Here is a 57,671-nt window from a genome sequence, read left to right on the forward strand (position 1 = left end):
CAAGATGAGATTTCCCATAGCGCAAGCTAGTAAGATCCCTGAAAGATGATCAGGTTGATAGGTCAGAGGTGGAAGCACGGTGACGTGTGGAGCTGACTGATACTAATCGATCGAGGACTTAACCAAAGATGCGTAGGCGGCTTGGTTAGGCCCGACAGGCATAAGACGAAGACTGTAAGAGGTCCTGACCTCTGGAAGGCTTTGACTTATGACCCCGAGGGACTAGCCGCCGGAGCTCGTTTATGCAAAATGATACTCAATCTCTTGACTTTGACTCTTTATCTAGTTTTGAAGGAACAACCTTCAAAATTTAAAAGTCTGGTGGCGATAGCGAAAAGGTCACACCCGTTCCCATACCGAACACGGAAGTTAAGCTTTTCAGCGCCAATGGTAGTTGAGGGTTTCCCTCTGTGAGAGTAGGACGTCGCCAGGCACCTATAAAGAGAGTAGTCATCTGACTACTCTCTTTATTTATGAGATGACTACCCTTATGTTTTTTCAAAATTACATATAAAAATGCTATACTAACAGAAAAAACTAAGGGAACGGGACAAACTATGGAGAAAATAAGTATTAAAGGACCTTACAACTTTGATCAAGTACTAAACAGACTTGGATTAGATCCATTAAATCAAATAGATCTACAGGAACGCTCGGTTAAAGTTCCTCTCATTCTCGAAGGAAACAAGCAAGTTGTAAAAGTAACAGCAACGGGTACAACTAAAGAGCCTTCATTTGAATTGGCTGGTAAGACAAATGAGTCGGTTATGGCTCGTTTACGGGAAATCTTTCAATGGGATCAACCTTTAGATGTTATTCACACCCATTTTCGTCAAACAGATTTAGCTCCGATTTTTAAAGAGCATGTAGGAACGCCTCTGGTTTTAGACTTTGACCCTTACAACTGCTTATTAAAATGCATCGTTCATCAGCAGCTCAATCTGAAGTTTGCCCACACATTAACTCAGCGATTTGTCACAACCTTTGGCACTGAAGTAGATGGAGCTTATTTTTACCCAGATCCAGAAAAATTGTCCAAAGTGAAAATGGAGGAGCTACGTGAGCTTCAATTCAGTGGCCGTAAAGCGGAGTATGCGATTGGTGTGGCACAAGCGATTGTAGAGGGGAAATTAGAACTTCATAAGTTGCACGAAAAGTCAGATGATGGGATTATGGAAGAACTCGTCAAATTAAAGGGCATTGGTCCATGGACCGTACAAAACTTCCTTATGTTTGGACTAGGTCGACCAAATCTTTTTCCTATTGCTGATATTGGTTTACAAAATGCACTGAAAAAGCTATACAATATGGATCGAAAGCCGACGAAGGAAGAAATGGAAGGCTACAAGCCAAGCTGGGAGCCATACGCAAGCTACGCTTCTCTCTACTTATGGAGAAGTATCGAATAATAGATGGAGTGAACACAATGAAACAGGAGCAATCCGTAAGAATAACTGAAAAACAAACCTTTCCACTGACAATCAAGCGACTTGGAATCAACGGGGAAGGTGTAGGCTACTTTAAAAAGCAAGTCGTATTCGTACCAGGTGCACTTCCAGGTGAAGAAGTAGTGGTAGAAGCAACAAAAATTCAACCGAAGTTCGCTGAAGCGCGCATCAAAAAAATTCGAAAAAAATCAGAGCATCGCGTTGCACCACCATGTCCTGTGTACGAGGAGTGTGGAGGCTGTCAGCTTCAGCATCTCGACTATCGTCAACAGCTTGTGGAAAAAAGGGACATTGTGAAGCAATCACTTGAGCGCCATACAAAGCTAAACGTTGAGAAGTTAGATATCCGTGACACACTCGGCATGGATAACCCATGGAACTATCGAAACAAAAGCCAGTTCCAGGTGGGGCAACGTGACGGTAAATTACTAGCCGGATTATATGGAATCAACTCACACAAGCTCGTTGATATTCAACATTGTGCGGTACAGCATTCTGCTACAAACAAGGCAACATCAACCGTGAAAAAGATTTTACAAGACCTTAAGGTATCTGTATATAATGAGAAAACTCGCAAAGGTATTGTACGTACCATTGTTGCGCGAATTGGTGTAAAAACAGAGGAACTACAAATTGTATTAATCACAAGCCAACGTGAGCTTCCTCACAAGGACGAAATCGTTGCTCGCATCAAGCAAGCTCTGCCAGAAGTAACATCAATTGTGCAAAACGTAAATGGACAAAAAACATCTCTGATCTTTGGTGATGAAACAAGACTATTAGAGGGAAGAGAATTCATTCAAGAAACTTTAGGAGAACTCGAATTTGAGCTATCCGCAAGAACGTTCTTCCAGCTAAATCCTGAGCAAACCGTGAACCTTTACAATGAGGTAAAAGAAGCAGCAGGACTAACAGGTGTGGAAAAAGTGGTGGATGCTTACTGCGGAGTGGGAACAATCGGTCTATGGTTAGCAGATGGAGCAGACGAAATCCGTGGGATGGATGTTATAGCAGATTCGATTGAAGATGCAGAAAAAAATGCCGAGAGACATGGAATCAGCCACGCTACATATGTTGTTGGTAAAGCCGAACAAGTCCTACCAAAATGGGCAAAAGAAGGATGGAAACCGGATGTGCTTGTAGTGGATCCACCAAGAACAGGCTTGGATCAACAGTTATTAAACACAATCTTAAAAGTAAAACCAAAGAAAATTGTGTATGTATCATGTAATCCATCCACACTTGCAAAGGATATCTCTGTTCTGGTTTCTAAATATAAGGTTGGTTATATTCAACCTGTGGATATGTTCCCACAAACCAGTCATATTGAAAGTGTTACTAGTTTGATTTTAAAGGGATAAATGACAGTTTTTTTGGATAAGTCAGACAATATCCACAATTTTATTCACAATGAGTAGAAAATTGGGATAAAAAACGGCAAAAAGTCAAAAAAATAAAGTTATCCACAGTCTAATAAGTCTAATGTAGACGAATGGCTCCTTATTTTCAGGGGCCATTTAATTTTTGTAGTGACAAGTGCTATAGTAGGTAAGGTAAACCATCTTCAGGGGGATAAATCAATGAATAATAACGATCTATTAATCAGATTAAGATACGCGTTAGATATTAAGAATGTAGACATGGTAGAAATCTTTAAGCTAGGTGGCATAGAGGTAACCAAAGATGAAGTATTAAAGATTCTTACGAAAATAAATGAAGAAGAAGAGGATAATGAGGATGCAATCATCTGTGATGATCAAATGTTCGATGCCTTTTTAAACGGCTTTATTATTTTTAATAGAGGAAAGCAAGAACCAAAGCCAGGTCAGCCAGAAAGACAGGCACCATCCTTAAAGGAAAGCTCGAATAATCTCCTTCTAAAAAAGGTAAAAATCGCTTTGTCATTAACAAGTGAGGATATAATTCAAATCCTAGAAGATGCAGGAGTTAGTATTACCAAAGGAGAATTAAGTGCCTTATTAAGAAAAGTGGGTCATAAAAACTATAAATTCTGTGGAGATCGATATGCTAGGAATTTCTTAAAAGGGTTAGCTATCAGACATAGAGGATAAGATTTCGAGTGAAGTAGTATGAAATAAAAAAGCGCATGTCCTTTGAATATATAATGAGGACACGCGCTTTTTTTAGAATAAGGAACTTGCAACCGTTTCCCTATCTCATCTCTGATAATCCTTTGTTTATGAATTGATTAATAATTTGGGCCATTTCTTCGGGAGCCTTATTCAATCCTTTTTCTAACCAATGCTTGATCACATGAATCATTCCACTAACAACAAACAGGTTGATATACTCTAATGTTTCTCGGTCATAATTACTATCGGAAAACCAGTTTTTGAATATGAATTGCTGCGTAATCGTCATCCCCTTTTTTTGAAAGTGTATATCGCTATTCTCGCTTAGAAGCGTTTGGCATATATCCCTATTTTCTGCAATATGCTCTAAGGTTTTTACCGTCATTTGTAAAGCTTCTTCTTCTTTTGAAATTGTACTGGCTAAGAGTGTGTACCATACCTTCGATAAACTCTTCTTCAATAGAATATAGCAGTTCGTATTGATCGGAATAGTGGGCATAAAATGTAGAACGATTGATATCAGCTAACTCACAAACTTCTTTTATCGTAATACTAGAAATGGGTTTTTGTTTTAATAAATTCATAAGACTTTCCTTTAAAACCATCTTCGTATACCTTTTTCGTCTATCCAATTTAGAATTCACTATCTACACCATACCTTTTTAAATTTACGTGAGTAAAACAACATAAAGTGATTTTGTGTTGGGGATTGAACGTTATGTATCAAACTGTTTGTTGTATAGACAACACCGTGTTTATATAATGATAAAGTGAAAGTCCGAAAGACTCAAGAGAGGATGAATGGTGATAAATATTGCAGCACGTATCATAAGACATAAAAAAGCTGTCGTGATTGCATTTGCCTTGGTTACAATCATTTCTACGGTGGCACAGTTTTTCGTGTCGGTGAATTACAATATGGTGGACTATTTGCCAGAAGATGCCCAATCCACACAAGCGTTGGAAGTGATGGAACGAGAGTTTACAGCTTCCGTCCCTAACACAAGGGTGATGGTGCCAGATGTCACCTTACAGGAAGCACTCGAATTTAAAGAAAAGCTTTCTGCCATTGACGGTGTGTCCGATGTGCTTTGGTTAGATGATATTATGGATCTAAAAACTCCGTTGGAAATGGCTAATAAAGAGACAGTTGAAACCTATTACAAGGATGGAAATGCGCTATTTTCAGTGGGGGTTCGCACTGGTGATGAGGTCGCTATTACCGATTCCATTTATACATTGATTGGAGAAGATGGAGCGATAGCAGGGGAAGCCATTAATACAGCAACTTCACAAAAAATGGCTGGGACAGAATCCTTATATGCCGGAATATTGTTAGTTCCCCTCATTATATTCATTCTTGTCATCTCAACTAAATCATGGATAGAACCACTGTTTTTCCTTACGGCCATCGGTGTGTCCATACTAATTAACTTAGGATCAAACATTTTTCTTGGCGAGGTTTCCTTCGTTACTCAGTCAGTGGCACCCATCTTACAGTTGGCCGTATCGCTTGACTATGCCGTTTTTTTACTACATAGTTTTTCTGATTTTAGGAAAAAGACGAACAATCCAGAAGAAGCGATGCAGCTAGCCATGAAAAAATCATTTCCTGCCATAACGGCAAGTGCAGCAACTACATTCTTTGGGTTCATTGCTCTAACCTTTATGAAATTTGAAATTGGTTCAGACCTGGGATTGAATTTGGTAAAAGGGATTGTCTTAAGTTTTATTAGTGTCATGGTGTTTTTACCTGCGTTAACGTTACTGTTTTATAAATGGATGGATAAAACACAGCATAAAAGCTTTGTTCCGAGCTTCGATGGCATCGGAAAGTTTATGCTTAAACTACGAATTCCAACCCTACTCATTGTGCTGGCCATTCTCGTGCCTTCTTATTTATCACAAAGTCATACATCATTTACCTATGGGTTGGGTGAACTTCCGGAAACATCACGGGCTGGAAAAGACTTTGTGACGATCAAGGAAGCCTTTGGTGAAACGACTCCTATTGTTCTTTTAGTACCTAGAGGCGATGTGGCAAAAGAGACGGAGCTCGTCAATGAGTTAGAAACGCTTGATTATGTAACAGGTGTGATTGCCTATGTGAATATGGTGGGGACAGTGATTCCACCAGAATATCTCGATAAATCGATAACCAATGAATTTTATTCCAATAAGTATAGCCGGATTGTACTCAATACGAATCAGGGAACAGAAGGAGATATTCCCTTTTCCATTGTAGAAAAAGTCCAAGGAACAGCTATAAAATACTACGGAGATGCCATCCTTAGCTTAGGTGAAAGCGTCACATTATATGATATTAAAACGACTGTTACCAAAGACAATACGGTGGTTAATGTGTTGACTATTGGGACGATTGCATTGGTTTTACTGGTTACCTTTAAATCCATTTTGTTCCCACTGATCTTACTATTAACGATTCAATCAGCAGTTTGGTTAAACCTATCCATCCCTTATTTCACTAATTCATCATTAGTGTTTGTGGGCTACTTGATTGTCAGTACCGTCCAGCTGGCTGCAACGGTTGATTATGGTATTTTGCTTTCAGAGGAATATCAGCATCATCGAAGAAAAATGCCGGCTCTACAAGCCATTATGAAAACATTGGATGAAAAAACGTTCTCAATTTCCATATCGGCTGCGATTTTATCAAGTGTTGGATTTATTTTATGGGTCACGTCATCCAATCCAATTGTTTCATCCATTGGATTATTGTTAGGAAGAGGTGCGTTGCTAGCCTTTGTGATGGTTGTCCTTTTATTACCGGCGCTATTAGTAGTTTGTGATAAATGGATTGGCAAAACGACGTATCAAGCAAATCATTATGAGGAGAAATGATGATGAGAAAAAAACAAATACTTCTAGTAGGAATGACTGTGATCTTACTCTTCCCCTCATTTCAAGTGAAAACGAATGCGGAAATGGTTAAGGGAACACTCACTTCGAAGGATGAAGTAGTTTATGCAACGCTAAATGCTAGTGGAGAGTTAAAAGACATTTATGTGGTGAACACGTTAGATGTGGCACAGGCTGGAGAAATTGTTGATTATGGAAATTATAGCAACATCAAAAATTTAACGGATTTGTCAGAAATGAATCAAGATGGCCAAACGGTACGAATTGATGCGGCAGAAGGTAAGTTTTACTATCAAGGGAACTTAACAGACGATTCGGAATTGCCATGGGATGTTACTGTTTCTTATTTATTAGATGGAAAAAAGGGAAATCCAGAAGACCTTGCAGGAAAGAGTGGTCATTTGGATATACAGATTGAGACAGATCCCAATGCTGCTGTGGATAAAGTATTTTATGAGAATTATTTATTACAGATTTCTTTACTGCTTCCAAATGAGTATAAAAACATTGATGCATCCGGTGGAATGATCGCAAATGCAGGGGAAAATAAGCAAATTACGTTTACGGTTATGCCTGGGCAAGCGGAAAATCTTCGAGTGGAAGCAGATGTTGAGGATTTTGAATTCCAAGGAATTCAAATAGCTGCTGTCCCTTCTACTTTACCGATTGATACATCGGAAATAGGAAAAATGACAGACGATATGGCAACCTTATCAGATGCCATCCGAGACGTAAATAACGGTGTGAGTGAGCTCGAAGATGGAGCGGTTCAATTAAACAACGGAGTGTCATCACTCAAAAATGGTTCTGCTCAATATAAAAGCGGAATGAACCAAATCAATGGAGCTTCTTCTAAGATTGTTGCTGCATCAAAAACCATCAACGATGCGTTACAAAAGGTTAGCTCGTCACTTTCTAGAAATTCAGATGGAATGGACATCACAAAACTAGCTGAATTGCCCAAGGGTCTCACCCAATTAGCGGGTGGACTTACGGAGACAGCTAATGGATTAGTAATCTTACAAGAAAGCTACTCTCAAGCATATATTTCACTAGATGGTGCCATTGCCAGCATCCCTACTCAACAGGTGTCAGAGGAAGAAATAGCTGCTCTGTATGCGAGCGGAGCCAATTCCGATGTGCTTGATCGGTTGGTGGCTTATTATGCAGCTACGCAAAACATAAGAGGAACCTATTCCGCTACAAAAAAAGCCTTTGATGCCGTAGGACCTTCCTTGAACCAAACAAGTGGAGTTTTGAAGGAAATGAGTGGAGCCCTTACTTCAACGGCAAATGAGCTAACGGCTTCACTTGAAGAGATGGATATGAGTGCGCTTGGAGAATTACAAAAAGGACTGGCCACCTTAGCTGCTAATTATGGAGAGTTTCATTCAGGATTAGTAGGGTATACAGCTGGAGTGAGTAAATTATCGGATTCCTATAATGAGTTCCATTCCGGAGTGGTTGGACTAGCGGGTGGAACGAGCGAGCTAGCGACTGGTGTAGGTGAACTACAAAATGGAACAAATCAATTATATGAAGAAACCAAGGACCTACCAGAACAAATGCAAGAGGAAATCAACCAAATGATTGCAGAATACGATAAATCGGATTTTGAACCTGTATCCTTTGTTTCGCCTAAAAATGAAAATGTCCATTCCGTTCAATTCGTTATTAAAACGGAAAGCATTCAAAAGGAAGAACCAGAAACGAAACAAGCAAAAATTGAAGAACAAAAAGGATTTTGGCAACTATTGTTAGATTTATTTCGAAAATAGGCGGACGTTTCTAATTGAATCAAAAAAACGGAAACTAGAGCAATCTCACGGGGGATTGCTCGTTTTCTTTCTTAATTTTTATTTACAGATTGTCTTGATATGAAGTAATCTTGATAAAACAAGAATGTTTAATAGTTAGGACATGTATCAGAAGGAAGGGCTAGGTTTGTCTAGAGGATTATTGTACAGCTCGCTATTTCTATTAATGGTGATATGGGGATTCAATGTTTCAGCCATTAAAATTTTAGTGACGTATTTTCCACCTGTTTTTATTCAAGGTGTTCGCGTGTTTTTGGCGGGGGTGGTGGTAATAGCTGTCCTTTTACTATCAAAGAGGTTTGAGAGGATTTCTCGAAAAAATGTACTCGGTATATTCGTTGCTGCTTTATTTGGAGTATTTGGTCATCATCTTTTCTTAGCACTCGGATTAACACTCACGACCGGTTCAAATACAGGTCTTATTCTGGGTTTAGTCCCACTTTTCACCTCCATTTTTGCCATGATTTTTTTGAAAGAGGCCTTAACAGTTTTCAAGGCGATCGGTATATTGGCCGCTCTAAGTGGTGTTTATTTTATTATTTTAAAAGGAAGTGGACCTGTTTCTGGGTTTTCATTAGGTGATTTATACATCTTTGGAGCGGTAATCACGCAAGCGATTAGTTTTATTTTGATAAAAAAATTAACAACGAATCTTGATTCACGGCAAATGACAGGAATCATGCTGATATTGGGGTCTATAATGATGTTTGGATTTAGTTATTGGATAGAACCAGTTGAGAGGAGTCAATTCCAACAGCCAGTGTATGTTTGGATCGTTTTACTAGCTTCAGCTGTTTTTGCCACAGGGCTAGGACACATGCTGTATAATTATGCCATCCAACAATTAGGTGCAGGCTCAACAGCTATTTTTATCAATCTTACCCCGTTCTTCTCATTGCTAGGCTCAGCTCTGTTTTTAGGAGAAAAGATTGTGCTTGAGCAGTTAATTGGTTTTGTACTAATCGTTTTTGGAGTAATTTTAGGCACGGGGATGCTTGATGGAACTTTCCGCAGTCTGAAACGTCGTAATTCTTCAAGGTCATTGGAAAGATAACATTACAATTAGTAGTTGGAGGAATAAAAAATGCCATTTTTATTGATTAGAGGTATATCAGTCGAACAGGTAAAAAGCATTAGTCAACCATTAGTTGAGGAATTGGCTGATCTTTGTGAATGTGGAACGGATAATTTCACGCTAGAGGTGGTCAATTCTACTTTTGTCTTTGATGGAAGAGAAGTTCCGGGATATCCATTTATTGAAGTAAAATGGTTTGAACGGGGGCTAGACATTCAAAAAAAATTTGCAAACATCATTACGAAACAGGTTCAGTCACTTAGGATACCTGAAGTAGAAGTAGCTTTTAGTACGTTTAAGGAGTCTAGTTATTATCTGAATGGGAAAAGCTTTGCTGAAGAAGAATGATGGATTCTGCAGTAGATAATTCCTAAAATAACAACAGCCGACTCAAATTAAAGAGCCGGCTGTTTGATATGAAAGATTTAATTCGACAAAACCGACCGCCCTTTTCCATGTGGAACACAAACGGGAGTACCAAAAATAGGATCACAAGAAATGCTGCAATTCATTTGAAACACTTCGCTTACCAATTGGCAGGTAATGATGTCCTCTGGTTTTCCTTGAGCGTAAACTGTTTTGTCTTTTACGGCTACAATATGATGCGCATAACGACTGGCTAGGTTTAAATCGTGTAAAACCATGACAATGGTATGCCCTTTTTGCTCGTTTAGATCAAATAGTAGATCAAGGATTTCGATCTGGTGTGTCATATCTAAATAGGTTGTAGGTTCATCTAATAATATGATATCTGTTTCCTGTGCTAAGGTTAAAGAGATCCATGCTCGTTGGCGCTGACCACCTGATAACGAATCAACAGCTCGATCTTTTAAGTGAAGCATGTTGGTTGCTTCAAGGGCACGTTGAACGGCGTCTTCGTCTTCTTTTGACCATTGCTTGATAAGGGAACGGTATGGGTGTCTACCTTGTTTGACTAGTTCGTATACCGTTAAGCCTTCAGGTGAAACAGGGCTTTGTGGTAGTATGGCTAGCTTTTTTGCAATCTCTTTTGTTTTCATTTTGGCGATTTCTTCACCGTTAAGCAGGATATTGCCACTCTTGGGCTTTAGTAATCGAGCTAAAGACCGAAGCAGGGTGGATTTCCCGCAACCGTTGCCACCAATAAAAACAGTGATTTCCCCTTTAGGAATTGTGATATCTAAATTATCAATGATGATGGTATCCCCATAACCTAATGTTAAATTCTTTGCGGATAATGAGTGCATTGATATCTCTCCCTAAAGTAAAACGTGAAATGTTACTTTCATTTTATTTGGTTTCCACTACGTAGTCAATGATAACCGTTATCAGTCGAAAAATAGACACAATTAACATCCAAATATTTGTAAAAAAATGCTGTCCTCATGAGGAGACAGCATTTTTTTGATTGAGTTATTTTACAAGCGCACTTAAAATATCTTCAATTGTTTGTTGTGAAGCAAGCAATCCTTTATTTGTCCAGTTACTTGGATCATTGATGATATGGATGTTTCCATTTTTAGCAGCTGGTGTACTTTTCCATACGGAGCTATTCTCCAATGTTTCAATTCCTTGTTCGCCTTCAAGAGCTAATAAAAAGACATGGTCGGCATCGAGTTCAGACAGCTTTTCAACGGAAATTGGATTCCATGATGCAGCATCAGCTGGACCGATTTCCTGAACTAATGTTGGCTGCTTGATTCCTAATTCAGAGTAAAGCACCTCTGCACTATGACGGTTTTGTTCAAATAGGTAGAATTGATTTCCAGCTACCCAGATAACAGCTACTGTTTCTTCACCGATAGCTTCAGACAATTGGTCACGAGCAGATGCAACTGTGTTTTCATAGTCACTTAGAACCTTTTTTGCTTCATCTTCTTTGCCGAGAATCTTTCCGAAGGTTTCAATTTGTTTTCTCCAATCCTTTACGGTTTCTTCTGTCATTAAATATGTTGGAGCAATTTTGTTATAATCTTCATAAGTACCTTCATAGCTTTCCGTATTATTTTCTAAAATAATTAATTCTGGTGCGTGATTAAGTACTTGTTCAACTGGAAGATTCCATTCGATTGTTGGGACATCTTTTAAGTCAGGCTCTAAATATTCTTGAACAGCTTGTCCAATAGCCCACTTAGCAACAGGAGTAACACCTAGAGCGAGTAGAGCATCTTCATGATAAGGAGCAAGGATTTTTTTAGCATTTGCTGGGATGGTTACTTCACCCATTGCAGAATCTAATGTGATCTCAGAATTATTAGTTTCGCTTTCAGTCTCAGAGTCAGAAGCTGAATTATCATTTCCACATGCTGATATAATAAATAATAAACCAACCATCATAATAGTAAATATTCGACGAAATTTCATATATGTTTTCAAATCAATTTCTCCTTTATGGTATAATTTCTTCGTTAATGATAATCATTTTCAATTACTGAGTCAATTGTATTTTGTATTTTTTTTTGACAATTTAAAGAATTCAGCAGAAAACAGGGGAGATCCATGCGAGAGTTTATTCATCAATCGAACATATCCAAACTTATCATCAATATTATAACCATCCTTTTATTAATTGTTTCAATTGGGTTATCGGTATCCTATGGATCAACCAATATTGCTCTTGGTACGGTATGGGAGGCAGTGTTTCATTTTAATCCAGAATTAACCACACACCAGGTTATTCAAGAATTACGTTTGCCTCGTGCTTTTTCAGCAGCATTAGTAGGTGCTTTTCTAGCTGTTTCCGGTGCGATCATGCAAGGAATGACACGAAATCCATTGGCATCTCCTTCAATTATGGGGGTTACGGATGGCGCAGCTTTTGCTCTCGTACTGATGCTTGCATTTTTTCCTACCATTTCGACGATGGGACTCATCAGTTCGTCCTTTATCGGTGCTGGTTTAGCTGTAGGCCTTGTATTTATGGTTGGATCTTTTTCACCTAGTGGGTTAACGCCTGTAAAGCTTGCCTTAGCCGGTGTGGCAATCGGGACGATGTTACGTTCCATTTCTTCGATTCTATCCTTACATTTTAATTTGGAAAAACAAATGGGATTTTGGATTGCTGGTGGACTAGATGGGACAAGTTGGTCCTCCGTAACCATTTTGTTAATATCAGGAGCCATCGGTTTATTTATAGCCATTTCAATCTCAAAATCCATTACTGTGCTTAGCTTAGGCGAAGATATGGCAACCGGATTAGGACAAAATAATTTGATGATTAAATTATTTGGAATTCTATCCATTCTCATCCTTACAGGGGCAGCCGTTTCTGTTGCAGGAGCGGTAGGGTTTGTCGGACTTATTGTTCCACATATTACGAGATTCATTATTGGAACCGATTATCGATGGATTATTCCGTCATCTATTCTTTTCGGGGCGTTGTTACTCGTTTTAGCAGATGTGGTCTCAAGACTAGTGAATGCTCCTTTTGAAACACCAGTGGGAGCCATTACCTCTCTTATCGGAGTTCCCTTCTTCCTTTATTTAGCACGAGGTAGTGGAGGTGGAAAATGATGAATGCAGTTGAAGTGAAAAAGAAGAAAAAGCTGGTTGGAGTCATTGTTTTATTAATCCTAACGATTTTACTCATGTTTTTTGTTAGTTTAAGCACTGGGGTCATTCAAATTGCCCCAGCAGATGTAATAAAAACATTATTTCATCAGGGTACGGCACGTCAGGAGCTTGTTCTGTTTGATTTTCGGTTACCAGGCATTTTACTGGCGTTATTAATTGGAGCAGGATTAGCTATCTCCGGTGTCATCTTGCAGGGAATTACTCAAAATGAACTTGCTGATCCTGGAATTTTAGGGATTAACACAGGAGCAGGTCTTGCCGTCGTTTTATTTATTTATTTTTTCAAGGGACAACTCGATGTGACAAGCTCTTTTAGTATTTTTATCATGCCGGTTGCCGCTTTAATGGGTGCAATTGTCGCTGCACTGATCATCTATGCGCTGGCATGGAAAAGAGGGGTCAACCCGATTCGACTTGTCTTAGTCGGAATTGGTGTAAATGCTGGTTTTGCCGCTTTTTTGACCATTTTTCAATTGAAAATGGATCCACAAGATTTCAGGCAAGCGACAGTTTGGTTGACAGGTGATATATGGAATACTAGCTGGAGTTTTGTGTTTGCTTTATTACCTTGGATATTACTATTAATACCAATTGCTCTTCACAAAGCTCATTCCTTAAATGTATTAAACTTAGGGGATGATGTAGCCTCTGGATTAGGCACAAACGTAGAGTCTGAAAGGCGGCAATTATTACTTATTGCTGTTGCCCTAGCAGGTGCTTCCGTTGCAGCAGGTGGAGGAATTGCCTTCTTAGGGTTGGTTGTTCCGCATATTGCTAGAAAAATCATGGGACCTTTACATCAATATATTATTCCGGTCTCAGCACTTATAGGGGCTTTACTGTTAATGGTGTCTGATACGATAGGGAAGAATCTGTTAGCACCAACCGAAATTCCTGTTGGTATTATCGTTTCATTATTGAGTGCACCTTACTTTGTTTATTTATTAATCAGGACCAAATAAATTTGTTGAGAGGAAACGCTTATATGAATGTTCAATCTATCATTGATAATGTGCCTGATTACAAGGATTTTCTGACTGTAGATGAAATGGATGAGAGCTGTAGGAAGCTTGCTCGTGAGTTTCCCGACATTGTTACCGTTTTTGAAGCAGGGAGATCACGAAAGGGGCATCCCATTTTATGTATGAAAATTGGGGATGGATCAAAGAATGCTTTGTGCTTTGCTTGTCCACACCCGAATGAACCGATTGGAGCAATGACACTAGAGTATTTTTCCCGTGTGTTAGCTGAGAATAACGAATTAAGAGAAGGGTTAGGGTTTACGTGGTACCTGATTAAATGTATTGATCCTGATGGTGTCCGTCTGAATGAAAATTGGTTTAAAGGACCGTTTACAGTATATAACTATTCGAAAAATTATTACCGGCCGATCGGTTATGAACAGGTGGAATGGACCTTTCCTATTGACTACAAAGAACTGCATTTTCATAACCCGCTTCCAGAAACAAAAACGTTAATGAAGTTAATAGAAGAAACCCAACCAAAGTTTATGTACTCATTACATAATGCTGGTTTTGGGGGTGCTTATTGGTACATCACTCATGACTATCCAGAGCTATATGAAGGGTTGCGGAATTCAAGCATCAAACAAGGCATTCCTCTAAATTTAGGTGAGCCAGAGGAACCTTTCATAACGAAGTTTTCCCCAGCGATATTTAAAAATATGACCATTGCTGAGGCATATGATTTCATAGAGAAATATAGCGGGGAGAAGCCGAATATTAAAAATGGTACATCAAGTTCAGATTATGCAGGCACCGTAACGGAATGTTTCACACTTTTAACGGAGCTTCCTTATTTCTTCGATTCTCGAATCGAGGACATGAGTGAGAGTGATATGACACGAAAAGAAGCAATTTTAAAGAGTGTGGAAGTATCTCAAGCCCATTTTGCTCACTTAGACCAAATCTTGCAAGGGATTCGCCCCTATATACAAAAGGAAAATCCTTTTGTTAAGCTCGTGGAGGAAGTCATTCAGTATATTCGAGAGGGTAGTGAAGCCAAAATCAAATGGGCCGAAAGCGATCCGGAGTTTGAAAAATCGGCGAAAATGGCGGAGGTTTTTGATAATCTATATGCGTCAAAATTTTATAATGGTTTGTATTTAGGTTTAACAGTCCGAACATGCGAATATGAAATAGAACGTTTGCAACTGCTTGAAAACAGGGATGAAGAAGCTCTCAATAAGCTGAAGGAAGCGCAAGAGATAGGTGAGAAGTTTCTAGAAGACTATTGTAACGTGTTAGAAACGGAGCTTGATTACACATTTATTCCGATTCGAAAACTAGTACGTATTCAAGTAGAGAGCGGGTTATTAGTAGCCAATTATATTCGTGACAATTGGTAAAAAAAATGAAGCATTCCTTGTGAATGCTTCATTTTTCTGTCCCTTAGTTACCTAAGAAAGAGGTTTTAATAAATTCTAACTGCTTTTCAAGTGTAACCGGGTCACTAAAGGATGCACCTTCACCAGGCATTTCAAACACTTGGTTGTTTTTTACAGCTGGAATGTTTTTGTAGGTTTCTGTTTCTTGGAAAGAAGTGTCTGCATCAGAGTACTTACTTAGAATCACATAGTCACCTGCATATTCAGGAATCACTTCTGCAGATAAAGCATAATATCCAGCCTCTAAAGCCACTTCTTTCACTTTTTCAGGCATTTTAAGCTTCATGCCTTGGTAAATGATTTCTGTGCCACGGGCCCAGTTTTCACCAAATACGTAAACATCTTTGCCATAGCTTTCCATGACAGATACGGTTGCGTCTTCACCAATTTTAGCGCGAATTTCTTCACCTGCCGCTTCTACACGCTTGGTAAAGTCATCAACCCAGCTTTGAGCTTCTTTTTCTTTATTTAATAATTTCCCAATTTCGATGTGCTGCGTTAAGTAATCAACTTTTCCCCAAGTGTAGGTTACAGTTGGAGCAATTTCTTTTAATTTTTCAAGGTTTTTAATATTAGATAGTCCAATAATGAGGTCGGGCTCTAATTCAATGATTTTTTCTAAATTCTCATCTGATACTTCTTCCACATCTTTTAGTTCTTCTGCAAAGGTTGGATTATTTTTCGACCATACATCAACACCAACTACATTCACGCCTAAATCTAATACATTTCCAGTAAAACCAGAAAGAAGAATAACTCTTTGTGGATCAGCAGGTACTTCAACCGGGCCTGTTTCAGATTCGTATGTAATCGTTGTAGGTGTTTCTTCTTCTTTTGGAGCTTCTGAACTGTTATCATTTTCTTCTGCTTGGTTTCCGCAAGCACTGATAACAAGAACAAGTAAAAGTAAAAATGGAACGAATAGTTTTTTCATGAGGAGTTCTCCTTTAATAATATATTTCGTAACTGGAATTTTATTGATAATGATTATCAATGTCGTTTATGTTTTTAATATAAATCTAGTTATGTAGAATGTCAATGAAAATTTCAGCAAAAAAAGTAGAGAATAGGAAATCGGTATTGCTCCTTATGTTGGAGGAAATTGGTACATTTGTATAGAATTATTGGTTAAACATGCCTAACGGAGGTTCCACAATGAAAAGAATATTGTCTATGCTTTCCTTACTAGTTATCATCTTAAGTGGTGGAATCATAAATGAAGCCCAAGCTTCCGTAATAATCAACCAAGATAAAATAGGAAAATATAAGATCTATGAAAATATGGAAATTCTTGAGGATGAAGAGGGGAATCTTACGATCGACGATGTGTCCTCAAAGACTTTATCCAACCAGTTTACAGAAAATAAAGAAGGCATTCCTAGTTACGGATACAAGTCATCTGTCTACTGGATGCGCTTCGAAATAGACAATCAACTTAGCACGGATGAATATATTCTAGAATTTCCTTATGCCCCTCATGATTCCATTACTTTGTATGAACAAACTGGAACGAATAAGTATAAGGCATTTTATGGTGGTGATTTGCTTCCGTTTTCCGAAAGAGATCGAAAGCATCGGCATGTGACGTTCGAACTAACCTTAGCTGAAAAGGAAACAAGAACCTATTATGTCAAAATAAAAAGTGAAGGGTCCTTACAGCTTTCGGTTGTACTATGGGATGAAGAAGTTTTTTCGGAAAAAAGCTTAATAGAGTATCTTCTTTTTGGGATATATTATGGGTCAGCACTTGTCATGGTGGTTTATAACATCTTTTTATATTCCTCCTTACGCTTACGGAGCTATTTATGGTATGTCTTGTTAATCTTCGCAGTTAGCATGACACAATTAACGCTGAATGGATTTGCTTATCAATTTTTTTGGCCCGACCTCCCGTGGTGGAATAATCGCTCGATTGTTTTTTCCATTGCACTCTCTAACTTGGCCGGAGCCTTATTTGTAAATAAGTTTCTTGATGTGCAGCATTATGCAAAGATATGGAGCAGAATTCTTCAAGTGCTCACAATATTTAATATAGGAATACTCGTTGTGTTAATAATGTCCTATTCTCTTGCATTACATCTGGTTACTCTTTCTACAATTCTCTTTATTCCAGTTGTTCTAACTACGACGATTCTTTGCTGGAAGCGAGGAAATAAGGCAGCTCGTTATTTGTTTTTTGCGTGGTTTATCTTTTTACTAACTAGCTTAGTCTCTTTCTTGTCAGATGCAGGCACATTGCCACTGAATACTTTTACGCGATATGCCTCTTTAATAGGATCGCTTATCGAAATGATTCTCCTTTCATTAGCACTGGCTGATCGAGTGAAAATCATTCAAATGGAAAAAGAGAATGCAGAAAGAGCCGCGCTTTTATTAAATGAAGAGCTCGAAGAAAGGGTACAAAAAAGAACGGAAGAACTGCTAGTCAGTACAGAAAAGCTGATAAGTATGGAGAGGTCACGCCGCCATCTTTTATCGAATATCTCTCATGATTTAGGTACGCCGATGACATCCATTCGGGGGTATGTTAAGGCGATGTTGGATGGAGTGATTGAACCTTGTGACCAAACGTATTTAAAAATCATCCATGAAAAAACCCTCTATATTGATCGGTTAATACAGGATCTACATGACCTTTCCAGATTAGAAGAAAGGCAGTCAAGTTTTTCTTTGAGCAAAATATCTGTTCAGAAGTTTCTTCAGTTTTTATATCAATTTAAAGCAGATGTTACTAGTAAGAACATTGAATTTCAGTTTGATAGCCAGTTGTCACTAGAACCAAATGAATGGGTTCTCTTAATGGATTTGAACCGAATGAGGCAAGTGATGGAGAATCTAATATCGAATGCTGCAAAGTATACAAAAGTGAATGGTATGATAACGATTTCTGTCAATATATTTGAGGAGTTTTATAGAAGACAGGGGCATCATGAGGAAATCGCAGTGGCCAGGGAGAAGAGAGAGAACATTCACCGTAATCAGAGCTTAGTTATAGGTGTTCATGACAATGGGATAGGAATAGATGCGGAGTCACTTCCTTATATATTCGACCGTTTCTATCGAGGGGATGCTGAACAATATGATACGTATCGGAATGCTGGACTTGGACTGGCTATAGCGAAAGAAATTATTGATTATCATAACGGGATGATTTGGGCAGAAAGTCTGGAATCACAGGGAAGTTCTTTTTATTTCACATTGCCTATCTATACTTGGGAGCCGGAGGAGAATAAATGAGGACGGTTGTTATTGCTGAAGATGAAGTAGATATCCAGAATTTATTGAAGCTCTATCTTGAGCAGGAGTATCGTGTGATCTCATTTGCTAATGGAGAGGAGGCGTTAGCTGGCATCATAGATGTGATGCCAGATCTGGTGATTCTAGACATTCTCCTTCCTAGAATGAATGGTTTTAAAGTTTGTGAGAGATTACGAGAGAAACAAATCCATATCCCAGTGATTTTTCTAAGTGCCAAAAGAGAACAAAGTGAAAAAATCCGTGGGCTAGAAATAGGTGCCGATGATTATATCACAAAGCCATTTGATCCAGGAGAATTAATGGCCAGGGTAAAAGCACATTTGCGTCGCAGCAGTCAGCAGCCAGCTTCTGAAGAAGAAAAGACAAACATGATTAAATGGGGAGAGCTACATATTGATATCGAACAATATGTAGTAACCGTTGGGGAGAAACCCATCCACTTATCAACAAAGGAAATACAACTGTTAATTTTGCTCGCTTCAAACCCAAGAAGAGTATTTAGTACGGAGCAGTTATATGACTTAATTTGGGGCGAAGACCAATTTGGTGATTTAAAAACAGTGTCTGTTCATATCAGTACCTTAAGGAAAAAGATTGAGCCTAATCCGTCTAAACCAGAGTATATTATTACAGTAAGGGGATTTGGGTATAAATTTCTTACGTAAAAGTTTAATTTTCTCCTTTTATTATAATTTTCCAATTTCTTAACTTTAATTTAACCTTCATCATTTATGATTAAAGCTATGAGACTGGAATGATATAGGAGGAAAGCCATGAAAGAGATTCAGAATCTTGACGGGGAATGGATTCAACTAATCAAACAGGCTAGAGATATGGGAATGTCCATCGAGGAAGTACGAACATTCTTACAGTCCATTATGGATGGGAAAAATGTAACTGAGATCGTGGAGACTCTAAGTCTAAAAGTTTCTTTTACATAGATCTTCATTCACTCATTCACAACACAAGTCACCCTAATTGAAATACTTCTTAACTTTAATAAATAATAAAAATAATCCAGAGGAAACAGAATTCCTCTGGATTATTCTACTATTAATTTACTTTAGCGCATTCACTGCATTAATAGCTCCAAATCCTGATTCTCCATCATAGCCTGGTTTGAACCAGTCGTCAGCAGAATTTTGGATAATGTGTTTAACTTGAGCAGGGGAGAGAACATCTTTCCCGTACTTGGCAATAATGACTCCCGCAAGACCAGCTGTTTTTGGAGCAGCCATGGAAGTACCTGCATAGAAGGCATATCCTCCCGGAACGGTGGATAAGCATAATTTATTGCGATCTCTTAAATTGACATCACGTGTTTCTAGCCAAGCCGTACCGTAGTCTCCGCCTGGAGCGATCACATCAATTTTACCAACACCATAGTTAGAATAGTAAGTGAGGTTTTTTTCTTGACCACCAGCAGCAACACGAATCATCGTTTGACTGCTTGGGCTCCGGTGAGTTGCCCCTTTATCATCTCCTGAAAGCTTCCCTGGACTTGAAATATCTACACCAGCGTTACCAGCAGATCCGACAACGGTTACTCCACTCTTGATCGCATATTGTATCGCACGGTTGAAGAGACGAACATCCGCAACTACCTCTTGTGTTGCATAATCAGGATTTTGGAACCAATCGTAACCGCCTAGTGACATATTAACGACATCTACATTGTCATCAGCCGCTGTCATTAATGCATTGGCGATATCAGAAGTATTAGCTCCACCGGTTGGTCCAAACACTCTGTAGGCGGCAACTTTTAATTCTGGTCCGATTCCTAATACTCTTCCATTTCCAGCAATGGAACCAGCGACGTGAGTTCCATGGCCATCTTCATCCATCGCACTTGAAATGCCAGGGACAAAAGACTTTCCGTAAGCATAGTTTTCCTTTATATCAGGGTGAGTATAATCTATTCCAGTGTCCACAACGGCTACAACAATATCCTTTCCATCCTTCGCTTCACCGGTTCCGCCTTCCAAGTTCCAAGACGCCCCATTGTTTGTTACTTGTTTGATATCCCATTGATAGGTGTTATATAAATCATTTGCAGGTGTAGCTGTAAAATCATCTTCAAGAACGTCCACATTTACAGGGGCTTCAGGATAAATGGTGCTTTCCACCCCAGCATCTAGTACGACTGTGCTTTTTTCGATGTCTGCTACAAAATTAGGATTATCTGAGTTGACCTTAACAGCACCTAATTTCGGTATGGCCTTAGTAACTTTGCCACCATAACTTTTTACTAGGTCTTGATAGTTTGATGGAAGAGTTGTATCAGATTTAAAGATAACTATGTAGTTCTTGTCCACCGCCTGAGCTTGAGTAACCCCTATGCTTCCAAAAAAGGCAGTAGCACTCAGTGTAGCTGTTAACGCACCGGCAATCCATTTCTTCTTCATTAAAATCCCCCTATTAAAAGAATTTTCCAACAACTTAATTATAAAATTCACTCTCATAACGCTCAATGGGTGCATTTTGTTTAAACTTGTCATTACTTGTTCGAAATATAAAAAAGTTTCGACAACCGTAATTTAAGCAGGGCAAAAAGTCCTTCATTCCTTTATGAAGGACTAAAAATCAGCCACAGTTATTTACTCTTATACAAATCCTTTATATCCTCAATTTCCATTAATAGGCCATCCTTTAAAGTAATCTTTGGATCGTAATTTAAGAGTTTTTGAGCTTTTGTAATATCAGCCCATGTATGACGTGGTTCTCCGTAAGTAGATCCTGTATATCGAACATCAAGTTTTTGGCCAAGAGCGTCTTCAAGGATGGATAAGCAAGTTAAAAGGGAGGCTCTTTCTTTACCGCCGATATTGATCGTTTCTCCTGCGATGCCTTCTGAGGTAGCTGCAGAAGCAATGGCGTTTACACAGTCGCTAATAAAAGTGAAATCCCTTGTTTGCTTTCCATCTCCATATATTTCTATTGTTTCGTTGGAAAGTGTTCGTTTAATGAATTTATGAAAGGCCATGTCTGGTCGCTGCCTTGGACCATAGACGGTAAATAATCGTAAGATCGTGATGGGGAGCCCATCATTTTGATGAAATACTCGACACAAATGTTCTCCGGACAATTTCGTAACTCCATATGGAGATAGTGGTGTTGGTTCAGAAGTTTCAGTTACTTTGCCATCCTTTTGACCGTAGACGGAAGAGGTCGAAGTATAAATGAATTTTTTAATCGGAAATTTAAGACAAGCTTCTAATAACGTTTGAGTTACTATAATATTATTGGTTACATACAAGGTGAAGTCCTGGCCCCAGCTAGATCTTACACCTGGAACACCTGCTAGATGGTAGATGATATCTACTCCCTCAAGTAAGGTGTCCCAATTGGCTTGTAGTAAATCCTCTTCAACAAATGTAAATCTTGTGGAATGTAATAGGTTTTGAAGGTTTCGTTCACGAATCCATCTGGAAGTACCAACTGGTAGAAACACATCAATACCTATAACCTCATTTTGGGGATTTTGTAGCAAGCGCTCACAGAGATGAGATCCGATAAAACCTGCAGCACCTGTGACAAGAATTTTCATAATGCACACTTCCTTTGGCTGCTAATTTTCGGAAGGATTTCTCTCCCAAACGGAAAGGATATTATTGGCTACATGATTCCATGTGAAGTTTTCTTCAACCAGTTTTCGACCGCGTAGCCCCATATTCCTCGTAGATTCTAAATTTGCTAGCATGTTATTTAGGTGGTTGGCGTATTCTATTGGGTCTTCTGGGTTTTGGACCAGATAGCCATTATCGTTCAGGATGATTTCTGGATTCCCACCTCTAGCGGTAGTGATAAATGGAAGCCCTGCCGCCATGGCTTCATAATGAACTCTAGCAAGTGGTTCTTCCCAGATGGATGTACAAACAAATACATCTGCGGCACAAAACCAATTGTGAACTTCATCTGCTTGAACAAATCCTGTCGTGATCACTGGAATAGGGGATCTTTCTGCTAAAGCACGTGTGTAGGAGATGTAATCACTAACCCTATCATCGCTATACCAGGCTGCCCCTACGATCACGAGTACCGCATCTTTTGATTTAACATGTGACATGGCCTTAACCAGAACATGTGGACCTTTGTTTCTAGAGAGACGACCAACAAATAAAATAATTTTTTTGGACCCTAAGTCGTATTTGGCACGAATGGCTTTTCTAGCCTGTAGAGCAGATTCTGATTTGGTCCAAGGAGCAAACCTGGACAAATCTACACCGGAATAGATGGGGAAGATTTTGGGTGCTGCTTCTGGAAAATAAGAAACGATGGTTTGCCCAATATATTTACTAATCGTTATGATTGTTTCTAATTTCTCTATCGCTGCTGCACCTTCCGCACGACTAATTTTCTCTGGCTTAAACATATCATTGTGCATGCTTAATATGATGCGGGAGTTAGGAGCGAGTTCGCTTACTGGAACGACCAGCTTTGGACGGTTAAAAATGTGAATGATGTCGTATTGCTCTTCTGTTTCTGACAAATATTTCACGATTCCTTGTTTGTAAACATCTAGTAACCTCTGAGAATCAATACGGACGTAGCGGATACCATTAACAACCTCTTCGTCAGGTAGATCTGGATCTGTTCTGCTAATGATGGTAACCTGATGTTGCTCGCTTAATAAGTGGGATACACCGCATATATACGTTTGGATAGCGCCACCTCGAATATTAGGGACAGGTAGCATTTCTGTACAAATCAGCAACACATTCATGTGCGTTCTCCCTTCTTCATATATTTCGTAGAAAGTAAACTTATTTTTTCTTTTTTGTCTTCTGTTCGTACTCTAACTTTTTCCGCTGAACTTTTGCTACAATACTTTCAAATTCAGCGTTGGTTCTTTTTATCTGCATGGGTTTCGAAGAAGTGGGCCGTTCAGTCTTTTTAAGAACCTTGGACGGTTTTTCTTTTTCTTCATTCATTTTCTTGAGCAATTTTGGAAGATCATCTTCTAGAATGGATTTTAGAAGGAGATCGAGGTCGACTAAATGATCCTTATTGCTACTACTATTAGACTTGAGGGACGGTAGTGTTTTTATTCTTTGGATCCTTGAACGCAAACTTTCTCGCTCTTGAAGGGATTTCTTTGCTTCAGGTTCCTTAGAGTTAAATTCTTTAGTCTTAGAATCTTTTGACTTAGACTCCTTAGGCTCTTCGAAAGTGGACGGCATGCTTTGTTGTTCTTTAGATGGATCTGACTTTTTGAATTCATTTTTATTACTGACTAGCATATCTGTGTTGCCTAATACAACTGCACTTGGATTGACATCATAAATGACTTCTTCCTCTGTATAATCACCTGGTAGGTACTTCTCTTTGTCTTTAGCTAATTCGGATAAAACTTCCCATTTATTGGATTCTGTTAGGGTGATTCTGTCTAAGATGGCATCCAGTTCAGTGTTCATAAAATTCACTGGTTCGAAAACTACCTCTTTTACATGCTTATAAAACTCATTTGGAAACGCCATATCAATCCATAATAATTCAAAGGTTTCTTGGTCGATTGGATTGGCTTGGTGGTAGGCGTCTATTACACCGCGTATCCATTCGAGATCCCAGGTTCCCATATCATCCATCGTGCTTGTAATGATTTTTCGCAAATCACGAATTGGTAAATCATAAGAAACTCCATCCAAGTCGATAACCCAAATTCCACCAGGTCCTTGCTGTCCATTAGACCAGCCATAGTCTTGGTGAGCTAACCCCCAATGTGCTTCCCCTTTTGCAATCATTTTTCGATAGGCGGATTGCTTGAATTTTTCATACATGTCATTGGCCTGCTGTTCAAATTTGTCTACAACAGAAAGTAAGTGTGGGCTCGCGACCGTTTCAGGGTAGGCGTGGGCGATATCTCGGAACCAACCTATTTTTTGAATCATTTTCTCGTAATATTGATTCCATCGATACAGTCGAGAGGACTTTTTTGAGCCGTTTGGTGGAATATATCCTTTCGTATGACGGTGGAATTCTCCAAGACCATAGCAAAGTGCAGAGGCACCCTCTAAATCAATTTTCATTAGTTGTTCAAGCGGAGTTACCCAATCGGTGACAATCCATAACTTACCTCCAGCCTCTACGTAAAGGTGATTCTCCTTTGTGGGGATAAGGGAGGCAACTCGTGCTCCCTGCTGAACAACATACAATTGAGCACCAATACTAAATAAACTCCTTGTGGGCTGGCGGTGAAGGACCTTAATACTGCGTGGTCCATGATTGGTCTCAATTTTCCATATTGCTCCGCCTTTATCGGGCTTTGAGGTGATAAGAGTCATTTCGGAGACGGTCATATCATAATGTGATATTACTTCATAAGCCATTTTCTCTAGCTCTGGTGGGACATATTGTTCTAGGTCTGCCTCGCTAGTGGCTGAATCGACTAGATGATCCCACGGTTCAATCGTATATTCATGCACATTTTTTTCCTCCAATCTCAAGACAAAAAACTAGCTTGCTTATTTATATGTCAAAGAGAAGGACATGGAATGGGGCATTCGTGGAGCTTGAGCGTAATTACCGGGGAAAAATTGGTCTTTTTGTGGAGTTTTTGTATTGAATGAATGGGTGATTAAACTAGGGGGAATCTATACCATATAAGTGATATGTACGAAGGGGCCATCATGAATGAAGGTGTTATCCATGATTCAACCATGGGCAAGTTTGTTCGTTTTAGGAGAGACGCAATATGAAACAAGGACTTGGAAGACCAATTACCGAGGTACACTAGCTATACATACTAGTAAAAAAGTGGACAGAGATTCTTGTAGTCATCCGAACATTCTCGAACTACTAGCGAAGCATGGTTACACAGCTAGTAACCTACCTACCGGAGTGATAATCGGTACATGTATTCTGAAAAATTGTATCAAAGTCGCTGAAAACCATAACACATGGGCACTTTTAGAAGACGGTCGGCTAGTTGAGGGAAATGATTTCTTTTTAGGTGATTATCGAGTGGGTGGTTATGTGTGGGAAGTTGAAAATAAGAAGTTGCTAGAAGAATTCCTACCTGCTAAAGGGCAGCTGGGGATATGGAAGTATAATGAAGATTCTCAAAACTCACCTAAATAGGTTATAATTAAGACAAGTTGTGACAAAAATCAACATTTTTCACTGTGGAAGCAGGAAAAAAAGACAGGTAAAGAGAATGTATGTAGAATCGTATATTGAATCGAAAAAAGAATGAATAAGAGTATGGGGGATAAAAGGTGCCTTATCAATTAAGTAATAATTTCAGGTTGTTTTCGTTGAATTCAAACCGTAAGCTCGTAGAAGAGATGGCGGAGCTTTTAGGTTGTAAAATGGGAAATTGTTCAGTTTCACAGTTTAGCGATGGAGAAATACAAATTCATATTGAAGAGAGTGTCCGCGGCTGTGAGGTATTTGTGGTTCAATCCACTTCGTACCCTGTGAACGATAATATTTTAGAGCTTTTAATTATGATTGATGCATTAAAAAGAGCCTCCGCAGGTGTCATCAATGTAGTGATTCCTTACTACGCTTATGGTCGACAGGATCGGAAGGCACGTTCTCGTGAGCCAATCACCGCTAAGCTAGTAGCCAATCTATTAGAATCAGCTGGGGCGAATCGAGTTCTTACCATGGATCTTCATACTCCTCAGTTACAAGGGTTCTTTGATATCCCTGTAGAGCATTTAATCGGTGTACCCGTTCTTGCGCAATATTTTATGGAGAAAGGGCTAGAGGATATGGTCATTGTGGCACCACACAACGGTAGTATCGGAAGAACTAGAAAATTGGCCAATACTCTAAATGCACCAATCGCTCTTATAGATAAAAGAAAGCTAGAAGAAGGCGCCCAAGAAACATACGATGTGATTGGAAATGTAGAAGGTAAAAACGCAATCATTATTGATGACCTTATTGATACAGGAACAACCATTACGTTTGCAGCAAAAGCATTAGCCGAACACGGTGCAAAAGCCATCTATGCAGGCTGTACACACGCAGTGTTTACAGGGAACTCCATTGAAAAAATTGAACAGTCACCAATTAAAGAACTTGTTGTGACGAATACGATTGAACAATCTGAAGAAAAGCAACTTGAGAAAATTACTTGCTTATCTGTTGCCCCATTGCTGGTTGAAGCGATTGACCGAATTCATAGTGAGAAAGCGGTAAGTCCATTATTTGAATAACAAAGAAACTCTATCTGACTCAAGGATAGAGTTTTTTGGTATTGCTGTTATTGTTATTGATACGCTTGAATCATCTTAACAATAGCGACACATAGACCTAAGGCAATGGCCTTTGTTTTCGCAGGGTGTTGACGCTTGCTAGCATAAAGGTAAATCAGAACCATAGCAAAGCCCATAGGAACCCACAAGGTAAAATCTCCGTCCTCAGTTGTAGTTGAAAAGAGAGGACTAATATTCGTACTTACAAAAAAATATATAAATATAGTAAAATTCCGATTTTCAAGTTCTTTACTCCATCTGTAAAGTAAATACAATATGCCAATAAATAATAAAGGAATTAGAATATTTTTTATCAGCACAAGAATCCGTCCTTTCACCAGTGAATAAAGTTATTGTAACATCCGATATGGTAAAATTGGGTAAAAAGAGTGTTTGTTTTGTGACGAAATAAAACGGGGGTGGGACCATGACTGTAGGCTATACTTTGAACATTATTGCCTTCATCTTAAATGTTATAGCTTGGGTGAGTATAGGATTAATCTCTTTTCACATCTATAAGAAAAAGGCTAGTAAACTAAAAATATGGAAAGTTATCGTCGTTTTATTCATAGGTATTTTTTCATTTAATATAAATTGGTCCATGTTTGATACAGTAGTGATGCTTCCGATATTACCCCTTGGTGTTTGGATATTATATTTTGTGTTCAAGCAAAAAGAAGGAAGATGGGAGAGATACCGATTATATGCTTGGTTAGGTTTTGGGGCAAATGTTGTTTTCATAGCAACGACATTACTTGCTGTCCCGTTGCAGTCTGCATTTTATCCTGAAAGGGAAGCAACTACCTATCTATCGAATCTCGAGTATGCTTCGCTGATTCCCATTCACCCTTCTGCTACAGAGCAAAAGATAAATAAAGTCGCCTTAGAGAATCAACTTCCCAATATGACAGTGGAAATGATCTATATTCAAGATTGGTATGAAGAGACCTATATGGAAATGGAATCTAATGAAAGAAATGAACGATTCCCTTATCAGCTTACAGGGGTGACCTCAAAGTGGGGCAGTGGGAAAAAACCAGTGACCTATATTGAAAGTGATGGAAAAGGGCTATTGATAAAAACGGTGGAGAAGGATGTTTATTTTAGAGCGGCCAAATCGTTCCTTGAGGAGGTCAAGTGATAATGAAAAAGAAGTGTATGTGGCTGCTTGTCGTTTTAAGTGTAGTTTCACTGACAACCTTTTTGGTCTATTGGTACTTTTTTTGGCCTCCTAAACCATTTCCCTCTAATGAAGAAATCGTTCGGGAGGTTAATAGAACCTATGAGGAAGCAGGAGCAAAGGATATTCTAGATACTTTATTTGTTGACACACATCATGTGGTTGTACCGTACATTTCTACAAATGAGGATTATGGACTAAGCTACTGGGGCTGGAGGAATCATAAATGGCAAGTCTTAACGATTGATACAAAGGGTGAACCGAAAGTATGGAAGGTAAACGGAAATGATCCTTCTTCGTTCGTTATCGTTTGGAATGTGGACCCAAACGATCAGCTGCAAGAAATTCAATATTACTTAATAAGGAATAGAAACTATGGGATGACCAATGGAGCGGAGTATTATTTTCCAAAAGTCCAAATGAAAAAGGAAATTTCATTAAGAGAAAAATCTTACGGAATATTGCAACTACCAAAGAATTGGGTTCATGTTTTAAATTCAGTATTAATAGAAGAAAGAGTAGGGCAACCAAGTTTATTCTTACATGATATTTTTCCTTTGCAAAATGCATATTTTGGTTGGATCCCTTATAACGAATCAGGAAAAGAAGTATTTCCAGAACAAACAGTGAATGGAAGTACGTATGTGGTAGGTGATATTTATCAGGAGCATATGTTGATAATGAATAAAGTAGATCTAGAAATTCCGAAATGATCATCATAAAATGAAGGGGATAGCATTTCGTAGATAAAGGTGATGACATGATACACAACTATTCAGGTGAAACGATCAGTTACAATATAAACTACAAAAAACGCAAATCTATAGGGATTTCTATAGATCTTTATGGAAATATTGAAGTCCAGGCTCCTAAAGGAACACCCAATGATTACGTGCTTTCATTTATCGAAGAAAAATGGGACTGGATTCAAGAGAAGTCTAAGGAAATGAAGGCGAGAGCGCTTGGTCCACAGGAAAAGATGTATGACCATGGAGAAAGTTTTCTTTATTTAGGGAATACCTATCCAATCCAAATCTTTCATGACGCCAATCTTACGCAGAATCAAGTGAAGTTTGAAGATAATAAACTGCATATCTATGTAAAAGAGTTAGAGGAGGAAAAAATTAGACAGGCTTTGAAGCGTTTCTACTATCAGCAATGTAAGACATTAGTAGAGAAGAGCATCAAGTCATATCAAAGCAACTTTAAAATCAAGCCAAAGGCGGTTCGTATTAATGACAGCAATCGTACGTGGGGAACTTGTGATTCCAATCAGCAGTTAACTTTTAACTGGAAGCTTGCGATGGCACCCCAAAGGGTAATTGATTATGTGGTTGTGCACGAAATGTGCCATATGTTGCATTTAAATCATGATCGTTCTTTTTGGAGATTGGTTGGGAAAATGATGCCTGATTATAAGGAACAAGAAAATTGGCTATCTTTTTCGAGTTGGAAAATGACTGTGTAGTAAGTTGAAAGTCTTCGTTTATGAAGGCTCTTTTTTTTTGTCACCAATTGGTTAATTTTACAATTTGTATTGTTATATCTATCCACCAATATTGCGAGTATAATAGTACTAAAGTAGTAATTATTCCAATTACGAAAAGGCAAATCTACTGAAAGGTAGAGACGCAAAACCATGGGTCTAAGGTGAAAGCTAAGATTGCCAGGTTATCGAATACAGCCAGAGATGGCTTTCACGAAGTGCTAGAATGCTACGTGAAATTGGAGGAAGAACCAATGAATAGAGAAGAGATGTTTGATAAAAGGCTACTTATTCGTGATATATTGAATACCCTATGGGTTATTATTGGACTGTATTTGTTAGGGACAGGAATACACTTTTTTCTTACTACGTATGATAAGTGGTTATTTTTTTTAGAAGTGATTTTATTTCCATTTTTTAAGTTTATTACTGTCATGCTATGTGCAGAGTTGTATATGCATAAGCTCCGGAAACATCAGGAGTACTTTATTATGATTGTAATTACCCTTTTTATTAGCATTATCATTGTTAGTATTTACGATAAAGTAATTTTGATGGTTTTACTCATTACTCCTGTTCTGGTCTCATTGTTTTTCTACAATAAAAGAATCATTCGATTTTCTGTGTTTATATCAATTCTCACTTTTTTAGTCATTTATTTTTTCTATGAACCGATACATGCTTATATGGATACTGCAGATTTGATTATTATCATATTAATATTATTGGGGATTTCACTACTTATTAATAGCCTGATGAAACATAGTGATCAAGTAATGAAAGAATTGTTAAAAACAACAAAAGAAAAAAATGATCTGTTCTCCAAAAACATTCAAATGGAAAGGCTTACCCGGTTAGATCCTGTTACGGAATTATATAATCACAGGTCTTTTCACGAACAGTTGGATTCGATTGTAGGTTTGCGTTCACCAGAGGAGTTAACCGTGCATGTAGCGGTCCTTGACATTGATAATTTCAAACAAATTAATGATACGTTTGGTCATAGAGCAGGAGACAGTGTAATTATGGAAGTCGCCCGGCAAATTAAATTTTACTCTGTTGGAGATGACTTTCCTTCTCGGTATGGAGGAGAGGAATTTGGATTGATCTCTATGGGAACGTCGGAAGAGGATTTTATTAAACGTGTGGAAAACATTCGGGAAAGTATTGCAAACACTAGTTTTCCTAAGCTCAAAGGGCGTCACGTAACAATCAGTATTGGTGTACAAAAACTGTTGCCTGGAATGAACAAGGAAGATCTGTTTAAAGGAGCAGATACTGCACTCTATACTGCAAAGAGAACTGGGAAAAATAAAACGGTCATTAATTAGGTCAAGATAAAGGAGCAATGGGGATTTAACCATTGTCCTTTTTTGCGGGAAAATTGAAGAAATTTGACTCCATATCGTTGTTATAATCGTAGGTAATAAATAGTAGTTTTTTATGTAATGGGGGCGGGATAAATGGGCTATAAAGAAATAAGAAAGATGAGAGGTAATCAGCTTCTTGTAACCAATGTGATTATATTTTTAGGTGTACTATTATTTTTTACTGTAGCTAAGATCACCATAATATCAATCTCTCAATATTTCGTGTTTTTGGGCATCCTTTTGGCACTTCGAGGGATTATAGGGCTTGTAAAAGGAGAAACGACAAAGTCAGTGATACCGATTTTCGAGAAGATAGCAGTCTATGAAAAGGGAAAAATGGGAAGTGAATGGTACAAAGAAAGGAAAACAAATTTTATTGGAAATATCATCATGGGTGGCTTTATGTTTCTGCAAGCTTACTGGAATCATAGTTTATCTGAGCAACCCTTTGAACTGGATGTCATCTTTATGATTACACTTTTACTTTTCATTTTATTAGTAATTAATATCGCATCTGTCATTCGATTTCGGAAAATCGACCGTTCAATAAATAGTAGTGAATTAAAAGGCTATACTCGAAAAACAAACCTAATTGGAGCAGTAGTAGGTATTATTTTTGGTGTAATTATCGCTGCAGTCACAATTTTTCTTATTGTCTAATAAGGATAACTAGTAGGCAAAGAAGGCCCCTTGCCTACTAGCAATTTTACGTTTGAATTACCTTCCAATTATCATTCACTATAGCTGTAATGGTTCCATACTTAGAAAAATAATTAGCAAGCAGTTCAGTCATGTCAATTTGAATTTCTCTGATGACTTTTTTTCCTTTATACATAGAATAATTCCCACCACCGGTAGCTCGGTAATTATTCATGACTACGTGATACATTTGCTTCCGATCCAAAGGTTCACCATTCTTCATTAAAGAAACAATTCGTTCACCTACTGGTTTTCCAACGTCAATCGTGTATTGAATTCCTTCCCACATATCGTAATTATAATGTTGAGGCTTAGGATCAATGAATTGGGGATTCACTTCTATTTCTCCCTGTTCATTCACGATAAAATAGGTAGCACTTTTTTCTAAACCGTCCTTAATATCCTGGCCCGTTAACTCTAATACCGTCAACGTATTGGGATAAATATAATTTGAAACAATATCCCTCATCGTTACGTTCGTTGGAAGGCCAATGGCATGATTGCTGAACAGAGCGGTGTTGGATATATCAGCGTTACTTGCTTCCATTTGTACATGGTTGATAAATTCTATAAAAGGGTGTTCTTTAATACGCGCAAGAAAGGGATCTTTTATGATCATATCGCCTTGAATACGTCCGATCGGTTGATCGAGCCATTTTTGCGTTTTTTCTTCGTAAGGCAGAATCAATCGTACTATTTCCTCATCTTCTTTCCACTCTTTAACTGGAACAAGAGAGGCTTTTTTCGAAAGACACTTCCATTTATGATCACGATCCATGGTGAACTCTATATCAACCTGCCCTATATAAGCTCCGCTATTTCCAGGTTGAACAATCGTAACACCGTTTAGCTCATCGGCCAATAAGCGGTGCTGATGTCCCGTTAATAACACATCAATGCCTTCGACTTCTTGGCATAGTTGATAGGCTTGATTTTCACCGGTAATTGCTTCGGTTGGCTCTCCTGTTTTGAGGTTTCTTTCAAAACCACCATGATAGGAAACAACGAAAAGATCAGGTTGTTCGTTTTCCTTGATATGAGGAATCCACTTTTTAGCGCTTTTTACAGCATCCTCAAATTCTAACCCTTCTATATGTTCTGCTTTCTCCCAGTTCGGGATATAAGGTGTTGTTAATCCTAAAATGGCCACCTTTATGCCTTCTGGGAAGGTTTTTATCGTGTAGGGCTTTCCAAAGTAAGGTTCTTTTGTCTGTTTATTAAGTATATTGGCAGATAAAAAGGGAAATTGAGCTTCAGAGATGCCTTGTTCTAAAGTAGGAAGGCCATAGTTAAACTCGTGGTTTCCAATAATAGCTGCATCATAATGTAGTTTGTTAAAAGTTAGTATTACAGGATTGGGTAAATGACTTTGCTTTTTTGCAAAGTGATAGGTTAGTGGTGTGCCTTGAATACTATCGCCATTATCAATGAGAAGGAGGTTCTCTTCTGTTCTACGAAGGTGTGGGATATAGGTAGCGATTTTGGCTAAACCAATGGATTCGTATGTATTGGTTCCATATAAAATAGGGAAGATCTGTCCGTGGATGTCACTGGTTTCTACTATCGTTAGTTTTGCGCATTTGTGATGGTTCATTGCGTCTCCCCCTTACCCTACATGGTGTCATTATACAGAAAAAGGTGCATGACCACAAAGGGCCAGCACCAAAACTATTATTGCCATTCAGTATGAAAAATTCCATCACGATCATTTCGCTCATACGTATGTGCTCCAAAATAATCACGTTGAGCTTGTAAGAGATTCGCATGTGATTGACCCGTACGATAGCTATCGTAGTAGGTGAGGGAAGCACTTAAACAAGGGAAGGAGATTCCTGATTGAATTCCCTCACAGACGATATTTCTTAATCCTTGTTGGTATTTCTTCACTTTTTCAGCGAAGAAAGGCGCAACAAGCAAGTTAGATAGATGTGGATTCTCTTTATACGCTTCGCTAATGACATTGAGGAACTCTGCTCGAATGATACAGCCACCACGGAAAATGAGTGCAATATCTTCTAATGGGAGGTTCCAATCATAGAGCTCTGAAGTAGCTTTATATTGGTTAAAGCCTTGAGCATATGCACAAATCTTCCCCATATATAAGGCTTGTCGGACGTATTCAATGTATATTTCTTTGTTCCGTTTTGAGAGAAGGGGAGATGGTCCTTCTAACATTTCTTCAGCGGCCAATCGTTCTTCTTTTAACGAAGAGACATAACGAGCAAACAATGATTCGGTAATGATGGAGGTAGCAATTCCATTGTCAATCGCTTGAATACTCGTCCATTTACCTGTTCCTTTTTGACCGACCTTATCTAGAATCACATCGATAAGAGGGAGCCCAGTTAGATCGTCTCTTTTTCTTAAAATCTCAGTTGTAATTTCGATTAAGTAACTCTTCAATTCCCCTTGATTCCACGTTTCAAAGATATCGGCAATCTCATCTACAGATAAAAGCAGCGTATCCCTTAAAAACCCATAAGCTTCAGTAATGAGTTGCATATCGGCATACTCAATTCCGTTATGAACCATTTTTACAAAATGACCAGAACCCTTTGGTCCAATATATACACAGCAAGGTGTTCCATCTACCTGTGCAGCAATTTTTGTTAAGATAGGGGCGACCTTATCATATACTTCCTGGTCTCCACCTGGCATGATAGAGGGGCCAGTTAAAGCCCCAACTTCTCCACCAGAAATTCCAATGCCGAGGTACCCAATCCCTCTTGCTTTTAGGTCATGATATCTGCGCTCGGTATCTTCGTAGTGAGAATTTCCACCATCCATGATGATATCGCCTTCCTCAAGATAAGGAAGCAAAACTTGAATTACAGAATCAATCGGAGCACCTGCAGTGACCATAAGAATGATTTTTCTAGGCGTTTCTAACGATTGAACAAAATTTTCAATCTCATAGAAAGGGTGGATAGACTGACCATCTAGTTTTTGAATAAGCTGATCAGTTAAGTCCCTTGTGTAATTGTAGACGCTTACTTTTTCACCGTTATTAGCCATGTTTAAGGCAATATTACTTCCCATGACCCCTAAACCAATGACTCCAATGGTATTGTACATCTATTTTCGACTCCTTTTATACAAACAAGCTTAGTAAAAGAATAAATCCTAATCCAGCTACAGAAATAATCGTTTCTAGCAATGTCCATGTAGCAAATGTTTCTTTCATGCTTAAACCAAAATACTCTTTAAACATCCAAAAGCCCGCATCGTTTACGTGAGAAGCAATTAAGCTACCAGCTCCTGTTGCTAGTACTACTAGAGCAAGGTTTACATCTGTTTGACCTAGCATCGGAATAACCAAACCAGCTGTTGTTAAGGCAGCCACAGTAGCAGATCCTAGTGAAATACGTAGAATCGCTGCAATGATCCATGCTAGTAAAATCGGTGATAAAGAAGTGCCCTTGAATAATTCAGCTACATAGTCACCAACGCCACCGTTGATTAATACTTGCTTGAAGGCACCGCCTCCACCAATGATTAATAGCATCATTCCAATATGAGAGATAGCTGTTGTACAAGATTCCATTACACTTTTGATTGGAATTTTTCTTGCTAATCCCATCGTGTAAACGGCAACTAATAAGGAAATCAACATCGAAGTTCCAGCATTACCGATAAAGCGGATCATTGCTAGGAAACTATTATCTTCAAAGCCTAATGTTTTTTGAAGCAAAGTGATAATTGTAGCAATAGACATTAAAATAACTGGAAGTAAAGCGGTAAATACACTAATCCCAAAACCAGGTGTGTCCTCAAGTTTAAATGTTTTTTGTTCTCCTAATGAAGCGATATTACCTGTTTTTGTAAATGAGGCTGGAACTAACTTCTTTGCAATCTTTGTAAAGACAGGTCCAGCTAAGATAACGGTTGGAATAGCAATAATGAAACCATAAAGTAACACTTCACCAATGTTTGCACCATACTCACCAGCAATAACGGTTGGTCCTGGATGTGGTGGTAAGAACCCGTGTGTGACAGATAAAGCAGCTGTCATTGGAATACCAAGATACAAAATAGAGATCTTTAATTGTCTTGAAATCGCAAATACAATCGGAATTAATAAAACTAATCCTACTTCAAAGAATAAAGCGACACCGATAATGAATGAAGCGGCTACAACAGCCCATTGAATATTTTTCTCACCAAATTTGTTTACTAGGGTCATCGCAATTCTTTGTGCGCCACCAGAGTCTGCAATCAATTTACCCAGCATGGCACCTAGTCCAAAGATCAATGCTAAGTGACCGAGCGTACCACCTAAACCTGCTTCAATCGTTGTAACGATTTCATCTAATGGCATACCAAGTGCTAAAGCCACCCCGAAAGAAACGATAATTAATGAAATAAATGTGTTTAATTTTAACCCCATGATCAAAATGAGCAAAGCGATAATTCCTACTCCGACGATAACTAATGGCATCGTAGCTTCCCCCTAAATATTTATTTTTGTATTAAACCTCTTTGATAATTGGCAATTTGTTTATATTCATTTTCTAGCACTCTTGATAAGTTAATGAAAATCGGCAATAGCTGTCTATATTCTTTTACCGCCTCTTCATTTGGTGTGTGTTTGTAAGTGCTGCCAATCATTTCAGAAGCAATTTCAAATGACTCAATTTTTCCTGTTGCATATAAACCTAAAATACAGGCTCCTAAACAGGAGCTTTCATAGCTTTCCGGAACAACTAATTCAGATTCAAAAATATCGGACATCATTTGACGCCATACATTGGATCTGGCAAATCCGCCCGTTGCTTGAATGCGGGTGACTGGCCCCTCCATGCATTCGATTAGTGCTAGGAAAACCGTGTATAAGTTGTAGATGACGCCCTCTAGAGCTGCACGAATCATATGCTCCTTTTTATGTGAGAGGGTTAAGCCAAAGAATGATCCACGAACATCTGGATTCCAAAGGGGAGCCCGCTCACCAGCTAGGTAAGGATGGAAAAGCAAACCGTCAGCACCTGGTCTAACGCGTTCTGCAATCTTCGTTAATACCTCGTATGGATCAATTCCAAGTCTTTTTGCTGTTTCAATTTCTGAAGAAGCAAATTCATCACGAATCCAACGAAGAATCATTCCACCATTATTTACTGGCCCACCAATAACCCAGTGATTTTCAGTTAGTGCGTAGCAAAAGATTCGTCCTTTTTCATCGGTTTGCGGCTTCTCAATAATGGTTCGAATCGCTCCACTTGTACCAATCGTGACAGCGATTTCACCTTTGCGAATGGCATTCACTCCAAGATTGGAAAGTACACCATCACTTGCACCGATGACAAAAGGTGTTTTGACGTCTAGCCCCATTTGCGTTGCAAAGTCTGGATGAAGGTCTGTAAACACTTGTGTGGTTGGGACCAACTGTGACAATTGATCTCTCGTAACTCCTGCAATCGATAATGCTTCCTCATCCCAATCTAAGGTTTGAAGATTCATCATGCCCATGGCAGAAGCAAGGGAATAATCGACCACATACTGGTTAAATAACTTTTTGAAAACATATTCCTTTATCCCGATGTATTTCTTTGTTTTTGTAGCAATTTCTGGACGATCATTCGTAATCCAAGCCATTTTACTTAATGGTGACATCGGGTGAAGAGGTGTTCCTGTACGTTTATACACTTCATGACCATTCAGTTCAGTTTTAATCTTATGCGTCCAAGCTTCACTGCGATTGTCAGCCCAGGTGATACATGCCGTAAGAGGCTGGTCATCTGTATCGATAGCAATCACGCTGTGCATCGCACTGCTGAAGGAAACAAACACGATATCTTTTTGTGGATTTTTCTTTGTGATATTTGAAATGGCTTTCAAAACTGCTTGGAAAATTTCTTCCGGGTCTTGTTCAGCTGTTGAAATATTGGGTGTGTAGAGAGGGTAGCCAATATTCTCTGTTTGAATCACTTCGCCATTCTCAGTAAAAAGAACGGCTTTCGTACTGGTTGTTCCTATGTCTACACCTAACATATAGCTAGTCATTTTCCGTCTCTACTCCTTTAGAAAGCATTTGTTGTGACATCCAAAGATCATCTACTTTTCCTTGAACATCATCAAAATTTTGATGTAAAGATTGAACCATGAGGGTTCTTTCTTTTGTTTGAATGGCTTCAATATATAACTTGTGATTTTTAATAATTCGGTCAAAATCTTCGTACTTTTCCTGAAAGCGAGCTCTCATGGATAAAAGAATGAAGCTTTCCATGACAGGTCTTAAATTATTCCAAATCATTAGCATGTACGAATGATTGATGGAACGAATAATGGTTTCATGGAATAGGAGATCCTGATAAGAGAACTCATCTGCATCTTGATACTTAATAGCAACTTTCATCATTTCAAGGATCTTACTGAGTTCCTTAACTAATTCAGTCACATCCATTCTTACTAATCGTTCGAACACAAATGTTTCAATAAGCAGACGAACATCATATATTTCTTCGATTTCTTTTTCGGTTAACCCAATGACAACGGCACCCATTCGTTCTAGTCGAATGATGTTTTCTGATGCAAGTACTTTTAATGCTTCACGAACAGGTGAACGACTCACAGCAAAATCTGCAGCTAGTTTATTTTCGGAAATGATGGCACCGCTTTCAATTAAACCAGAAATAATTCGCATTCTAAGCTCGCATGTCACACGATCGCCAGCAGAAGCCTTTGAGAGCCATTTTGATGGATATAAAAAATCAGTCATATCTACACCTTCCTGTTAATCAAGTATACTTGTATACAAGTATAATAAACTCTATGATTTAGTTTTGCAAGCGCTTTTACAAAAAGAATAACTGGAATATTTATCAACTAGGCGGATAACCCTTTGGAACAAGGAAATTTTGAGGAGCAGGAGAATATGAGATTGCTAGGTAGCTAGGAGGTTGGAACCGAAAGGGAGTCCGAATGAGGAGAAGATTTGGACAGGAACAGTCAGCAAGGCAGAACAGAGTCCGAATAAGCCCCAATTTAGGGTTTAAAAATGATTTTTCATAAATAAAAAGTATCTTTATCTCTGTTAACTCCATTCGTGTGTTTAACGATCGTAAAGTTAGTAACTCATCTGATTCGGTTCGACATTTCAGTAACATCATCCACTTCCCTTCTCTATTTCTAATCCCATTTTATAAAAAATTACTAACCTTACAGTTACAAGATTTGAACAATCTATTAACATTTACAGAATATTAACCAAATTTTTACCACATCACGGTTTTTGTTGGTTCATAGATTTGCGACAATTATGAATGCGAATTTGTCCTACATAAGTGATTCAACCAAAACAAATCCTATATTTGGGAGGTACGTATATGGTAAAGTCAAAAGCAATTCTTGGGCTGGCAATGGCAGGGGGAGTATTAGCAGGAACGTTACAGTTAAGTGGTACTCCAGTTTTGGCAAAAAACGAAGCGCGAATTTTTCATGAAGAAAGTGTCAACGGCAAATTGAGCTATATCGGAAACTACCAGACCGGAATGAGCAACAAAGATGGTGGAATTGCCGAAATCGTAAAATACAACAAAGACAATCAAAAAATGTATCTAGTAAACGGTGCCGCACAATCAGTTGATATCGTTAGCATAGCTGATATAACATCCAATAAAAAAACTGAGTTCAAAATCGATACTCGCCTAGATATTACTGCGATGGGACAGGCATATGGATTTGCGAGCGGTGATATTACTAGTATTGATATCAATACAAACGAAAAAATAATCGCGATTGCTGTACAAGGGGCTACGTACAAGGATCATGGAAGTATTGTCATTTTGAATTTTGAAGGAAAGTACATAAAACATTTCGAGGCGGGCGTACAGCCAGATATGGTTACTTTTTCTCAAGACTATAAATACTTACTGTCTGCTAATGAAGGCGAGCCAAGGGAAGGATACGCTACAGCAGCAGGAGCAATGGATCCAAAAGGTTCCATTACCATTATTGATATAAAAAAGGGAGTAGAGAAAGCAACGGCTCAAACAATTGGTTTTGACAAATTCGACTCCAAAGAGGCAAGAGCAGCACTGGTTGAAAATGGGGTGTTATTGAAGCCTAACACAGCACCTTCTGTTGATATAGAACCGGAGTATATATCTGTTTCTGACAACAATCATTACGCTTACGTATCTCTACAGGAGGCTAATTCGGTAGCGACAATCGACTTAAAAACTCAAGAGATTGTAAGTGTGAAGGGGCTTGGATTTAAGGACCATAATATAGAAGAAAACGCTCTTGATGCCTTAAAGGATGGTCAAGTAAACCTTACGACCCAAAACCTTTACGGTACCTACATGCCTGATGGAATAGCCACACAAAAAATAGGTGGCAAACAGTACATCTTTACTGCTAACGAAGGCGATGGCAGAGAATGGGGTGAGTACAAGGATACCGGGTCTTATAAATTCCCAGGCACTTCTTATAAAATCGATACCCTTTTGAATGCCGAAAGAGATGGTCTTGAGTCGGATAAAACCTACCTATATGGTAGTCGTTCCTTCTCAATTTGGGATGCAGACAAGATGGAGCAAGTGTATGATAGCGGAAGTGAGTTTGAAAAAATAACCGGTGAGCTGTATCCTGAAGCCTTTAATTCATCTAATAATAAAACAGAACTAGATTCTCGTAGCGGTAAAAAAGGTCCAGAACCAGAAGATATTAAGGTGATGAAAATTAATGGCAAAACTTTTGCCTTTATCGGGTTAGAAAGAACGGGCGGCATTATGATGTATGACGTCACAAATATGCAAAATGTAAAATTTCATGATTATGTTAACTTAAGAGATTTCACAGGTACAGACGTAGTGTCAAGTGGGGATCTTGCACCAGAAGGACTGTGCTTGGTGGAAGCCAAAGATAGCCCAACTGGCAAGCCATTAATGCTCGTGGCGAACGAAGTGTCTGGAAATGTAAGAGTTTTTGAGATCAATGAAAAATAACGAAGCTTAATGGGATATGTTGGTGAGTGAATCACTAACCTATCCTTTTACTTTATTGTAACTCCTTCATTTTTCGTGCCACTAAAGGATAAAAGTACGTTTTAGCTGCGGTGGTTGTATTACCTCCAAAAAAATTCGTACCTGGACAAGGTTTCACTTCATAGCTTTTGGCATTATCTAACACCCTTTGTTTGGTTTTGTAATTCCACCAATGATGATAGGTGATGGTATCGATTGAAGGGGATAGGTTGAATTTTAGGCAAAGCAAGGCTGTAATGTACACAATTGTTTCCTTTTGTTCTGCAGTCATCACATCTTGCCCTTTATCAAAATTGCCTACATTTTCAATGGCAATGCCTACAGAATTGGCTTGTACCCCAATCGATCCTTCAGGAGCCATATCAAATGGACGGGATACAGCTACTTTTCCATCGGGGAAGGTGGTGATATTTTGTGCGATGGTTTTCCAGTGCATTTGGGTTTTATGATAATTCTCCATTCCTTGAAGTAAACGGAAATGATTGGAACCATTAAATCGTTTATAAGCTGGAGCCCATGTATGATGCTGTTGAATAAGACTTATTTTCCGATGGAACGTACTATTTTGTAGCCAATCTTTGAATTGTTCCCTCGTCATCAGAATATGTTGCCCCTGCTTTTGCGGGGAAGTACTCACTTCCTGGACACTATCCGTTGCTAGAGCTGTGTGAGTGGTGAAAAGTAAACAAATTAGCAAAACAAAAAGAACTCTTCTCATCTGCTTTTCCTTTCTGCTTCTATATTGTCTTTTATGTTAATAGTTTGTTGCGGTTCAGTTCAAATATTCTTATTGCTTTTCCCGAAAACAAGGGGAAAGGTATAATAAAAGGGAGTTGTTGAACATTAAAAAAGTATATGATGCTTTGAAATCAATTACGGGCCATAAAATAAGATATAAAAGCTGAAAGAAGTGAAATATAAGATGACTAAATCAAATGAATCAGGTTGGAACTTCGACAACAGCTATACCAAACTGCCAGAGTTCTTTTATTCAAACACAAATCCAACTTCGGTACGGTCACCAGAAATGGTGAAGTTTAATGAAACCTTCGCAAAGTCGCTAGGATTAACTGCGGAGGCTTTGCAATCTGAAGAGGCAACCGCAATCTTCGCTGGAAATGACATTCCCTTAGGTGCTTCACCGATAGCCCAGGCATATGCCGGACATCAATTTGGACATTTTACGATGCTAGGAGACGGAAGGGCTATTTTGCTCGGGGAGCATATTACACCTACTGGTGAGCGATATGATATTCAGTTAAAGGGTCCAGGTAGGACACCTTACTCGCGCGGGGGGGATGGTCGTGCTGCGCTTGGCCCTATGCTCCGTGAGTATATTATAAGTGAAGCAATGCATGCCCTCGGGATACCTACCACTCGTAGCCTAGCAGTTGTATCTACAGGACAACCGGTGATTCGAGAAACCAACTTACCTGGTGCCATTTTGACACGTGTCGCTTCCAGTCATATCCGTGTGGGTACCTTTCAATATGCCGCGAAATGGGGATCGGTTGAAGATACTCGAGCGCTAGCTGATTATACAATTACACGCCATTATTCTGAAATTAATGATCATGAGGACAAATATCTTTCCTTTTTAAAAGCGGTCATTAACCGGCAAGCAAAATTGATTTCTCAGTGGCAGCTTGTAGGATTTATTCATGGTGTAATGAATACAGATAATATGACCATTAGTGGGGAAACGATCGACTACGGTCCCTGCGCATTTATGGACACGTATGATCCAGAGACCGTATTCAGCTCGATTGATGCGCGGGGTCGTTATGCTTATGGAAACCAACCAGGAATTGGAGGTTGGAACTTAGCTAGGTTTGCTGAAACACTCTTGGATTTGCTTCATGACAATGATGAAGAGGCTGTGAAAATTGCTCAAGACGCCATATCCGAATATCCGGAGCTGTCTCGCGGGTATTGGCTCGAAGGGATGAGAGCAAAACTAGGGATATTTAATGTAGAAGAGCAGGATGAAACGCTGATAAATGATCTTCTAAACGTGATGAAGCAATATAAAGCCGATTATACAAACACCTTTCGAGCATTAACTCGTGAAGCACATGAGGAATCGGTCCTTCAAGGGACATTAGAGTTCAACGACTGGTATAAGAGATGGCAGGAGAGACTCAGCAGGCAGGAGCAATCAAAAGAAGCCGCTCTAGACCTAATGAGAAAAAGTAATCCTTCCATTATCCCAAGAAATCATCGGGTAGAAGAAGCCCTAGATGCTGCCCAGGAAGATGATTATAGTGTCATGAATAAGCTACTAGAAGCTCTCGCCAATCCTTATGACTATACCTCTGTCCAAGAAGAGTACTGCAAACTGCCAGACTCAACGGGCCTTCCTTATCGTACGTACTGTGGAACATGACAAAGACAATGCTACTTGGGTTGCATTATTAATAATGCTACCTGGGTAGCATTGTTTTATTTTTGGGAAAATTATAAATACATGCTTGACACTAGAAAAGCAAAACTTATTTAGATAAAATGGAAAAGTTATTGTTTAAAAGAAGGCATAATAGCAGAAAGTAACTTTGTACATGCATCTAAGGAGAGAACAGTATGAGTATCATTATTGGCATTTTAGGCATTATCCTTACACTCGGATTGGCCTACCTTTTATCAAATGATAAGAAGGGGGTTAATTTTAGAGCGATTGTAATTATGTTTGCTCTTCAAGTTACCATTACCATTGTCATGTTTAAGACAGTTGTCGGATTGAAGATTGTGGAAGTGGTATCAAATTTTGTTACACAAGTATTAACGTATGGATATGAAGGGATTAACTTTGTCACAGGCGGATTAGTTCCTGCAGATACCTCTGTATTTTTTATTAATGTTTTGATGTTGATTATCTTCACTTCAACCATTTTATCGATTCTCACACATATAAAAATTTTGCCTTTAGCAATTAAATACATAGGTGGCGCTATTTCAAAAATTACTGGCCTATCGAAGGTAGTGACGTTTAATTCAGTCAACTCTATTTTCTTCGGTCAAAGTGAATCATTATTGGCGATTAAAGCACATTTAGATAAAATGAACGATAATAAATTGTTCATCGTATCTACAAGTGCAATGGCCAGCGTAAGTGCAAGTATTATGGGTGCTTATATGAGTATGATCCCTGCACAATTTGTCTTAGTAGCCATGATATTAAATGCTTTTTCGGCTCTAATTATTGCTACGATTGTAGCTCCTATACAGTCAGGAGAAGATGAAGAAATTAACTTAAAGGAAGTTTCTCAATCAAAGTCCATTTTTGAGGCGATCAGTGTGGGTGCGATTGATGGGGGAAGAGTAGCGTTAATTGTTGCGGCGATGTTAGTAGCTTATGTTGGTCTCATGGCGCTAATCAATGCAGCATTCTCAGGATTAATCGGCCTTTCTTTAACTGAAATTTTAGGTTATGTGTTTGCACCAATTGCCTTTATAATGGGAATTCCATATAGTGAAATCTTGACGGCAGGCTCTATCATGGGGATTAAACTTGCCACAAATGAGTTCGTTGCTATGCTGGAATTCCAACAATTGATTCCAGACTTAGGTGAGCGTACGGTGGGAATTGTATCAACCTTCCTAGTTTCGTTTGCAAACTTTAGTTCCATTGGTATCATTTCTGGTTCCATTCAAGCGATTAACGGTGAAAAAGCTGGGGTTGTAGCTAAGTTTGGACTGAAAATGTTACTTGCAGCTACATTAGCGTCGATCTTAACAGCAACCACGGTTGGATTGTTTCTATAAAAAATTAAGACCATTGTCGGCTTGGGACAATGGTCTTTTATTATAGGATTGGATCTTCGTTGTAAGCTGGATAAATGTCTGGATGAAGAAGGGAAGCAATCTTTGCTAATCCTAACAGTAATCTTGGAGAAGGTCTGCAAAACAATGGCTCATCTAGAATGTATAGTTGCTTATTTTTGATTGCATCCATCTGATCCCATTCAGGGCGTTTAAGGATCACCTTAGGATTCACTTTCTCTTTTTGTACTCCGACCCAAACGACTGAAATAACATCAGGTTTTCTTCTACGAACTTCGTCCCAATCGGTTTGAACACTCGCTTCCACGCAGTCAGAAAAAATATTTCGTCCACCAGCTAGATGACTGATTTCGGTTAACCAATTGCTTGCCCCTGGTGTAAATACGGGTTTCGCCCACCACTCCCAGTAGATCGTTTTGGGAATCTCAACCTTCTCGCTTAGAGCCTGGTAGTCTCTAATTTTAGAAGTGAACTTCTCGTAGGCTATGGTTGCTTTTTCGATGGAGTTTGTTGCTTTTCCAACAAATAATAAGGAATCAGCTACCTCTTGTAAAGTTGTTGGATTCGGAACAATTACAAAAGGGATGTGGCGTTTCTCTAACTCCTCAATATTACGTTCCATTCCAGGAACAGTGAGGGAGGCTAACACTAAATCTGGTTGTAATTCTTCGACCTTATCCATATTTATGTGAAGATCCGGTCCTAATCTCGGTAACTCTTTAATCTCCTCGGGCCAGTCAGAATAATCATCAACTCCGATTAAGGAAGATGTTAATCCTAAATAAGCCACAATTTCGGTGTTGCTTGGACAAATAGAAATGAGTTTCACGGAACACGCTCCTGACTCTAGGAATCTAATTTAATTACACTTATTATTATAATAAAAGAATCCTATTGTAGGAGGGGAAACATGTGAAGAATTTCCATTGCTGTGCCTCATGTGTGAATTATGAAGTGAAAAAAGAGAATGGGAAAATGATTTACCGATGCTCCCGACTTGGATTTGATACAAAACCAACCTATCAATTTAACTGCTGGGATCCCAAAGAGGTAGTAAGGAAGCTGATGGGGAAGAATGAATAAAGAGAGTGGAAACAAAGGAAACCTATTTGGGTATTTCTCTTTTAATGAGTAAAAAGCATTTTATTATTGTAAACAAATGGCTAAACTTCTATCTAGACAACAATAACTGGAGGTGGTAGGAGTGAAAAGGTTCCTGATTACATTAACGGCAACTCTCTTGGTTGCGGGTTGTGCAGGAGATAATGAATTTTTGAATGAAAATGAAGCAAGTGAAGCCGTTGCCAGGCAGGCTGAGGTGATTGCGACTGATTTAACTATTCCTTGGAATATTACGAAGCATAATCAAACCTTCTATTTAAGCCAACGCGCGGGAAGTATTATTAAAGTAGACGGAGAAAATGGTTCAAAAACCTTGCAAGAGGTGGATGTTACAAAAGACGTCCTTCATATTGGAGAAGGAGGGCTTTTGGGTTTTATTCTTTCTCCTAATTTTGATAGCAACCAAGAAGCTTATGCTTACCATACATATGAAGAAAATGGAGAAGTGTTGAATCGTATAGTCGTTCTCCGGCTTAATCAAAACACATGGCGGGAAACATCCGTTATCCTTGAAGGAATTCCTGGTGGGAGAATTCATAATGGTGGACGAATCAAGATCGGACCTGACGGCAAATTATATGCAACCGCTGGAGATGCAGGGAATCCGAATAATGCTCAAAACGTCAGTAGCTTAGCAGGAAAAATTTTACGCATGGAGTTAGACGGTTCCCTTCCTAATGATAATCCAATCAAAAACTCCTACGTATATTCATATGGACATAGAAATCCTCAAGGGCTAGCGTGGGATCATAGTGGAAAGCTGTATAGCTCTGAGCATGGGCAGTCGGCACATGATGAGATTAATCAAATCGCCCCCGGGAAGAATTATGGGTGGCCGGTAATTGAGGGTGACGAAAAAGCTTCAAATATGGTTTCTCCCTTATTCCATACAGGAGAGGAAACATGGGCACCATCTGGAATCGAAATAAAAAACGGAAATATATATGTAGCGACCTTGCGGGGCGAAAGTATTCGAGTAGTCGACCTCGCTGGTACAAAAATGGAAACCGTATTTGAAGGTGCCGGAAGAATGCGGGATATCTTTATTGAAGAAAATGCGTTATATTCCGTCACTAATAATCGCGATGGAAGAGGCAATCCTAGGGAAGGTGACGACCGGTTATTTAAGCTAACTATACAATAAAAGGAAAAATGCCCAATCTGTTATTTGGGCATTTTTTGGTGTCTGCTAGTCTTTTGATGGTAAAATAGTTGAGACAAATGATCTTCTAGAAAGGAGAGACATACGTGAATATACGATTAAATCAAAAAATCATAAAAGACATGTGTGGGGCGGTCTCCTTTAAACGAGGAGATTCTTTTTATCGTGCGGATCGAGTATCATTCCATAGTTATGATCATCAATGTTGTGAAGCAACGGTTACAGGTGCGGAGGACTTTAAAGTGAAAGTAGACGTGGACCACGGTGATTTTCAAACAACCTGTAGCTGCCCTTCGCTCCCCTCATTTAAAAATGAATGTCAGCATATTGCCGCTGTGTTATTAGCGATATATGACCATCAGAAAAAAGGGACGGTCCCATTTATACCAAAGGAACATCGGAACGCTGATCAGGAATTAACAGATGGGTTATTAACTCTGTTTGCTCAACAGCCAAAAAGGTCGAGTGGACATCAGCTTCATTTTGAAAACCGGCAAGTCGTAGAGGCGGCGTTTACTTGCAAACTCATTTCAGTAGGGGATAAAGAGATGCTTGGGGTGGAGCTGACTATTCACTCCATTTTAGTTCAAGATATACGAGATTTCCTAGAGAAAATGAAAGATGGGACCCCTATATCTCTTTCAGCTTCTTTTACTTACGATCCGAGTGTGCATTGTTTCCAAAGGGAAACCGATGCAGTGATCCACCAGCTTGTTCAAGTGACTCATGATGAAAAGGTGCATGGTGTGGTACCAAACAGCCAAATGCTACTGATTACACCGACTTCTTGGGAAAGACTACTCCCTTTTCTTGTAAAAGCACCACAAGCAAGTTTACAGATAGATGACTCCTCTTATAACGGGATTCGACTTTCTAAAAGAACCCTTCCTTTGCAATTTGATGTAACAGACGTAAAGGGCGGAGGCTATCAACTGAAAGTTCAAGGCTTGGATCAAATCATTTTGTTGACTTCATATGGATTGGTATTAGCAAAAGGGGAGATGTATCAAATCCCATATGAAGATCTTGACCGGCTGGTTGAAATGAAGCAGATGTTAGCAAATACGAAATCAGGGAGTATTTCCATTCCAAAGGAACAAGGTGATTTTTTCTTAGAAAAAGTAGTGCCTGGTTTAAAAAAGCTGGGGAACGTGCATATAGCAGCTACTGTTTCCAATCAACTCTTCCACACGCCACTCGTTGCCAAGTTGTATCTTGATCGAGTAAGCAATCGACTTCTTGCTGGGCTAGAATTTCACTATGAAAATATAGTAATTAACCCATTAGAAAATCATCAACACAAAGCAAGATTTGTTGCAGCAAGGGATGTGGGGAAAGAACAGGCAATTCTCAAGCTGATGGAGGAAAGTTCTTTTGCTTCAACGGACAGTGGATATGTTCTGCATAATGAGGAATTGGAGTATGAGTTTTTATATCATACTGTTCCAAAGCTTCAAAAGCTAGTGCAAATATATGCGACAACCGCTGTCAGAAACCGGTTGTTCAAGGAAAATGCTCACCCTAAAATCCGAATTAAAATGAAAAAAGAACGAACCAATTGGCTTGAATTCAAATTTGAAATGGAGGGTATGGCAGAGAAAGAGATTCGTGCCGTGCTAGCAGCCTTAGAGGAAAAGCGAAAATACTATCGTTTGAAAAATGGGTCACTGCTCTCGTTAGAAACAAGAGAATTTGAAGAAATGGATCGGTTCCTTAAAACGCTACCCATCCAACCGGAAGATTGGGAAAGTGAATTAAACTTCCCTGTTGTTCGAGGGCTACAGCTCTTAGAGGGTGAGAGCAAAATATTTAAGTTTGAGGATTCCTTTCGTCAATTTTTAGATACCATTCAAAATCCGGGTGAAATGAAGTTTGATGTGCCAAAACCGGTAGAGTCGATTCTCCATGAGTATCAGAAGCAAGGTTATCATTGGATGAAAACTCTTGCCCATTTTGGATTTGGGGGAATTCTTGCAGATGATATGGGACTTGGGAAAACCTTGCAGAGCATTTCCTTCATATTATCTGAGCTTTCTACCATACGTGAAAAAAAGCTCCCTGTTCTTGTTGTCTGTCCATCATCTCTAACGTATAACTGGTTAAGTGAAATGATGAAGTTCGCTCCAGAACTACAAGCCGTGGTCATGGATGGAACGAAAACGGAACGGGTGAAACTTCAAAATAACTTGGATGGGTTGGACGTTGTCATTACCTCGTATCCTTTGTTATTAAAAGATTTGACTTGGTACCAAAAACAGTCGTTTTGTGTGGTCTTCTTTGATGAAGCACAAGCCTTTAAAAATCCAGTTTCACAAACAGCGAAAGCCGTACGAAGGATACAAGCTGATTATCGCTTTGCCCTTACAGGAACTCCTGTGGAAAATTCCTTAGAAGAGCTGTGGTCGATTTTCCACGTGGTGTTTCCTGAACTTTTTCTTGGATTTAAAGAGTACAGTAATCTAACAAGAAAACAAATTGCTCGCAGGATTCGGCCGTTTTTACTTCGGAGAATGAAGGAAGAGGTGCTCTCTGATATTCCTGGAAAAATGGAGTTAATGGAGACAGTGGAGCTTCTCCCAGATCAGAAGAATTTGTATGCAGCGTATCTTGCCAAACTGAAAGAAGATACGTTAAAGCATTTGGATAAGGATACGATAAGAAAAAATCGGATTAAAATCTTGGCTGGATTAACGCGGTTAAGACAGATTTGTTGTCATCCTGCTTTGTTTGTGGATGGATATAAAGGAAGTTCGTCAAAATTCGAACAGCTCATGAAGATTGTAGAGGAAGCCAGGTTCTCAGGAAGAAGGGTGCTGATTTTTTCTCAGTTTACGAAAATGCTCACTCTAATTGGCAGGGAACTAGCTAATCAAGGGATCCCGTTTTTTTACCTTGATGGTCAGACTCCATCGGAAGAACGTCTGGAAAGGTGCAATCGTTTTAACGATGGCGAACGAGATCTTTTTCTTATTTCATTAAAGGCAGGTGGAACGGGGCTTAATTTAACAGGGGCGGATACCGTTATCTTATACGACCTTTGGTGGAATCCGGCTGTGGAGGAGCAAGCGGCAGATCGTGCCCATCGCATTGGTCAGACGAATGAAGTACAAGTGATCAAGCTTATTGCACGAGGGACTATTGAGGAAAAAATAAACGAACTGCAGGAGAAAAAGAAAGACCTTGTGGCAGAGATTATTGATTCTAAGGGGGATTCAACTCCTTCTCTTACAGAAGAAGATCTTCGCGAGATATTGATGAGTTAACTAAAGCGAAATCTACATCTCAAGTCTTAGAAGAAGTTACACCCATGGTTTCTATTTAGAAAAGAGCATTCACTCTATACTTATAGTATCTTAAATAAGATGGAGTGGTTTTATGAAGGACTTACTACTAACTCTAATCGATAACTGGGGGATAGGCGGTATTTTGTTTTCCTTATTCATTGAGGGAAGCGCCTTTCCCTTTATTGGAACATTTTTTATTGTCACAGTTGGTTTCATTTTAAATTTATCCTGGTTTGAAATAACATGGATTTCACTAGTGGGAAGCTTTTTGTATGCTCTTGGTAGCTATATTCCTTATTCAATTGGATATAAGTTAGGAAACTCTGTTGAAAATAGATTAAACATGGCTCAAAAAGAAAAGTTGGAAAAGGTTAAAGCAAGTTTGAACAAATATGGAGTATGGAGCATTGCGGTGTTAAGTCCCCTTCATTTAGGTAATGTCATTCCTTTTTTAGCTGGAGTGTCAAATATGAAAGTTCTTCCTTATACGTTACTTACGATGTTAGGAATAGGGCCATCTACTTTTCTTTTGTTAAGTATCGGCCGTTTTTATGACGGCGATGCGAAAACAATGATAAATATGATCTCTGAATATCAAACCATGTTACTGGTTGGTCTTGGAGTAATGACAATTGGGTATGTGAGTTGGAAAATACTAAAACAGCGTAGCCAAAAGAGAAAAATGGAAGTTGTTGATAGATAAAGGGAGAGCGTCCATTACTGGAATGCTCTCCCTTATTTTTACTACTCGTCCGATTCTTCGCCTTGTCTGTTCTTCTGTTCAGGAAGAGTATCCCAGAAACTTGTATCGGCAGTCTCGATGGAACCATTTGCAATGGCACGTACTGTAGCATCTAAGGTAGTAATTGTCTGCTTAATTAAATAGCCGTTGCTCTTTTGTCCTAGAGCGTAAGATTCAACATAGTGATCGGACATGCCACGCATTTCAAATAGGAGGGTGGAGATGTCATAACGAACAGCCGCTCCGTTACGCCCGATATTTTCTCCGTCTCCACCTACATATTTACCGATGTGGCCCCAACCAGTATCCTCAAGTGCTCCATAAACAACCGATCCTAATTTTTTGGAGCGTTCAACCACTTCAGGCTTCACCTTTGCACTGGTCGGATAAAGAATCGATCCAGATACGAGTTCGCCCTCTGTTTCACTAAGTGTGCCCTGGTGATGAAGGTCAATCATATAATCGATGTTATATTTTGCAAAAACATTCTCATGTAAGTTTCTTACTTCGGGTTGCATGTCACTTGTTGCCTTATCATGTTCACGGTTAAGGTCCACATAGTTCGCATTATAACGAGTAAGATGACGATCGCCATCGGCGTGATAATTATCAAGTGAGAAATCCACATCGCCCATTGCTCCATCAGCGTTTAGCATAGGAATGATAAGTACGTTGACGTTATCTAATACTCCTTTTGTTTTCTCTGTGCCTAAATGCTTAATAAAGCTAAGGGCACCCTCTGTTGTAAGCTGCTCGTTTCCGTGCTGTTGTGTTAAAAATAAGATCGTTGGATTATCAGGATTGGAGATATATTTTGCCATGTAAATATCACGGCCTTTGACTGTTTGTCCAATCACCTCTAATTCCATCGCTTCTTGCTTCGCATCCTGAGTTTTTAAATAATCTACTAAACTCTCATATGTATGCAAAATCGACGTTTGGACGGTCCCGTTACCAGCACCTGGTCCATTTCCAACAGCAAAAACTGGTGTTGAGATGGCAGTAATTGCACCAAATGCCATTAAGCTTGATAAGGATACGGATAAAACTTTTTTCTTTAAGTTCATATCTTACCTCCAAATGAAATTTTTTAACAATTCAAATTTTATCCAAAAATGAATCGGATGTTAATAAAGTAAATTGCCTATTATTTAGACAAATTTCGATTAACGAAATACATACGAACGAAGGATTTAAAAACGGTTAAAAGTAAGCTTTTGTAGTTGACATAGGAAGAAAGGTGTAGGACATAAATGGTTTCCTATTATAAAGTTAGTAAGTATCGATAGAATTCGGGAAGAAAAAAGGGAGATGATATTAATTGTTTTAAGTAAAATATTTTACTAAAAGTTAGTATAATCATTTGTATTTCTTGTATTTAAATTGTTAGAATCAGTTTGTGGTTCAATGAAGTTTGAATGCTTCGGGTTTAGAAGTAAAGTGGTGACTATACTGTTATACATATGATTAAAACTAGTAAAATGTTTTTCTTAAAATATTTTACTAGTTTTAGTAAAAAAATATTTACATGTTTTACTTTTGGTGATATATTTTAATTGCTGAAGCGCTTTCAACGTAAAAAATGCAAACTAATGTGAGAGGATGTAAGCTATGAAGAAGTTTAAAAAGTATTTTAGCCTTATGAGCGGTATTGCTTTAAGTCTATCTTTAGTAGCATGTGGACCTCAAGAAAGTAGTACTGAGAGTACCAGCTCGAACGATTCTTCCAAGAACAAAGAGTATGATTTACTAGTTTGGGAGGATATTGAAAAGGGAGCAGGAATTAAAGATGCGATTGCGAAGTTTGAAGAAGAAAATGGAGTAAAGGTGAAAGTAGTTGAAAAAGCCTATGCTCAACAAATAGAAGATTTACGTATGGATGGACCGGGTGGTACGGGACCAGATGTACTTACCATGCCTGGGGACCAAATTGGAACGGCGGTAACGGAAGGCTTAATTAAAGAATTAAATGTAAGTGAAGAGGTTCAATCAATTTATACAGAAGTCGCTATGAAGTCGCAAATGGTAAATAACAAGGTGTATGGATTACCTAAGGCTGTAGAAACTACCATGCTTTATTACAACAAAGATTTAGTGTCTGAAGCTGAGCTTCCAACCACTCTTGATGGATGGTATGACTACTCTAAGAAGGTTACGGATGGAAAAAACTTTGGATTTTTAGCTTTGTTTGATCAAATCTATTATGCACAAAGTGTGATGAGCGGGTATGGTGGATATATTTTCGGTGCAGATGACAAGGGCAATTATGACCCTGCAGATATTGGATTAAATAACAAAGGCGCTCTTGAAGGGGCAGTATATATTCAAAAATTTTATAAAGAAGGTCTATTTCCAGCTGGAATCATCGGGGAACAAGGGATAAATGTGCTTGAATCGTTATTTACGGAAGGAAAAGCAGCTGCTGTCATTTCAGGTCCTTGGAATATTGAGCCGTTTACAAAAGCAGGAATCAATTTTGGTGTAACCAAATTACCCGAGCTTTCAAATGGCGAAAATATGAGTTCATTCGTTGGAGTGAAGAGCTATAACGTAAGTGCTTATAGTAAAAATACTGAACTTGCTGAGAAATTAGTTGTATTTTTAGCAAATGAAGAGAACTCAAAAGCTAGATATGAAGTAACCAAGGAAGTTCCTGCCGTACAAGCACTTGCTAATGACCCTGTTGTAGCAGAAAGTGAAGCAGCCCAAGCGGTAGCAGAGCAATCTCAATTTGCTGAATTAACTCCAAACATTCCAGAAATGAACGAAGTTTGGACACCAACAGACTCTGCCCTACAAACCATTGCAACTGGTAAGGCTCAACCTAAAGAAGCATTGGAGCAAGCAGTTGAAACGATTAAAGGACAGATCGAAGCCAAGCATGGTGGAAAATAATTTGTAAAGTAAACAATGGTGTCAAACGTTACTCATGTTTGACACCATTTATTATAAGGGCGGAAATGGTAACACTAACGTCTAATAAGAGGTGAAAAAAGTGCAACATCGCAAAACGGCTTTGCTACTATCAATCATTCCAGGGCTTGGTCAATTTTACAATAAGCAGTGGATTAAAGGGCTTTTCTTTTTACTACTAGCTGTTTCGTTTTTTGCCGTATTTGGTGATTTGTTGAATATGGGCTTTTGGGGACTTTTCACACTTGGAACGGAAGTACCCCGTGATAACTCTATCTTTCTACTAGCTGAAGGGATTATAGCTGTCATTGTAACGATTTTTGGGTTGGCCTTTTACTATATCAATCTACGAGATGCTTATAAAAACGGTCAGTTACGAGACAACAATCAGCGTCTACATTCTCTTAAAGAAGATTATCGTAATTTAATTGAGCAAGGCTATCCTTATGTCATCAGTGGACCCTCGCTCTTTATTTTAATATTTGCCGTTATTTTCCCTATTTTATTTAGTTTCGCATTAGCGTTTACGAACTATGATTTATACCACTCGCCACCAGCAAACTTAGCTGATTGGGTCGGGTTAGAAACATTTTTTGAGATCTTCACCGTTGATATTTGGCGTTCTACCTTCTTTGATGTATTAGCTTGGACGGTCATTTGGACGCTTGTGGCCTCTACCTTACAGGTGAGCCTTGGTGTGTTTTTAGCGGTGTTAGTCAACCAGAAAGATGTGAAGTTCACCAAATTCTACAGAACGGTTCTTGTCTTACCGTGGGCTGTACCTGGATTTGTCACGATATTAATATTTGCAGGGTTATTTAATGATAGTTTTGGGGCAATCAATAACGATATATTGGCTGCATTTGGAATTGGGTCGATCCCGTGGCTTACCGATGAAAACTGGACAAGAGTGGCTTTAATTCTTATGCAGGGATGGTTGGGTTTCCCATATATCTTCTTAGTGACAACAGGTGTCCTTCAATCTATTCCAGATGATCTTTATGAAGCAGCGACCATTGATGGAGCATCTGTTTTTGCCAAGTTTCGCCATATTACAATGCCAATGATTTTGATTGCAATGGCTCCGATCATTATTACTCAATACACGTTTAACTTTAATAACTTTAATATCATTTATCTATTTAATGGTGGCGGACCTGCTGTTCCAGGGTCGACGGCTGGTGGAACGGATATACTCGTTTCATGGATATACAAATTAACGATGCAATCGAGTCAGTATTCATTAGCGGCTGCATTAACCATCTTGCTTTCCGTGTTTGTTATTACGATTGCACTTTGGCAATTTAGACGTACGAATTCCTTTAAAGAGGGGGCTTAAAAGATGCTGAAAGACATGAAAAAACAAAAATTCTTTCGTCTCCTAATTACACATGGAATATTAATTTTTATGACAGTGATCATTATTTATCCGTTAATTTGGACTGTTGGAGCGAGCTTTAATCCAGGAAACAGCTTGATTAGCACGTCCATCATTCCTAAAAACCCTACACTCGATCATTATCGAGAGTTGTTTGCAGGAAAAGAAAGCTTGCAATATGGCGCGTGGTATTTAAATTCCTTGAAAATTAGTATTTTCACCATGCTAGGGTCAGTTATAAGTGTTTCCTTTACGGCTTATGCATTTTCTCGCTTTCGGTTTAAGGGAAGACAACATGCATTAACCTTATTTCTTTTGCTACAAATGATTCCACAATTTTCAGCTCTTATTGCTCTGTTCGTATTAGCGCAAATACTGGGCATGATGAATAGTCATTGGCTGTTAATCCTTTTATATATAGGTGGTCAAATTCCGATGAACACGTATTTGATGAAAGGGTATATGGATTCGATTCCAATGGACTTAGATGAAAGCGCGAAAATCGATGGAGCAAGTAATACAAGAATCTTTTTACAGATTATTATGCCTTTATCACGACCAATGATCGCGGTCGTAGCGATGAATGGTTTTACAGGACCGCTGGGAGATTTCGTTTTATCATCGACCATTTTACGAACACCTGAGGCGTACACCCTACCGATCGGATTGTATAACCTAGTCAATGATGTGATGGGGGCTAGCTACACGACCTTTGCGGCTGGAGCCATACTAATCAGTATTCCGATTGCGATTATATTCATTTTGCTTCAGAAGAACTTTGTATCAGGATTAACAGCTGGTGGAACGAAGGGTTGATTTCATTAAAAGGCTAGAAAATGAATAGTAGAGGGAGACGACAATGAAAAATCATCATAAAACATATACAACAAAAGCAAAGTTCATGCTTCATGGTGGAGACTATAATCCCGATCAATGGCTGGATCATCCAGAAATCTTAGCGGATGATATCAAATTAATGAAGCTATCCCATACGAATACGTTCTCGGTAGGAATTTTTGCTTGGAGTGCGTTGGAACGAAAGGAAGGCCAGTATCAATTTGAATGGTTAGATGATATTTTTGACAATATTCATAGTATTGGTGGAAGAGTAATCTTAGCCACACCAAGCGGAGCGCGCCCTGCTTGGATGTCGGAAAAGTATCCTGAGGTTCTTCGCGTAAATTCTTCTAGAGTGAAACAATTACACGGGGGAAGACATAATCATTGTTTTACATCTCCTGTTTATCGTGAAAAAACACAGGAAATGAACCGCAGATTAGCGGAAAGATACGGTAATCATCCGGCTTTATTGATGTGGCATATCTCCAATGAGTACGGTGGAGAGTGTCACTGTGATCAGTGTCAAACGGCTTTTAGAGATTGGATTAAAAACAAATATCATCATGATCTGAAATCATTAAACGATGCCTGGTGGGGACCGTTCTGGAGTCACACGTATAGTGATTGGTCACAGGTAGAATCTCCCTCTCCAATTGGCGAAAGTATGGTTCATGGCTTAAACCTGGATTGGCGACGCTTCGTTACGGATCAAACGATTTCTTTCTATGAAAATGAGATTGTTCCATTAAGAGAGCTTACACCGGAGATACCAATCACAACGAATTTTATGGCGGATACATTCGATTTAATTCCGTTTCAAGCACTTGATTATAGTAAGTTTGCCAAACATGTGGATGTGATTAGCTGGGATGCGTATCCAGCATGGCATAATGACTGGGAAAGTACGGCGAATTTAGCCATGAAGGTTGGCTTCATTAATGATCTCTATCGTAGTTTAAAACAACAACCATTTTTATTAATGGAATCTACTCCAAGTCTGGTAAATTGGCATAGTGTAAACAAAGCAAAAAGACCAGGTATGCATCTTCTATCATCCATGCAAATGGTTGCTCATGGTTCTGATAGTGTGATGTACTTCCAGTGGAGAAAATCACGTGGGTCGTCCGAAAAATTCCATGGTGCTGTCGTGGATCATGATAACAGTACGAATAACCGTGTTTTCCAAGAGGTAGCTCAAGTCGGAAAAACATTAGAACATCTATCTGAAATAGTAGGAACGAATCGTCCAGCAGATGTTGCTATTCTTTACGATTGGGAAAGCAACTGGGCTCTAAATGATGCACAAGGATTTGGATTGGAATCCAAACGCTATCCTCAAACTTTGCAACAGCAATACAAGGCTTTCTGGGAAAAAGATATTCCAGTAGATGTGATCACTAAGGAGCAAGACTTTTCAACTTACAAACTGTTAATTGTGCCGATGTTGTATTTAATGAGTGAAGAGACCATTTCACGTTTAAAATCGTATGTCGCAGCAGGTGGAACACTTGTCATGACCTATATTAGTGGTCTTGTAAATGAGCATGACCTAACGTACTTAGGTGGATGGCATAAAGACCTTCAAGATATCTTTGGCTTAAAACCAGTTGAAACAGATACGTATTATCCAAAAGATCGTAATCAAGTGGAGTATAAAGGTCGTACGTATGAATTAAAGGATTACGCTACGATCCTTGAGTTAAACACGGCAACAGTTGAGGGTGTATACACAGATGATTTCTATGCAAATACCCCAGCCATAACGAGCCATAACTATGAAAAAGGAAATGCGTACTATATTGGTGGTCGATTAGAAGATCAGTTCCAAAGGGACTTTTATGAAGAAATAATGAAAGATTTGGCTCTAGAATCTGTGTCTTCAGTAAAACATGGAGAGGGGGTATCTGTACAAGTAAGAAATGCTCCTGAAAGTGACTACATTTTTGTTATGAATTTCACCGAGGAAAAACAAACGGTCGGCTTTGAGTTACCAGTAACAG

Annotated in this window: 49 protein-coding genes, 2 rRNA genes and 1 riboswitch (1 of these 52 running past the window's edge); of the genes, 33 read left to right on the plus strand and 18 right to left on the minus strand. The window is 38.8% G+C overall.

Annotation, left to right across the window (positions count from 1 at the left end):
- From M3175_RS13370 to M3175_RS13390, 5 genes are all read left to right on the plus strand, one after another.
- A 23S ribosomal RNA gene (locus M3175_RS13370) occupies positions 1–126 on the plus strand; the annotation flags it as partial.
- 191 nt (positions 127–317) lie between these two features.
- A 5S ribosomal RNA gene (gene rrf / locus M3175_RS13375) occupies positions 318–433 on the plus strand.
- A gap of 124 nt (positions 434–557) precedes the next feature.
- Positions 558–1,409, plus strand: coding sequence for a DNA-3-methyladenine glycosylase family protein (locus M3175_RS13380; RefSeq protein ID WP_251519686.1), 852 nt, complete (start codon positions 558–560; stop codon positions 1,407–1,409).
- 17 nt (positions 1,410–1,426) lie between these two features.
- Positions 1,427–2,809 carry a 23S rRNA (uracil(1939)-C(5))-methyltransferase RlmD gene (gene rlmD / locus M3175_RS13385; RefSeq protein WP_251519687.1) on the plus strand — a complete coding sequence of 461 codons (1,383 nt, stop codon included), beginning with the start codon at positions 1,427–1,429 and terminating at the stop codon, positions 2,807–2,809.
- 219 nt (positions 2,810–3,028) lie between these two features.
- The gene (locus M3175_RS13390) at positions 3,029–3,520 is read left to right on the plus strand and encodes a YehS family protein (protein WP_251519690.1); all 492 of its coding nucleotides are present in this window, start codon (positions 3,029–3,031) and stop codon (positions 3,518–3,520) included.
- A 100-nt stretch (positions 3,521–3,620) separates the two neighbouring features.
- On the opposite strand, the gene M3175_RS25070 is transcribed toward M3175_RS13390, so the two are convergent.
- On the minus strand, positions 3,621–3,926 hold the full coding sequence (locus M3175_RS25070) for a TetR-like C-terminal domain-containing protein (RefSeq protein ID WP_306663956.1): 306 nt from the start codon (positions 3,924–3,926) through the stop codon (positions 3,621–3,623).
- Complete coding sequence (locus M3175_RS25075; RefSeq protein ID WP_306663957.1) at positions 3,889–4,185, minus strand: TetR/AcrR family transcriptional regulator; 297 nt, start codon at positions 4,183–4,185, stop codon at positions 3,889–3,891. Before M3175_RS25075 ends, M3175_RS25070 begins: the two co-directional genes overlap by 38 nt.
- 157 nt (positions 4,186–4,342) lie before the next feature.
- On the opposite strand from M3175_RS25075, the gene M3175_RS13400 reads away from it, so the two are divergent.
- The 4 genes from M3175_RS13400 (at position 4,343) to M3175_RS13415 (ending at position 9,661) form a co-directional block, all read left to right on the plus strand.
- Positions 4,343–6,403 (plus strand): efflux RND transporter permease subunit, encoded by a 2,061-nt coding sequence (locus tag M3175_RS13400; RefSeq protein ID WP_251519692.1) that lies wholly within the window; start codon positions 4,343–4,345, stop codon positions 6,401–6,403.
- Between the two features lie 2 nt (positions 6,404–6,405).
- On the plus strand, positions 6,406–8,199 hold the full coding sequence (locus M3175_RS13405) for a YhgE/Pip domain-containing protein (protein ID WP_306663958.1): 1,794 nt from the start codon (positions 6,406–6,408) through the stop codon (positions 8,197–8,199).
- Positions 8,200–8,365: 166 nt separating this feature from the next.
- Positions 8,366–9,292, plus strand: coding sequence for a DMT family transporter (locus tag M3175_RS13410; protein WP_251519696.1), 927 nt, complete (start codon positions 8,366–8,368; stop codon positions 9,290–9,292).
- Positions 9,293–9,322: 30 nt separating this feature from the next.
- Complete coding sequence (locus tag M3175_RS13415; protein ID WP_251519698.1) at positions 9,323–9,661, plus strand: DUF1904 family protein; 339 nt, start codon at positions 9,323–9,325, stop codon at positions 9,659–9,661.
- A 77-nt stretch (positions 9,662–9,738) separates the two neighbouring features.
- Here M3175_RS13415 and M3175_RS13420 read toward each other — a convergent pair whose 3' ends face one another.
- Positions 9,739–10,539 carry an ABC transporter ATP-binding protein gene (locus M3175_RS13420; protein WP_251519700.1) on the minus strand — a complete coding sequence of 267 codons (801 nt, stop codon included), beginning with the start codon at positions 10,537–10,539 and terminating at the stop codon, positions 9,739–9,741.
- Between the two features lie 166 nt (positions 10,540–10,705).
- On the minus strand, positions 10,706–11,656 hold the full coding sequence (locus M3175_RS13425; protein WP_251519702.1) for an iron-hydroxamate ABC transporter substrate-binding protein: 951 nt from the start codon (positions 11,654–11,656) through the stop codon (positions 10,706–10,708).
- A 135-nt stretch (positions 11,657–11,791) separates the two neighbouring features.
- On the opposite strand from M3175_RS13425, the gene M3175_RS13430 reads away from it, so the two are divergent.
- From M3175_RS13430 to M3175_RS13440, 3 genes are read left to right on the plus strand one after another with little or no spacing between them, the layout of a single operon-like run.
- Positions 11,792–12,805: a FecCD family ABC transporter permease gene (locus M3175_RS13430; protein ID WP_251519704.1), complete on the plus strand. Its 1,014-nt coding sequence runs from the start codon at positions 11,792–11,794 to the stop codon at positions 12,803–12,805.
- Positions 12,802–13,827 (plus strand): FecCD family ABC transporter permease, encoded by a 1,026-nt coding sequence (locus tag M3175_RS13435; protein WP_371321694.1) that lies wholly within the window; start codon positions 12,802–12,804, stop codon positions 13,825–13,827. Before M3175_RS13430 ends, M3175_RS13435 begins: the two co-directional genes overlap by 4 nt.
- Positions 13,828–13,850: 23 nt before the next feature.
- On the plus strand, positions 13,851–15,233 hold the full coding sequence (locus M3175_RS13440; RefSeq protein ID WP_251519706.1) for a M14 family zinc carboxypeptidase: 1,383 nt from the start codon (positions 13,851–13,853) through the stop codon (positions 15,231–15,233).
- A 43-nt stretch (positions 15,234–15,276) separates the two neighbouring features.
- Here M3175_RS13440 and M3175_RS13445 read toward each other — a convergent pair whose 3' ends face one another.
- Positions 15,277–16,206: an iron-hydroxamate ABC transporter substrate-binding protein gene (locus tag M3175_RS13445; RefSeq protein WP_251519708.1), complete on the minus strand. Its 930-nt coding sequence runs from the start codon at positions 16,204–16,206 to the stop codon at positions 15,277–15,279.
- Positions 16,207–16,427: 221 nt separating this feature from the next.
- On the opposite strand from M3175_RS13445, the gene M3175_RS13450 reads away from it, so the two are divergent.
- The 3 genes from M3175_RS13450 (at position 16,428) to M3175_RS13460 (ending at position 19,471) form a co-directional block, all read left to right on the plus strand.
- Positions 16,428–18,509 (plus strand): 7TM diverse intracellular signaling domain-containing protein, encoded by a 2,082-nt coding sequence (locus tag M3175_RS13450; protein ID WP_251519710.1) that lies wholly within the window; start codon positions 16,428–16,430, stop codon positions 18,507–18,509.
- Complete coding sequence (locus M3175_RS13455; protein WP_251519712.1) at positions 18,506–19,195, plus strand: response regulator transcription factor; 690 nt, start codon at positions 18,506–18,508, stop codon at positions 19,193–19,195. Before M3175_RS13450 ends, M3175_RS13455 begins: the two co-directional genes overlap by 4 nt.
- Before the next feature lie 108 nt (positions 19,196–19,303).
- Positions 19,304–19,471 carry an anti-repressor SinI family protein gene (locus M3175_RS13460; protein ID WP_251519714.1) on the plus strand — a complete coding sequence of 56 codons (168 nt, stop codon included), beginning with the start codon at positions 19,304–19,306 and terminating at the stop codon, positions 19,469–19,471.
- Between the two features lie 117 nt (positions 19,472–19,588).
- Here M3175_RS13460 and M3175_RS13465 read toward each other — a convergent pair whose 3' ends face one another.
- The 4 genes from M3175_RS13465 to M3175_RS13480 all read right to left on the minus strand — a co-directional run bounded on the left by M3175_RS13465 (position 19,589) and on the right by M3175_RS13480 (position 24,952).
- Positions 19,589–20,935, minus strand: a complete 1,347-nt coding sequence (locus tag M3175_RS13465; protein ID WP_251519716.1) for a S8 family serine peptidase — start codon at positions 20,933–20,935, stop codon at positions 19,589–19,591.
- A gap of 188 nt (positions 20,936–21,123) precedes the next feature.
- Entirely contained in the window at positions 21,124–22,077 is a 954-nt protein-coding gene (locus tag M3175_RS13470; RefSeq protein ID WP_251519719.1) for an NAD-dependent epimerase/dehydratase family protein, read from the minus strand.
- Positions 22,078–22,098: 21 nt separating this feature from the next.
- A complete protein-coding gene (locus tag M3175_RS13475; RefSeq protein ID WP_251519720.1) occupies positions 22,099–23,253 on the minus strand; it encodes a glycosyltransferase family 4 protein in 1,155 nt (384 codons plus the stop codon).
- Between the two features lie 40 nt (positions 23,254–23,293).
- Positions 23,294–24,952: a CotS family spore coat protein gene (locus M3175_RS13480; RefSeq protein ID WP_251519722.1), complete on the minus strand. Its 1,659-nt coding sequence runs from the start codon at positions 24,950–24,952 to the stop codon at positions 23,294–23,296.
- Between the two features lie 208 nt (positions 24,953–25,160).
- On the opposite strand from M3175_RS13480, the gene M3175_RS13485 reads away from it, so the two are divergent.
- Both M3175_RS13485 and M3175_RS13490 read left to right on the plus strand, forming a co-directional pair.
- Positions 25,161–25,607, plus strand: a complete 447-nt coding sequence (locus M3175_RS13485; protein WP_251519724.1) for an ASCH domain-containing protein — start codon at positions 25,161–25,163, stop codon at positions 25,605–25,607.
- 137 nt (positions 25,608–25,744) lie between these two features.
- Positions 25,745–26,695: a ribose-phosphate diphosphokinase gene (locus M3175_RS13490; protein WP_371321695.1), complete on the plus strand. Its 951-nt coding sequence runs from the start codon at positions 25,745–25,747 to the stop codon at positions 26,693–26,695.
- Positions 26,696–26,748: 53 nt separating this feature from the next.
- On the opposite strand, the gene M3175_RS13495 is transcribed toward M3175_RS13490, so the two are convergent.
- Positions 26,749–27,054 (minus strand): hypothetical protein, encoded by a 306-nt coding sequence (locus M3175_RS13495; RefSeq protein WP_251519726.1) that lies wholly within the window; start codon positions 27,052–27,054, stop codon positions 26,749–26,751.
- A 107-nt stretch (positions 27,055–27,161) separates the two neighbouring features.
- On the opposite strand from M3175_RS13495, the gene M3175_RS13500 reads away from it, so the two are divergent.
- From M3175_RS13500 to M3175_RS13520, 5 genes are all read left to right on the plus strand, one after another.
- The gene (locus M3175_RS13500) at positions 27,162–27,875 is read left to right on the plus strand and encodes a hypothetical protein (RefSeq protein ID WP_251519728.1); all 714 of its coding nucleotides are present in this window, start codon (positions 27,162–27,164) and stop codon (positions 27,873–27,875) included.
- 2 nt (positions 27,876–27,877) lie between these two features.
- Positions 27,878–28,627: a hypothetical protein gene (locus M3175_RS13505; protein ID WP_251519730.1), complete on the plus strand. Its 750-nt coding sequence runs from the start codon at positions 27,878–27,880 to the stop codon at positions 28,625–28,627.
- Positions 28,628–28,674: 47 nt separating this feature from the next.
- The gene (locus tag M3175_RS13510; RefSeq protein WP_251519739.1) at positions 28,675–29,382 is read left to right on the plus strand and encodes a M48 family metallopeptidase; all 708 of its coding nucleotides are present in this window, start codon (positions 28,675–28,677) and stop codon (positions 29,380–29,382) included.
- Positions 29,383–29,510: 128 nt separating this feature from the next.
- Positions 29,511–29,593: riboswitch (cyclic di-GMP riboswitch) on the plus strand.
- Positions 29,594–29,654: 61 nt separating this feature from the next.
- Positions 29,655–30,731: a GGDEF domain-containing protein gene (locus M3175_RS13515; RefSeq protein ID WP_251519744.1), complete on the plus strand. Its 1,077-nt coding sequence runs from the start codon at positions 29,655–29,657 to the stop codon at positions 30,729–30,731.
- 132 nt (positions 30,732–30,863) lie between these two features.
- Positions 30,864–31,430 (plus strand): hypothetical protein, encoded by a 567-nt coding sequence (locus M3175_RS13520; protein ID WP_251519746.1) that lies wholly within the window; start codon positions 30,864–30,866, stop codon positions 31,428–31,430.
- A gap of 46 nt (positions 31,431–31,476) precedes the next feature.
- Here the strand turns inward: M3175_RS13520 and M3175_RS13525 are convergent, their stop codons facing one another.
- The 5 genes from M3175_RS13525 to M3175_RS13545 form a co-directional block, all read right to left on the minus strand.
- Positions 31,477–33,063: a bifunctional metallophosphatase/5'-nucleotidase gene (locus M3175_RS13525; RefSeq protein WP_251519748.1), complete on the minus strand. Its 1,587-nt coding sequence runs from the start codon at positions 33,061–33,063 to the stop codon at positions 31,477–31,479.
- A 77-nt stretch (positions 33,064–33,140) separates the two neighbouring features.
- Complete coding sequence (gene gnd, locus M3175_RS13530) at positions 33,141–34,544, minus strand: decarboxylating NADP(+)-dependent phosphogluconate dehydrogenase (protein ID WP_251519750.1); 1,404 nt, start codon at positions 34,542–34,544, stop codon at positions 33,141–33,143.
- Between the two features lie 16 nt (positions 34,545–34,560).
- Entirely contained in the window at positions 34,561–35,907 is a 1,347-nt protein-coding gene (locus M3175_RS13535) for a GntP family permease (RefSeq protein ID WP_251519752.1), read from the minus strand.
- A 20-nt stretch (positions 35,908–35,927) separates the two neighbouring features.
- Complete coding sequence (gene gntK, locus M3175_RS13540) at positions 35,928–37,466, minus strand: gluconokinase (protein ID WP_251519753.1); 1,539 nt, start codon at positions 37,464–37,466, stop codon at positions 35,928–35,930.
- Complete coding sequence (locus M3175_RS13545) at positions 37,459–38,181, minus strand: GntR family transcriptional regulator (protein WP_251519755.1); 723 nt, start codon at positions 38,179–38,181, stop codon at positions 37,459–37,461. Before M3175_RS13545 ends, gntK begins: the two co-directional genes overlap by 8 nt.
- A 607-nt stretch (positions 38,182–38,788) precedes the next feature.
- Here M3175_RS13545 and M3175_RS13550 point away from each other — a divergent pair.
- Positions 38,789–40,411, plus strand: coding sequence for a choice-of-anchor I family protein (locus M3175_RS13550; protein ID WP_251519757.1), 1,623 nt, complete (start codon positions 38,789–38,791; stop codon positions 40,409–40,411).
- Between the two features lie 52 nt (positions 40,412–40,463).
- Here the strand turns inward: M3175_RS13550 and M3175_RS13555 are convergent, their stop codons facing one another.
- Positions 40,464–41,168: a peptidoglycan recognition protein family protein gene (locus M3175_RS13555; RefSeq protein WP_251519759.1), complete on the minus strand. Its 705-nt coding sequence runs from the start codon at positions 41,166–41,168 to the stop codon at positions 40,464–40,466.
- A gap of 204 nt (positions 41,169–41,372) precedes the next feature.
- On the opposite strand from M3175_RS13555, the gene M3175_RS13560 reads away from it, so the two are divergent.
- Both M3175_RS13560 and M3175_RS13565 read left to right on the plus strand, forming a co-directional pair.
- The gene (locus M3175_RS13560) at positions 41,373–42,836 is read left to right on the plus strand and encodes a protein adenylyltransferase SelO (RefSeq protein ID WP_251519761.1); all 1,464 of its coding nucleotides are present in this window, start codon (positions 41,373–41,375) and stop codon (positions 42,834–42,836) included.
- Positions 42,837–43,030: 194 nt separating this feature from the next.
- On the plus strand, positions 43,031–44,212 hold the full coding sequence (locus tag M3175_RS13565) for a NupC/NupG family nucleoside CNT transporter (RefSeq protein WP_251519763.1): 1,182 nt from the start codon (positions 43,031–43,033) through the stop codon (positions 44,210–44,212).
- A gap of 40 nt (positions 44,213–44,252) precedes the next feature.
- Here M3175_RS13565 and M3175_RS13570 read toward each other — a convergent pair whose 3' ends face one another.
- Entirely contained in the window at positions 44,253–45,059 is an 807-nt protein-coding gene (locus tag M3175_RS13570) for a cobalamin-binding protein (RefSeq protein WP_251519765.1), read from the minus strand.
- An 83-nt stretch (positions 45,060–45,142) separates the two neighbouring features.
- Between M3175_RS13570 and M3175_RS13575 the strand changes: the two genes are divergently transcribed.
- The 4 genes from M3175_RS13575 (at position 45,143) to M3175_RS13590 (ending at position 50,501) form a co-directional block, all read left to right on the plus strand.
- A complete protein-coding gene (locus M3175_RS13575) occupies positions 45,143–45,313 on the plus strand; it encodes a hypothetical protein (RefSeq protein ID WP_251519767.1) in 171 nt (56 codons plus the stop codon).
- A 121-nt stretch (positions 45,314–45,434) separates the two neighbouring features.
- On the plus strand, positions 45,435–46,496 hold the full coding sequence (locus M3175_RS13580; protein WP_251519769.1) for a PQQ-dependent sugar dehydrogenase: 1,062 nt from the start codon (positions 45,435–45,437) through the stop codon (positions 46,494–46,496).
- A gap of 104 nt (positions 46,497–46,600) precedes the next feature.
- The gene (locus M3175_RS13585) at positions 46,601–49,777 is read left to right on the plus strand and encodes a DEAD/DEAH box helicase (RefSeq protein WP_251519771.1); all 3,177 of its coding nucleotides are present in this window, start codon (positions 46,601–46,603) and stop codon (positions 49,775–49,777) included.
- Between the two features lie 112 nt (positions 49,778–49,889).
- Positions 49,890–50,501, plus strand: a complete 612-nt coding sequence (locus M3175_RS13590) for a DedA family protein (protein ID WP_251519773.1) — start codon at positions 49,890–49,892, stop codon at positions 50,499–50,501.
- 41 nt (positions 50,502–50,542) lie between these two features.
- Here M3175_RS13590 and M3175_RS13595 read toward each other — a convergent pair whose 3' ends face one another.
- Positions 50,543–51,607 carry a M14 family zinc carboxypeptidase gene (locus tag M3175_RS13595; protein ID WP_251519775.1) on the minus strand — a complete coding sequence of 355 codons (1,065 nt, stop codon included), beginning with the start codon at positions 51,605–51,607 and terminating at the stop codon, positions 50,543–50,545.
- A 544-nt stretch (positions 51,608–52,151) separates the two neighbouring features.
- On the opposite strand from M3175_RS13595, the gene ganS reads away from it, so the two are divergent.
- The 4 genes from ganS to ganA all read left to right on the plus strand — a co-directional run.
- Positions 52,152–53,435, plus strand: coding sequence for an arabinogalactan oligomer ABC transporter substrate-binding protein GanS (gene ganS, locus M3175_RS13600; RefSeq protein WP_251519777.1), 1,284 nt, complete (start codon positions 52,152–52,154; stop codon positions 53,433–53,435).
- A 100-nt stretch (positions 53,436–53,535) separates the two neighbouring features.
- Positions 53,536–54,792 (plus strand): galactooligosaccharide ABC transporter permease GanP, encoded by a 1,257-nt coding sequence (gene ganP, locus M3175_RS13605; RefSeq protein WP_251519779.1) that lies wholly within the window; start codon positions 53,536–53,538, stop codon positions 54,790–54,792.
- Between the two features lie 3 nt (positions 54,793–54,795).
- Positions 54,796–55,647, plus strand: coding sequence for a galactooligosaccharide ABC transporter permease GanQ (gene ganQ, locus M3175_RS13610; RefSeq protein WP_251519781.1), 852 nt, complete (start codon positions 54,796–54,798; stop codon positions 55,645–55,647).
- 43 nt (positions 55,648–55,690) lie between these two features.
- Positions 55,691–57,671, plus strand: partial view of a beta-galactosidase GanA gene (ganA, locus tag M3175_RS13615; protein ID WP_285852280.1) — the 5' portion only. It continues 89 nt past the right edge of the window; only the first 1,981 of its 2,070 coding nucleotides appear in the window; its start codon is at positions 55,691–55,693; its stop codon lies beyond the right edge, outside the window.

It is taken from the genome of Robertmurraya korlensis (assembly GCF_023715225.1).
Classification (GTDB): domain Bacteria; phylum Bacillota; class Bacilli; order Bacillales; family Cytobacillaceae; genus Robertmurraya_A.

Excerpts from the sequence above, each read along its gene's own strand:
- M3175_RS13380 (WP_251519686.1), top strand. The coding sequence starts at position 558 with ATGGAGAAAATAAGTATTAAAGGACCTTACAACTTTGATCAAGTACTA.
- rlmD (WP_251519687.1), top strand. The coding sequence starts at position 1,427 with ATGAAACAGGAGCAATCCGTAAGAATAACTGAAAAACAAACCTTTCCA.
- M3175_RS13390 (WP_251519690.1), top strand. The coding sequence starts at position 3,029 with ATGAATAATAACGATCTATTAATCAGATTAAGATACGCGTTAGATATT.
- M3175_RS25070 (WP_306663956.1), bottom strand. The coding sequence starts at position 3,926 with ATGACGGTAAAAACCTTAGAGCATATTGCAGAAAATAGGGATATATGC.
- M3175_RS13400 (WP_251519692.1), top strand. The coding sequence starts at position 4,343 with ATGGTGATAAATATTGCAGCACGTATCATAAGACATAAAAAAGCTGTC.
- M3175_RS13405 (WP_306663958.1), top strand. The coding sequence starts at position 6,406 with ATGAGAAAAAAACAAATACTTCTAGTAGGAATGACTGTGATCTTACTC.
- M3175_RS13415 (WP_251519698.1), top strand. The coding sequence starts at position 9,323 with ATGCCATTTTTATTGATTAGAGGTATATCAGTCGAACAGGTAAAAAGC.
- M3175_RS13420 (WP_251519700.1), bottom strand. The coding sequence starts at position 10,539 with ATGCACTCATTATCCGCAAAGAATTTAACATTAGGTTATGGGGATACC.
- M3175_RS13425 (WP_251519702.1), bottom strand. The coding sequence starts at position 11,656 with ATGAAATTTCGTCGAATATTTACTATTATGATGGTTGGTTTATTATTT.
- M3175_RS13430 (WP_251519704.1), top strand. The coding sequence starts at position 11,792 with ATGCGAGAGTTTATTCATCAATCGAACATATCCAAACTTATCATCAAT.
- M3175_RS13435 (WP_371321694.1), top strand. The coding sequence starts at position 12,802 with ATGATGAATGCAGTTGAAGTGAAAAAGAAGAAAAAGCTGGTTGGAGTC.
- M3175_RS13440 (WP_251519706.1), top strand. The coding sequence starts at position 13,851 with ATGAATGTTCAATCTATCATTGATAATGTGCCTGATTACAAGGATTTT.
- M3175_RS13445 (WP_251519708.1), bottom strand. The coding sequence starts at position 16,206 with ATGAAAAAACTATTCGTTCCATTTTTACTTTTACTTGTTCTTGTTATC.
- M3175_RS13450 (WP_251519710.1), top strand. The coding sequence starts at position 16,428 with ATGAAAAGAATATTGTCTATGCTTTCCTTACTAGTTATCATCTTAAGT.
- M3175_RS13455 (WP_251519712.1), top strand. The coding sequence starts at position 18,506 with ATGAGGACGGTTGTTATTGCTGAAGATGAAGTAGATATCCAGAATTTA.
- M3175_RS13460 (WP_251519714.1), top strand. The coding sequence starts at position 19,304 with ATGAAAGAGATTCAGAATCTTGACGGGGAATGGATTCAACTAATCAAA.
- M3175_RS13465 (WP_251519716.1), bottom strand. The coding sequence starts at position 20,935 with ATGAAGAAGAAATGGATTGCCGGTGCGTTAACAGCTACACTGAGTGCT.
- M3175_RS13470 (WP_251519719.1), bottom strand. The coding sequence starts at position 22,077 with ATGAAAATTCTTGTCACAGGTGCTGCAGGTTTTATCGGATCTCATCTC.
- M3175_RS13475 (WP_251519720.1), bottom strand. The coding sequence starts at position 23,253 with ATGAATGTGTTGCTGATTTGTACAGAAATGCTACCTGTCCCTAATATT.
- M3175_RS13485 (WP_251519724.1), top strand. The coding sequence starts at position 25,161 with ATGAAGGTGTTATCCATGATTCAACCATGGGCAAGTTTGTTCGTTTTA.
- M3175_RS13500 (WP_251519728.1), top strand. The coding sequence starts at position 27,162 with ATGACTGTAGGCTATACTTTGAACATTATTGCCTTCATCTTAAATGTT.
- M3175_RS13505 (WP_251519730.1), top strand. The coding sequence starts at position 27,878 with ATGAAAAAGAAGTGTATGTGGCTGCTTGTCGTTTTAAGTGTAGTTTCA.
- M3175_RS13510 (WP_251519739.1), top strand. The coding sequence starts at position 28,675 with ATGATACACAACTATTCAGGTGAAACGATCAGTTACAATATAAACTAC.
- M3175_RS13515 (WP_251519744.1), top strand. The coding sequence starts at position 29,655 with ATGAATAGAGAAGAGATGTTTGATAAAAGGCTACTTATTCGTGATATA.
- M3175_RS13520 (WP_251519746.1), top strand. The coding sequence starts at position 30,864 with ATGGGCTATAAAGAAATAAGAAAGATGAGAGGTAATCAGCTTCTTGTA.
- M3175_RS13525 (WP_251519748.1), bottom strand. The coding sequence starts at position 33,063 with ATGAACCATCACAAATGCGCAAAACTAACGATAGTAGAAACCAGTGAC.
- gnd (WP_251519750.1), bottom strand. The coding sequence starts at position 34,544 with ATGTACAATACCATTGGAGTCATTGGTTTAGGGGTCATGGGAAGTAAT.
- M3175_RS13535 (WP_251519752.1), bottom strand. The coding sequence starts at position 35,907 with ATGCCATTAGTTATCGTCGGAGTAGGAATTATCGCTTTGCTCATTTTG.
- gntK (WP_251519753.1), bottom strand. The coding sequence starts at position 37,466 with ATGACTAGCTATATGTTAGGTGTAGACATAGGAACAACCAGTACGAAA.
- M3175_RS13545 (WP_251519755.1), bottom strand. The coding sequence starts at position 38,181 with ATGACTGATTTTTTATATCCATCAAAATGGCTCTCAAAGGCTTCTGCT.
- M3175_RS13550 (WP_251519757.1), top strand. The coding sequence starts at position 38,789 with ATGGTAAAGTCAAAAGCAATTCTTGGGCTGGCAATGGCAGGGGGAGTA.
- M3175_RS13555 (WP_251519759.1), bottom strand. The coding sequence starts at position 41,168 with ATGAGAAGAGTTCTTTTTGTTTTGCTAATTTGTTTACTTTTCACCACT.
- M3175_RS13560 (WP_251519761.1), top strand. The coding sequence starts at position 41,373 with ATGACTAAATCAAATGAATCAGGTTGGAACTTCGACAACAGCTATACC.
- M3175_RS13565 (WP_251519763.1), top strand. The coding sequence starts at position 43,031 with ATGAGTATCATTATTGGCATTTTAGGCATTATCCTTACACTCGGATTG.
- M3175_RS13590 (WP_251519773.1), top strand. The coding sequence starts at position 49,890 with ATGAAGGACTTACTACTAACTCTAATCGATAACTGGGGGATAGGCGGT.
- M3175_RS13595 (WP_251519775.1), bottom strand. The coding sequence starts at position 51,607 with ATGAACTTAAAGAAAAAAGTTTTATCCGTATCCTTATCAAGCTTAATG.
- ganS (WP_251519777.1), top strand. The coding sequence starts at position 52,152 with ATGAAGAAGTTTAAAAAGTATTTTAGCCTTATGAGCGGTATTGCTTTA.
- ganQ (WP_251519781.1), top strand. The coding sequence starts at position 54,796 with ATGCTGAAAGACATGAAAAAACAAAAATTCTTTCGTCTCCTAATTACA.